The organism is Acidovorax sp. MR-S7, assembly GCF_000400995.2.
In the GTDB taxonomy this organism is placed as follows: domain Bacteria; phylum Pseudomonadota; class Gammaproteobacteria; order Burkholderiales; family Burkholderiaceae_C; genus MR-S7.
In genome coordinates this window covers 1-56,805 of record NZ_DF238913.1, presented here as the reverse complement: position 1 = coordinate 56,805, position 56,805 = coordinate 1, and the positions used below count along the sequence as shown (strand labels likewise).

Here is a 56,805-nt window from a genome sequence, read left to right as displayed (position 1 = left end):
GCGACGCCACGCCTTCCTGGATGCGCGCGCCGCCCGAGTCGTTGAGGCCGATCACGGGCGCGCCGACCTTCATGGCCTGATCCATCACCTTGCAAATCTTCTCGGCATGCGTCTCCGACAGTGCGCCGCCGAACACGGTGAAGTCCTGGCTGAACACGAACACCAAGCGGCCGTTGATCATGCCGTAGCCCGTGACCACGCCGTCGCCGGGGATCTTGGTGTCTTCCATGCCGAAGTCCGTGCAGCGGTGCTCCACGAACATGTCCCATTCCTCGAAGGTGCCGTCGTCCAGCAGCAGCTCAATGCGCTCGCGCGCGGTGAGCTTGCCCTTCTTGTGCTGCGCGTCGATGCGCTTCTGGCCGCCACCCAGGCGGGCCAGCTCGCGCTTTTTCTCCAGTTGGTCGAGGATGTCTTGCATGGTTGCTCTCTTGGGTTTGATGCTATTCAATTAGTAGCTGCTTACGCTTTCCCTGATTGGGCTGCGAGCAGATTTCGTGCTGCGGTGCTGGCGGCGATGCGGCCTGCGGCCACGTCGGCCTGCATCTGCGGCAAAAGCTGTCTGACCTGTGGGTGGGCGCGGAAGGCCTGCTTGAGGCCTGCGTCGATGCGCTCCCACATCCAGGCGAGGGACTGCCGCTCGCGCCGAGACGCAATGCGGCCGTTGGCGGTCTGCAGGCGGCGGAATTCCTGCACGGCGGCCCAGAAGCCGTCCACGCCCTCGCCTTTCAACGCGCTCAACGTGATGACCTTCGGCGCCCATGTCGCCCCGTCGTGGTGCGCATGCTCCGGGTTGCCGTGCATGGACAGCAGCCGCAGGCTGGACGTGATCTGCGCCTGCGCGCGCGTGGCGGCGTGAGGGTCGATGTCGGCCTTGTTGATGACCACGAGGTCGGCCAGCTCCATCACGCCCTTCTTGATGGCCTGCAGGTCGTCGCCCGCGTTGGGCAGTTGCAGCACGCAGAACATGTCGGTCATGCCCTGCACCGCGATCTCGCTCTGGCCCACACCCACGGTCTCGACGATGACCACGTCGTAGCCCGCCGCCTCGCAGACCAGCATGGATTCGCGGGTCTTCTCGGCCACGCCGCCCAGCGTGCCGCTGCTCGGGCTGGGGCGGATGTAGGCCTGCTCGTTCATCGAGAGGTGCTCCATGCGCGTCTTGTCGCCCAGGATGGCGCCGCCGGAGACGGTGGACGACGGGTCGATGGCGAGCACCGCCACCTTCAAGCCTTGCGCGATCAGGTACAGGCCCAGCGCCTCGATGAAGGTGGATTTGCCCACGCCGGGCACGCCGCTGATCCCCAGGCGGAACGAGCGCCCCGTGTGCGGCAGCAGCGCGGTGAGTAGCTCGTCGCCCTGCGCGCGGTGGTCGGCGCGGGTGGATTCGAGCAGCGTGATGGCCTTGGCGATGGCGCGGCGCTGCACGGCGCCGCTGCCCGCCACGATGCCCTGGAGCAGCACCTCAGGCGTCACGCCGTGGCCTTGCGGATCTGCTCCAGCACGTCCTTGGCGCTGGCCGGGATCGGCGTGCCGGGGCCGTAGACCCCCTTCACGCCCGCTTGGTACAGGAAGTCGTAGTCCTGCGCGGGAATCACGCCGCCGACGAAGACGATGATGTCGTCGGCGCCCTGCTCCTTGAGCGACTGGATGATCGCGGGCACCAGCGTCTTGTGGCCGGCCGCCAGCGTGGAGACACCCACGGCGTGCACGTCGTTCTCGATGGCCTGGCGGGCGCATTCCTCGGGGGTCTGGAACAGCGGGCCCATGTCCACGTCGAAGCCCAGGTCGGCAAAAGCCGTGGCCACCACCTTGGCGCCGCGGTCGTGGCCGTCCTGGCCCAGCTTGGCGATCATCACGCGGGGGCGGCGGCCTTGATCCTCGGCGAAGGCCGCGATCTCGCCCTTGAGTTTCTCCCAGCCCTCGGCCGAGTCATAGGCTGCTGCGTACACGCCGGTCACCTTTTGCGTATCGGCGCGGTGGCGCCCGAAGACTTTCTCCAATGCATCCGACACCTCGCCCACCGTGGCGCGCAGGCGGATGGCCTTGATCGACAGGTCCAGCAGGTTGCCCTCGCCGCTTTCTGCTGCGGAAGTGAGAGCATCCAGCGCTTGCTGTACCTGCGTTTGGTCGCGTTTTTCCTTGATAGCGTTCAGGCGTGCGATCTGGCTTTCGCGCACCTTCACGTTGTCCACCTCCAGGATGTCCACCGGGTCTTCCTTGGCGAGCTTGTACTTGTTCACGCCGACGATGACTTCCTTGCCCGAGTCGATGCGCGCCTGCTTCTCGGCGGCGGCGGCCTCGATCTTGAGCTTGGCCCAGCCCGAGTCCACGGCGGCGGTCATGCCGCCCATGGCCTCGACTTCCTCGATGATCTTCCAGGCCGCATCGGCCATGTCCTGGGTCAGCTTTTCCATCATGTAGGAGCCGGCCCAGGGGTCGATCACGTTGGTGATGTGCGTCTCTTCCTGGATGATGAGCTGCGTGTTGCGCGCGATGCGGGCGCTGAACTCGGTGGGCAGCGCGATGGCTTCGTCGAGCGCGTTGGTGTGCAGGCTCTGCGTGCCGCCGAATACGGCCGCCATGGCCTCGATGGTGGTGCGCACCACGTTGTTGTACGGATCCTGCTCGGTCAGCGACCAGCCCGAGGTCTGGCAGTGCGTGCGCAGCATCAGGCTCTTGGGCTTCTTGGCATCGAAGCCCTTCATGATGCGGCACCACAGCAGGCGGGCGGCGCGCATCTTGGCGATCTCCAGGTAGAAGTTCATGCCGATCGCCCAGAAGAACGACAGGCGGCCGGCGAACTCATCCACGTCCATGCCCTTGGCGATGGCGGTCTTCACGTATTCCTTGCCGTCGGCCAGGGTGAAGGCGAGTTCCAGCGCCTGGTTTGCGCCCGCCTCCTGCATGTGGTAGCCGCTGATCGAGATCGAGTTGAACTTCGGCATGTTCCTGGCCGTGTACTCGATGATGTCGCCGATGATCTTCATCGACGGCTTGGGCGGGTAGATGTAGGTGTTGCGGACCATGAACTCCTTGAGGATGTCGTTCTGGATGGTCCCTGAGAGCTTGTCCTGCGATACGCCCTGCTCCTCCGCCGCCACCACGTAGCCCGCCAGCACCGGCAGCACGGCGCCGTTCATGGTCATGGAAACGCTCACCTTGTCGAGCGGGATCTGGTCGAAGAGGATCTTCATGTCCTCCACCGAGTCGATCGCCACCCCGGCCTTGCCCACATCGCCGGTCACGCGCGGATGGTCGCTGTCGTAGCCCCGGTGCGTTGCGAGGTCGAACGCCACGGAGACGCCCTGCCCGCCCGCCGCCAGCGCCTTGCGATAGAAGGCATTGGATTCCTCGGCGGTGGAAAAGCCCGCGTACTGGCGGATCGTCCAGGGCCGCACCGCGTACATGGTGGCCTGCGGGCCGCGCACGTAGGGCTCGAAGCCGGGCAGCGTGTCGGTGTAGGGCAAGCCCTCCAGATCGGCCGCGGTGTACAGCGGCTTGACGGCGATGCCGTCGGGCGTGATCCAGTTCAAGTTCTCCGCGTCGCCCTGCGGGGCCGACTTGCTGGCCGCCTGGTTCCAGCGCTGCAGATCTCCGAAATCGAAAGCCATGGTGGGTGTCCCTGTCATATCTATATTTACAATCTTCGCAAAAACAGCGAGCATTCGCAACAATTAGGAGAAAAATTTATGCGAATTGCGAATGTAAATTTGCGATGTTTGCAAACATGAGCAAGGCTTTCATGGGAACGCACCTGAAGACGCTGCGCGAGCAGCGCGGCCTGACCCAGGCGGCGCTGGCGCAGGCGCTCAAGGTATCGCCCAGCTATCTGAACCAGATCGAGAACAACCAGCGGCCGCTCACCGTGAACGTGCTGCTGCGGCTGCAGGCGGCCTTCGGCATCGACCTGCAGCAGTTCTCGGAGGACTCGCAGGCGCGGCAGCTGGGCCAGCTGCGCAGCGCCCTGGCCGACATGCCGGGCGGCGACCAGGTGCCGCTGGCGGAAACCCGCATCCTGGCCGAGCAGCTGCCGGCGGCCACGCGCGTGCTGCTGGGCCTGCACAAGCGTATCCGCGCTGCGGAGGAACGCCTGTCGGTGATCGCGGAGAACACCGACAGCGGCCACGCCGCGCATGCGGCTCCCGCGCCCGTGCAGCCCTATGAGGAAGTGCGCGAGTTCTTCTACGCGGGCCACCAGCACCTGGCCCTGCTGGACGAGCAGGCCGAGCAGCTCTACCTGCAACTGCACCCCGAGAACACCGACCCCTATGCACCGCATGCGGCCCAGCTCGTGGCGGCACTGGAGCAGCGGCTGCGCAGCCTCCACGGCATCACCGTGCTGCGCGCGGCGGGCTCGCCCGCGGTCGAGCAGCCGGTGCGAATGCTCGAGCGCGCCAGCCACCAGCTGCGGCTGGGGGCCGGCCTGAGCGCCGGCCAGCAGGCGTTCCAGCTGGGCATCCAGCTCGCGCTGCTGGAGGCGGAGCCGACGATCGACGGATTCACCAACGCGGCCAACTTCGGCAGCGACGAGGCGCGCGCCCTGGCCCGCATCGGCTTCGCCAACCACTTCGCGGCGGCGCTGCTGCTGCCCAACCGGCTGTTCCAGACGACCGCCGACGAACTGCGCTACGACATCGACCTGCTCGGCGAGCGCTTCGGCGTGGGCTTCGAGACGGTGGGGCACCGCCTCTCGACGATGCGCCACGCATCCCCGCACAGCATCCCGTTCTTCTTCGTGCGGGTGGACCGGGCGGGCAACATGTCCAAGCGCCAGTCGTCGGTCGATTTCCACTTCTCGCGCACCGGCGGCACCTGCCCGCTTTGGAACGTGTACGACGCGTTCTCGCAGCCCGGCAAGATCCTCACGCAACTGGCCCGCATGCCCGACGAGCGTACTTATCTATGGATCGCCCGCACGGTGGAGCACCGGCGCGGCGGCTACGGCACGCCCGGGCGCATCTTCTCGGTGGCACTGGGCTGCGATGCGCGCCACGCCCATCGGCTGGTCTACGGCGACGGGCTGGGGCTGGACGCGCCTGAGCGCGCCGTGCCGATCGGCTCGGGCTGCAAGGTCTGCGACCGGGAGAACTGCGTGCAGCGCGCCTTCCCCGCGCTGGGCCGGCCGCTGAGCATCGACCCCAACGCACGGCGGTTCGCGCCCTACGCGCCCGCATCCTGAGGCCCCTAGGGTTTCATCGGATGCGGCGCCCCCATGAACCGCGCCAAGATCGCGCCCAAGGTGTTTGTAATTATTAATTCTGAATAATTAATTCCATCCAGCATGAACAGTCCATCTCCCTCCGCGCCTTCTCCCTACCTCGCCCCTGACGACCTGCCGCTCAAGGGCGTGCGCGTGCTGGAGATCTCGCACATGATCATGGGCCCCGCCACCGGCATGACGCTGGCCGACCTGGGCGCCGAGGTGATCAAGGTGGAGCCCGTGGAGGGCGACCGCACGCGCCGCCTCAAGAGCGCCGGCATCGGCTACTTCCCCGTGTTCAACCGCAACAAGCAGAGCTTCGCGGTCGATCTGAAGTCGGCGGAGGGCCGCAAGCTCGTCCAGGACCTGGCCGACAAGGCCGACATCGTGCTGGAGAACTTCCGCGACGACAGCCTGCAGCAGTACGGACTGGACCACGCATCCGTGCGCGCGCGCAACCCGCGCGCCATCTACGTCTCGCTCAAGGGCTTCCTGAGCGGCCCCTACCAGGAGCGCACGGCCCTGGACGAGGTGGTGCAGATGATGGGCGGCATGGCCTACATCAACGGCAGCGACGACCGCCCGCAGCGCGCCGCGCCTTCGGTCAACGACATCCTGGGTGGCCAGTTCGGCGTGATCGGCGCCCTGAGCGCGCTGCACGAGCGCGCACGCACGGGGAAGGGCAAGTACATCCGCGCGGGCCTGTTCGAGACCAACCTGCTGCTGGTGGCGCAGTTCATCACGCAGTTCGAGCTGACCGGCACCCCCGCCCTGCCCTTCGGCAGCAAGCGCGAACCGCCCTGGGGCGTCTACGACCTGTTCACGACCAAGGACGGCGCACGCGTCTTCGTCGCCGTGGTCAGCGACGCCCAGTGGCGCACCTTCGCCGCCACCTTCATGCCCGCGGGCTGGGCCGAGGATGCGCGCCTGTTCTCCGCCATCGACCGCGAGGCCGCGCGCCCGTGGGTCGTGCCCGCCGTGGCCGAAGTGCTCAAGAACTGGAACAGCGCCGACCTGTGCGAAGCCCTCGAAAAGGCCAAGCTGTCGTACGCGCCCGTGAACCAGCCCCATGATCTGCTGAAAGACCCGCACCTCACGCAGGGCGGTGCCTTGATGCCGACGGTGCTCCCGACCGGGGAGCATGTTTCCACGCCCGCCCTGCCCCTCGAATTCGATGGCCGCAAGGTGGGCAAGCGCGCCGACCCGCCCCAGGTGGGCGAGCACACCGTGGCGATCCTCAAGGACCTCGGCCTGGACGACGAGGCCATCGCGCTGCTGCGCCAGCACGGAAAGATCGGCGGCTAAGAGCCTGAGAGTCTTTCGTCCATGCCCGCTCATCACGCCAAAACGCCCTCGCTCGTCGTTGCAAATGCGCGCCATAGCCCGAGCTATGGCTGTGCTTTGCGTCTAGAGCGAGGGCGTTTTGGCGCGCTGCTCGGACACGGCCAAAAAACTCTCAGGCTCTGACCCCACCACCCCCATTCCCCGGAGACACACTCACCATGCAACGACGAATCCTCATCGCGGCGCTGATGGCCACCGCAGCGCTGGCCCACGCCCAGACTCCCGCGCACTACCCCGCCAAGCCGATCCGCGTGATCATCCCCTCCACGCCCGGCGGCGGCACCGACTTCATCGGCCGCAACCTGGCCACCCACCTGGCCGAGGCCAAGGGCTGGGTGGTGGTGCCCGACAACCGCCCCGGCGCCGGCACGGCGCTGGGCCTGGCCGAGCTGGCGCGCGCGGCGCCCACGGGCCACGACATCGTGATCGGCCAGTCGGACAACGTGTCGCTGATCCCGCTGCTGATGAAGACGTCCTACGACCCCATCAAGGACCTGCAGCCGATCTCGCTGCTCGCCACCACGCCGATGGTGCTGCTGGTCACCGCCGATTCGCCCTACAAGACCCTGGCGCAGCTCATCGACGCCGCGCGCAAGGAACCCGGCAGGATCAGCTACGGCACCTCCGGCACGGGCGGCTCGGTGCACATCTCGGTGGAAATGCTGCAGGCGGCGGCCGGCTTCAAGATGCAGCACGTGCCCTACAAGGGGTCGAGCCCGGCATTGGCAGACCTGATGGGCGGCCACCTACAGGTCGCCGGCGCCTCGATCTCGTCGGCCACCAACCTCATCCAGAGCGGCAAGGTGCGCGCGCTGGCCGTCACCTCCGCCGCGCGCAACGCCTCGCTGCCCGACGTGCCGACCGTGGCCGAGGCGGGCTACAAGGACTACAGCTTCGTCACCTACTACGGCGTCTTCGCGCCCGCCGGCACGCCGGCCGACGTGGTCAAGACCTTGAACGACGTCGTGGTGCAGGTCATGGCGCGCCCCGACGTGCGCGCCGCCTATGCCAAGCAGGGGCTGGAAGCCAGCTCCACCACGCCGCAGGACTTCTCCCGTCTGGGGTGATCTCGGTTTCGTTGCAAAACCGGAATCTGGCACCAAAAAAATGTCCAGCGACAACAACTTAGCAGCGTTTTATAGTGTCTTCTGGATTGGGGAGGACGCTGATGTCAAGCTACCGGTACAGATTCGTTGGGTACGAGAAACTTCCATCGGGCCTGGATGCTGACGACGTGCTGTTGCATTGCCGCCTGCCTGATCGCTTGGTCAAGGAGATTCGGGAAAGCAACTATGCAAAACGCTACCACTTAGGGCTCGCCGTCCAATTGTCCTTCGTAGCCCTGACGGGAAGAAATCCGGACAGCAAGCTCAGGATGCCGCCGACGATGCTGCGTTTGCTGTGTGAGCAGCTAGGCATCCATACCACCGCTATAGTCTCACTCAAGGCGCTGTACCAGAACGCGGATCGGACTCTCGCCAATCATCGTGCCTGGGTTCGAGAGAGGCTTGGCCTAGCAGCCTACGATGCAAGCGCCGAAGAGCGTTTGCAAGCAGCGCTCTCCCAGCAAGCCATCGATGCTGCATCGGTCGATGAACTTTTCAACTCCGCTGAGCAATGGCTGTTCGATAACAAGATTGTCCTGCCAGGTAAGCGCCACATCCAAGACCTTGCTCGATCTGCCTTCAGGGTAGTGGAGGAACTGGCACTCACCACCATTCGTGCCGCAGTGACGCCAGTGCGTCTTCGCGCAGTCCTTAAGGTCATGCACGAGGACAGCATGACGCCGGGGATTTCAGTCCTTGAGTGGCTCAAGCAATCAGCGGGAAAACACAGCCTGAAGGCCCTTAAAGAGGTCAACTCGCGAATCGATGCCCTGAAGGCGCTCGGCGTCCATTTGTGGAACCTGCAAGGGCTTTCCATCGGACGTATCCATGCTTTCGCCCAGGCCGTAGTCAACCGCCCGCCCTCCGAGACGGCCCGCCGAGTCGAAGACACGCGCTCCGTGGAGATCGTCTGTTTCCTAAAGCACCTGCTCGGTGAACTCAGCGACGAGGCGATCTTTCGCAACAATCGGCATACCAGCGACATCGTTCGTTCGGGGACCAAGCGAGTGCAGGCGAAACAGGCACAACGCGCCCACGTGTATCGCTGCTCCATTGAATCTATGCGAGACATCGCGGGCAACACCGACATGGACCCCGAGGAGCGCCTAGCCGCCATTAAAGCGCTTGCCGAGGACATGCTGGGCCGTCCCCCAGTCAGCCATGCCGAGGTTGTCAGGGAAACCCTGACAGAGCAGACAACGAGGGTTCGAACGGTTCTCGATGGCATGACCTGCCTGGATCTGCAAGCAGATCCTACGCATGAAGACGGCAAGCTTCTCGCAGCATTGCAGCAACTACACGCTTCTGGAGCCAAAGAACTGCCGACCGACTTTGACACTTCGGTGGTCGATTCGAAGTGGCGGCCGTTGTTGGAAGTTCCCGATCGCGCGGCCGCTCTCCGGGCTTTTGAAGGGTGTGCATTGCTGCGCATCCGCAAAGGCTTGCTCGGAGGCACTCTCTATGTGAATCACAGCGCGACCTACCAAAGTAAAGAGAGTCTCTTGATCCCACAGGAGGAATGGGACCGGGACAAGCAAATCCTTTGCGAGGCCTACGGTCTGGACCTGGATCCAAAGAGAGCACTGGATCTTCAATACGAACTGCTGCGGGCTGGACTGGCAGATGTCGAGACCGGTCTGGAGAAAGGCCTGCTCGAAATCGATGAAGACGGGTCGGTGCGACTCCCAGCTATCCGGGCCATGGAGGAGGAACCGGAACTGCGGCGTACGAACCAGTTCCTGAGTGAAACCATTGGCACGACGCAGTTGCCGGACATCATTCTGGAGATCGACAGCCGTACTCAGATCAGCACAACGCTCTTGGGGCGCCAGCCTGATACGGCCCAGGAACTCATCGCTTTGTATGCAGGCTTGCTCGCCCACGGCACCGAAATCGATGCCAAAGCCGCCGCTTCAATGATTCCCGGTGTCCCAGTAAGTCACGTCTCCGCAGCAATGCGCATGCTGGAGGCCCCTGGCCGCTTGCGGGCGGCCAACGACAGTGTGGTCGCTTTTCAACAGCGCTTCCCCATTGTCAACCTTTGGAGTGATGGGACGAAAGCCTCATCGGACATGATGGCGCTTGACGCCACACGCCATCTGTCCATTGCTCGTACTGATCCACGCCGAAAAACTGCTGCCGCAGGCATTTACACCCACGTTCTGGGCAGCTACCCGGTCATCTTCGATCAACCTATTGTGCTCATGACGCGTCAGGACGCACCGGCCGTCCATGGAATAGACGCCTACAACTCCAAAAGCGAAGATCGCATCAAGGTCGATCTCCTGGCCGTTGACACCCACGGCTATACCTACTCCGGCATGAGCGTCGCTAAGTTGCTCAGGTTCGACCTGTGTCCGCAGTTGGCAGGCCTTCCTGACCGCAAACTCTGGACGCCTCGTTCCATCAAAGTTCCTGAGGCACTGGAGAAAGTTGCGATTCCCTCGATTACAGAAAAAGCGATTCGCGAAGGTTGGGACCAGGCCATGCGGCTTATCGCTTCAATCAGGTCCGGGAGGGTCAGCGTGGCCTGGGCGCTGGCCCGCCATGGCAGCGCGGCCGCTGGAGATGATGTGCGCCGTTGCCTGGATCAGTACGGCCGTCTGCTGCGCTCCGTCTTTCTGTGCGATTACTTCACCAATGACGCCTTCAGGCGGGAAATCCACACCCTCCTGAACCGGGGTGAATCGGTTCACCAGTTGCAACGCGCCATCTACTATGGCCGCATCACGGCCGAGCGCGCTAGGCGCCGCGATGAACTCAGGTCCATCTCCGGTGCACATGCGCTGCTCACAAACATGGTGATTTCCTGGAACACGATGAAGCTGCAGGAGACCGTGGATCGTTTGAAGTCAGGGGGGCAACGCATTGAGGACAATGTGCTGCGGCGCATCGGCCCGGTGCACTTTGGGCACATCAATTTTCGGGGCGTCATGAGCTTCAGCGTAGACCGTTATGCGAGCGTGCTCCTGCGGGCCGAAACCCCATCAAAATGGACCCGCGCTGGTTGAGGCAAATGTGATGGTCCATTTCCTTTTTCTATTTTTTCTCTGCAAAATCGGAAAGCTGCTCCATATGAATCAACAGCTTAGAGCACACATCCATTTCGCATTTTCATTTTTTGCGTGCAGAACCGGAAGGGCTTGGCTTACAGAACGTATTCATGCGGGGATCCCTCTCCCGCAACCTGTGCCGTGACCATTTTCGACGGAATCAAGTGATCACGGCCGTCCCCAGACAAGATCAATTGCCACGAGCAGAACCAGCGGGCGCAGCCACGGCAAGCAGTGCCAAAAAAGCCGCCACCCCCAGTCCTGCCGAGACCCACAGCGCTCCGGCCCCCAGGCGGTCCAGGCAAATGCCAACCACCCAGGGCGAAGCCGCCTGGGCAATGCGTGCGGGCACCATGAGCACTCCCTGCCGGTGCCTATAACCCGCTGGCCCGAACAACACCAATGGCAGTGTCCCTTTGGCAATCGTCAGGATGCCATTGCCAGCACCGTGGAACACGGCAAACACTGCGGCCATCGGCGCTCCAGCGACAGCGAGCAGCCCGGCACCCAACGGGTGCATCAGGGCAGCCAACTACCATCGGCAACTCGCCAGTCAAGCCATACCGGCCTCACTCACACCAAATGGCCTCCACGAAAGTCGGGGCGATTCAATTCTCGGGACGATTCATACCGAGGTCAATGGCGCTTAAGCCGACGAGTGAAGACGGCAATGGGCCGCGGGGCCTTCTCAGATTCGCTCTGCGGGCGCCGAATTTTTTTGCGCCTGACACGGCTAAGATGTGCAAATTCGAGAGTTTTGCGCGCGCACCGAGTGCGAACACCCAATGACTTTCGGCAAAGGTCACATGAGAGGCACGCAGAGCATCAAACATGGCGCTAAAAAAAGAACTATTCATCAACGCTCTTCAAATGGTGGAGGTCGACGAAAGTCAGAACATTCCGACCGCTGTACTTTTTGACTCGATGGGCCCACACATTGGGCACCAGGCTTTAGAACGTGCCGCCGATGCCACCGAGCTCAACGAAAACTTCAAGCTGAACTTGGGCGAAACAGCTCGCGAGAGGCTTGAGCCTCCAAGATTCGACACGGGCGATGGCAAGCAACGGTCGGCACATGAGATCACCAAGACGTTCTTCGAGGGAGTGCTGAAGAACCTCAAGCCGTGGATCTCTTCCAGGGGTCTTCAACCAGCAGATCGAATTCTGGTGGCAGAGCCACTGGCCCTTGATAGGGGGAATGATGACGGCGCCGAGTGGCTCAAAAACTATCGAGCCAAGATTAAGGCCATTCTCAAACCCCATTTCGAAGAAATCGACTTCCTGCCTGAGCCTTTCGCGGTCTTTCAGTACTACCGATACGGCATCCGCCATCCACTCCTTACTAGCAAAACGCGTCATGCGGCATTGGTCGTGGACTTCGGTGGCGGGACCTTCGATGTCAGCGTGGTCGACACGACTGCGTCTGGAGACGTCAGTGGCAGCGGGCGCAACTCGCGGCCGCTGGCGGCCGCATCGATTGCAGTGGGTGGCGCCTACATCAATATGTCGATTGCAAAAAATCTTCTGTCAAAGAATCTCGACAAGGGCGTCGACAAGAACCGAGTCTCCAGGGCCTGGGAGATCTACCAGCAGGGCGCCCATCAGGATCTGCGCGCCGACCTTCTGCAATTTGTCCGGAACATGAGGAAGTTGATCTCTCAGGTAGAGAGGGCAAAGATCCATATTTGCGACACACTCGCGGACTGGTCGCTCGATGCGCAGTACTCGCCCGGCCCAGGCATGCAGATCTCTATTCCGAAGAACCCCTTTTCGGAAAAACCTGAAGAGATCTCCATTAGGTTCGACGCAACGCAACTTCGGGAAGTTTTTGTTACTCGCGTCTGGAGTAACCGACTGAGGCCCGCTTTGACCACTGCTATCGACCGCGCAAAGGAAGAATTAGGCGGACGCCAAGTTGATATCGTCTTGCTCTCTGGGGGCTCGGCCAACATTCGTTGGCTCGCAAGGCTAGTACAACAGTTGCTCCCAAGCTCCTTTCCTGATGCCGAAATTCTTGAGTTGCAGGGAAGTTTTCAGGAGGTCGTGTCGAAGGGCCTCGCTATTGAGTGTGCGCGCCGCACCTTTAACCGCGGCACAAGCGACTTCCAGGCTGTTACCTACAACCGCCTGTGCCTTGTCCTTGCACCCGATGAAAGTGTGCCCGCGGCGCCAAGATTCAAGCTTATTAGCGAGAACAAGGGGCACTCAAACTTGGCCGATGGAACGCTTCTCGAATCGGCATACCTGATAGGGCAGGCCAGCGAGACGCCACTGCGATGGAAATTTCGACTCAGCTCGCCGCCAAAGAGAAGCCTAGACTACTACTTCCTGAAGTCATCCCTCGACCATGAGGCCATCGCAAGTCTCCACAACATCGATCACCGAGTTACCAGTCCTAAAAGCGCGACCTTTGACAGCAACCTCATTCTGGAGCTTAAGGTTTCGCCTGACGGCACTGCATATCCAAAGTTCGTCTATCGGCAAGGAGGATTGAATGGCGATCAATGTAGCGTTGACGGCAAGCCGTTTTTCCTCGACATGACATACGGGGAGAAAACCACTCTTGGTGAAGCGTATGTAGGGTTCGATTTTGGAACTAGCAACTCTTCTATTTCCTACGTTGAGCAGCAAGCTGTCAGGGTCTACACGGAGCGAGCCAGCGACAAGGGGTGGCAGGAACTGAACGAACTGGTTAACGTCCTGCCATTTCCTGCTGCACATCATCTGGCGAGGTTTTTGGGAAGCACCAGCGAGGCCGAGATTGAGGATCGTTTCGGCGTCGCCTTTGAATCTCTTCTGTTCAGTATTTTAGCGCTCGGCTTCGTCGACTACCGCACCACGGCCGAAGCTCGCAAGTCCTCGATCTTCAAGCAATTTACAAAAGGATCTGCCGGGCCGATCTGGAGCGTCCTTCGGTCGATACTGGAGCGCAAGGCCAAGCAGGCCTTGTTTCTCCCCAAGCTAAACACTCTTCTCGAACTGCGAAGTAGATCAGCAATAGATGCGGCCATCGATGCGATCAACGACAAGAAGCACCATCGTGCATCGCACTACGCGGGCCATCGCGAGGTCCTGGCAGCCCTGGGGAATGCACTAAACGGCGCCATGACGGGGTGGCGTTTTGGTCAGTTTGAGGACATCACAAAGCGAGGCTTCTCGTCGAAGTACACCGGAGTATTTCGCACTGCCCATGGGTCCCATGGGCCGTTCGTTGAAATCTACGAATATGAGGGATCTGAAACGTTCTCCAATATGGAGGCGGTCTTGGTATCGCCTGAACGGGGTGATGTTCTGCGTATGTCCCCGCTCTTGTTTTGGACTTCGCAGTCAGAAAATCTGCAGCAGGACATCGCGCTTCTCGACTCAACCTCAGAGGCGAATTCAAACTATCGGCTGGTAACAGGTAGCGGCGCTATCAATGTGGGGGCTACTTCGGAGTTGGCCGCACTGCACGAAATGTGTGTTGAGCTTTCTAATGGTGATTACAGTGCATCGTTCCCAACACTATCAGGGGTAAAGCTGACGCCGAGATAGTTTGCGCTCGGATGAAGAATTCCATGTAACTTACCCTTAGGACATCGAAGCTGATGTGCCCAGCGGTTGAGCCGCAGAGTTCGCTTCAATCGCAATGCCAGTCTATATCTGACATGGAACACGAAGGCTGGCTGCGTCATGGGAATGCCTCATGCCGACCATTGTCTATGTCGGCTCCGCGAAGGGCCGATGACAGAGATATTGTCTATAGCGAGAGTTCGGTGTCCGGCGACGATCGGCAGCAGCCGCTGCGGAGCTGACCTTGACGGCGCCTGGTTAGCTTCAGGCTGTGAGCTGCCGCCCGCACGATCTGCCCATAGCTCGATCGCATTGTGCCGAACAGGTGTTATCGACGTTGCCTATCGGCGTGTGAGCGCATTCGACGCTTGCGAAGATCCGGAATGCTGATGATCAGCCACGCCCCCAGCAGCGGAAGCAGGATTGCAAGAAGCGCCAGCAGCATGTGCCAAAGATCAGGCGCCATGGGCGGTTCTCTGGCAGCCACACCAGTCAATCAGCGTCCCTAGTGCCTGGAACAGTCCAGTGAAACCGACGATGACGCATAGAACAAAAAGAACGTCTTGCAGGAATTGAGGCATACGGTGAGGTTCGAATTTCGATCCTTTGAAGACCATATCCCAATGCCCATTTGGGCGCCGTAAATTCGGCATAAATTCTGCGCGCTCTGCAGGGACCCACATCCGCTGAGGAGGTTGCCACTCAAGGTGCCAGTGCGATTGGCGCCGCTTGAGCACCGCACCAAGCGCCCCAAGAATTTACGAAGAATTTATGCCGAGGCAGCCCTTGTGAATGGATTCTTTACGCGGCCTCATTGAACACTGCAGGCTGGCAATTTCGCCATTCGCTTGCAAGAACAATATGCGCCTCGGGCAATTCAAATTCATGGCAAGTTTCGCCACAGTCGGCGTCGCGGCGATGGCCGCGCTGCCCTCGACAGCGACTGCGCAACTCACCGGCAATGCGGGCCTCACATCGGACTACGTGTGGAGAGGCACTTCGCAGACGCTCGAGAAGCCGGCCATCCAGGGTGGCCTCAAGTACACCCACGGGTCGGGCCTATACGCTTCCGTGTGGGGCTCCAACGTCACGTTCAAGCCGGACAACGGCGCCACCAGCGAGTTCGACATCGCGCTGGGCTGGAGCGGCAAGCTCGCCCAGGACTGGGCCCTGGACGTCTACTACCTGCGCTACCAGTACCCCGGCTCGGACATCGGCCTGAACTGGAACGAGGTCAACGCCGCCGTGACCTGGCGCGACAACTACTGGCTGGCGGTGGGGCACTCCACAAACGCGATGGCCAGCAAAACCCGCGGCACTTACACGCTGATCGGCGCGCGCTACCCAATCAATGACCAGTGGCGGATGGAGGGAACGCTGGCCCGCTACTTCCTCGACAACGCCTACGCGGACAGCTACACGCACGGCTCGGTCGGCGTCGTGTGGGCCTTCAAGGCGCCGTTCGAGGCACGCCTGACGCTGCACGGCACCGACTCGGCGGCCAAGCGGCTGTTCCCCGGCATGGCGGGCACGCGCGCGGAGCTGGCGCTGCAAGCCTCTTTCTGACCAGGCCGACGATGGTCCTGCCCCTTTGTCTCAACGGTATCCACGGAGTTCCTCATGGCTGAGTCCCTTCTACTCCTCATTCTGCTCATCGCGCTTGGCTGGCCGTTCGGGCGTTACCTGGCTGCGGTGATGCGCAGCGCGCCGATGCGCAGCGACGTTTTGTTCGGCTGGATCGAAAGGCCGATCTATGCTGCGCTGGGCACGCGCCCCCATGTGGGCATGAGCTGGCGCGGCTACGCCGGTGCCTTCCTGCTGTCCAACCTGCTGCTGGCCATCGTGGTCTGGATCATCTTCATGACCCAGGCCTGGCTCCCGCTCAACCCCGACGGCGTACCCAACATGAGCTGGGACCTCGCGCTGCACACCATGGTGTCGTTCCTGACGAACACCAACCAGCAGCATTACTCCGGCCAGGCACAGCTGTCCTACCTGTCGCAGATGACGGGCATCGTTGGACTGCAGGTCATTACGCCCGTGATGGGGCTGGCAATAGTGGCGGCCACCCTGCGCGGCCTCTTCGGCGGCCGCCAGGCCATGGAACGCGGTGAAGGCGTGACGGCTAGACCGGTGGAAGCGGTCGATGTCGGCAACTACTGGGCCGACGTGGTCCGCGCCACGCTTCGCTTCATGCTCCCGCTGTGTCTGGTGTGGTCGGCACTGCTGACCTGGCAAGGCGTGCCGGCGACGCTGGCAGCCGGTCCTGTGGCAACACCCGTTGAGGCCACAGCCGAATTCAAGGAACAGAAGATTCCGCTGGGCCCGGTTGCGCCCATGGTCGCCATCAAGCAGCTCGGCAGCAACGGCGGTGGCTGGTATGGCCCCAACAGCGCCGTGCCGCCGGAGAATCCCACACCCCTGTCGAACTTCCTGGAAACCCTGGCGATCTGCCTGATTCCGGTGAGCATCATCTTCATGATCGCGCCGTTCACGGGCCGACGGAAGTTCGGCGCCATGGTGTTCGGCACGATGCTGACCATGTCCGTGGTGTCCGTAGGTCTGTCCCTGTGGTCGGAGGGCCATTCCGCCACGGCGGCCGACATCGCCCTGATGGAGGGCAAGGAAGTCCGGCTCGGTGCCGACGCCTCCGCCCTGTGGGCATCCGTGACCACCCAGGTGAACAACGGTTCGGTCAACTCGATGCTGGACTCCACCGCGCCGCTGACCGGCATGGTGTCGATGGTCAATATGCTGATCAACTCCATCTGGGGCGGCGTAGGCTGCGGGCTGCAGCAATTCATCGTCTATCTGCTGCTGTCCGTCTTCTTGGCCGGACTGATGACCGGCCGCACGCCGGAGCTGTTCGGCCGCAAGATAGAAGGGCCGGAAGTCAAATTGCTGGCCATCCTGGTGCTGTTGCAGCCGCTGGTCATCCTGGGCTTCACGGCCGTGACGCTGGCGGTGCCCAGCCTCACGGGCAACTCGAACCCGGGCTTCCATGGCATCAGCCAGGTCTTCTACGAGTACGTATCGGCCTTTGCCAACAACGGCTCCGGCTTCGAAGGGTTGGGCGACGCCACGATGTGGTGGAACGTCAGCTGCGCACTCGTGCTGGCTGCCGGCCGCTTCCCCGCCCTGGTGATTCCGCTGGCCATCGCCGCGATGCTGGCCGCCAAGCGCCGCGCCCCCGAGGGCTCGGGCACGCTCCACGTCGAAACCCCGACCTTCGCGCTGACGCTCATCGGCATCGTCATCATCCTCACGCTGCTGCAGTTCATGCCGGTGCTGGTCCTGGGGCCCATCGCCGACCACCTCGCGCTGACGCAACTGCTCGCCCGCTGAAAGGGAGTCTCACATGATCACGACACACACTCAAACACCGGTGGACGCGGACCGGGGCCTGCTGCCCGCGCTCATCGAATCCTTCAAGAAGCTGGCGCCCCAACACGCCATCAAGAATCCAGTGATGGCGGTGGTGTGGCTCGGCACGCTGGTCACCGCCGCGGCGACCTTCGCGGGCTGGACCAGCACGGGCTTCGGCTGGGCGGTAACCATCATCCTGCTCATCACCGTCGTGTTCGCGAACTTCGCTGAATCCGTGGCCGAGGCGCGCGGGCGAGGCCAGGCGGCATCCCTGCGGCGCGCGCGCAAGGACCTCGTGGCGCGCCGCCTGGACAAGTCGGGCCATGAGACCAGCGTCCCCGCCGCAGAACTGCGCCCGGACGACCGCGTCGTGGTGGAAGAAGGCCAGCTGATTCCCGCCGACGGCGAGATCGTCGAGGGCCTGGCCACCATCAACGAGGCGGCGGTGACAGGCGAATCCGCGCCCGTCCTGCGCGAAGCCGGCACCGACCGCTCCGGCGTCATCGGCGGCACCAAGGTGTTGTCCGACCGGATCATCGTGCGCGTCACGGCCGAGCCAGGCAACAGTTTCCTGGACCGCATGATCGCACTGGTCGAAGGATCGAACCGCCAGAAGACACCCAACGAGATCGCCTTGGGCATCGTGCTCGCGGTGATGACGCTGACCTTCCTCATCGTGGTTGTCACGTTGCCCTTCATCGGCGGCTTCGTGGACGTGCAGGTCAACGTCGTGCTGCTGGTGGCGCTGCTGGTGTGCCTGATCCCGACCACCATCGGCGGCCTGCTGCCGGCCATCGGCATCGCGGGCATGAACCGCGCACTGCAGGCCAACGTGCTGGTCAAGTCGGGCAAGGCCGTGGAGGTGGCCGGCGACGTGGACGTGCTGCTGCTGGACAAGACGGGCACCATCACCTACGGCGACCGCCAAGCGACCGCCTTCCATGCACTGGCCAGCGTGGATGCCTCGCAGTTGCGCCAGGCCGCCCTGCTGGCCTCGCTGGCCGACCCGACGCCCGAAGGCAAATCCATCGTGAAGCTCGCCCGCGAAAAAGGCGAGAAGCTCGTCGATCCAGAGCACGCGCACTTCGTCCCCTTCACTGCGCAAACGCGCATGTCCGGCGTGAACCTGCCGGGCGATCGCGTGATCCGCAAGGGTGCCATCGATGCCATTAGCAGCCATGTCAAGGCGCTCGACGGGCGGGTGCCTGCAGAGCTGCAGGCGCGCGTGGACGCCGTGGCGCGCAAGGGCGCGACGCCCCTGGTGGTGAGCGACGGCCGCCACATCCTCGGCGTGATCGAGCTTTCCGACGTCATCAAGCGGGGCATCAAGGAGCGCTTCGCACGCCTGCGCGAGATGGGCGTGAAGACCGTGATGATTACCGGCGACAACAAGCTCACGGCGGCCAGCATCGCCGCTGATGCCGGGGTGGACGACTACATCGCCGAAGCCAAGCCCGAGGACAAGCTCGCGCGCATCCGCGCCGAACAGGCCGGCGGACGCCTGGTGGCCATGGTCGGCGACGGCACCAACGACGCGCCGGCGCTCGCCCAGGCCGACGTGGGCCTGGCGATGAACTCCGGCACGCAGGCGGCCAAAGAGGCCGGCAACATGGTGGACTTGGACTCCGACCCGGCCAAGCTGCTGGCGATCGTCGAGATCGGCAAGCAGCAACTGATCACGCGCGGCGCACTGACCACCTTCTCGCTGGCCAACGACGTCTCCAAGTACTTCGCCATCCTGCCGGCGTTGTTCGCCGCGGCGATCCCGTCGATGGCGGCGCTCAACGTCATGAACCTGTCGAGCCCGTCGAGCGCGGTGCTATCGGCGCTGATCTTCAACGCGATCGTCATCCCGGCGCTGATCCCGCTGGCGCTGCGCGGCGTGCGCTTCAAGCCCGCCAGCGCGACCCACCTGCTGCGCAACAACATGCTGATCTACGGCGTGGGTGGCATCCTGCTGCCTTTCCTCGCGATCAAGCTGATCGACGTCGTGTTGGCGGCCCTGTTCAACCTGTGAGGAGTTCTTCCATGACCATGATTGCATCCCTGGCCGCCAACGCGCGCAATTCCGGCGCAGCCACTCCCCCGGTGGTGGACCGGGGCGCCTGGCGCGGCGCCATCGGGCTGACGATCCTGTCGCTGGCCGGCTTCGGATTTCTCTATTCGCTCGCCGGCGTCGGTCTCGGGCAGGCGTTGTTCCCGCGCACGGCCAACGGCAGTGTGATCGAGCAGGGTGGCAAGGTGATCGGCTCCGAACTGATGTCCCAGCCTTTTGCGAGCAACGGGTACTTCCAACCGCGTCCCTCGGCGGCCGGCTACAACCCTATGGCGCTGGCCGGCAGCAACCAGGCGCGGACCAACCCGGATCTGCGCAAGCGCCTGGAGGAAGCGCGTGCGGCCGTGGCTCAGCGCGAAGGCGTCGATCCCTCGGCCGTGCCAGGCGATCTGTTCACTCAGTCCGGCGGCGGCATCGACCCGCACGTCAGCCCGGCGGGGGCAGCCATCCAGATCGCGCGCGTGGCGCGCGCTCGGGGCCTTGGCCGCGAGGTCGTGGAGAAGCTCGTGGCGGAGCACACCGAAGGCCGGCAGCTGGGCGCGTTCGGTGAGCCGCGTGTCAACGTCCTGGTCCTGAATCTGGCCTTGGATGCGCTGGCGGCCAGTCCTGCGCCCTCCATCGCAACCGTTTCAGCCACCGGACGGTGAGAGGCAAGCAGGACATGGGCGCGCTGAGCGGCTACCTGGAGGCCAGGGACATTCTTCTGGGAGTCCAGGCGACAGGCAAACGGGAGCTTTTCGAGATGATCGGCAAGCACATGGAGGTGGCGCACGACGTGCCCGCCGACTCCGTGGCGTCATCGCTGCAGCGCCGCGAACTTGCGGGTTCGACGGCATTGGGCCGCGGAGTGGCCATTCCGCATGCGCGGGTGAAGGAACTGGACCGCATCCGCCTCGTCTATGCGCGCCTGGCGCCCGCGCTGAGCTTCGATACGCCTGACGGCATGGCGGTGTCGGATGTGGTCGCGCTGATGGTGCCGGCGCCAGCGACCCAGGATCATCTGGATGTATTGGCCCATGTGGCGTCCTTGTTCTCGGATCAGGACTTCAGGAAAGCGTTGCACGCATGCCAGGATCCGATCCAGGTCAAAGAAGTCTTCGAGCGCTGGCCGTGCTGAGTTGGAAGCTTCCACGCGCAGGTGCCGTCCCCCGCGAGCCTGGTGCGCGGGGGATGGCCTTGCGCGGAGGTGTCGCCTGTGACCCAGGCCGTTCACCGCGGGCTATCCTTCCCCGCAAGCGCTGGTCGGCGAGGCCAAAGGCCTGTTGCGCATCGCTCGGATGTGAGCCGCGCCTTGTGAAACCAGCCGTCTCCCAAGGCCGACCATCGCTCAAACAACACGGAAAAAGGGCAGACATTCATGGGTGCTGACAACGCGGAGAAGGCCGATGCTCTGATTGGCGAATTGCGCCGCCAGGCGGCGGGGCGGCTCACGGTGTTCCTCGGGGCAGCACCGGGCGTGGGCAAGACCTACGCCATGCTGGCCCGTGCGCGCGAGCTGCATCGCCAGGGCATCGACGTGGTGGTCGGCATCATCGAAACGCACGGGCGCAGCGACACCCAGGCCATGCTGGAGGGGCTGCCTCAACTGCCGCGCAAGCAGGTCGAGTACCAGGAACGCACGCTGGAAGAGATGGACCTCGATGGCCTGTTGGCCCGCAAGCCCGCCATTGCGCTCGTGGACGAACTGGCCCACCGGAACGCTCCCGGCAGCCGCCACGAGCGGCGCTGGCAGGACGTCGAGGAACTGCTGGACGCGGGCATTGACGTCTACACCACGGTGAACATCCAGCACCTGGAGAGCCTGAACGACGTGGTGCATCAGATCACCGGCATCCGGGTCAGCGAAACGGTGCCGGATGCGGTGTTCGAGCGCCTGAGGGACATCCGCCTGGTTGACCTGCCGGCGCGGGAACTGATCGAGCGCCTGAATCAAGGCAAGGTCTATCTGCCCGAACAGGCGGCACAGGCCCTCCAAGCCTTCTTCTCTCCGTCCAACCTCACCGCGTTGCGCGAGCTGGCGATCCAGACCGTGGCCGAACACGTGGATGCTGACCTGAGGGAGAAACGCACGGCCCGCGGGCTGGCGGACATCGCGATCCAGCGCCATGTGCTTATCGCCATCGACGGCAAGGGCCAGTCGGAGTATCTGGTACGGGCCGGCGCGCGCATTGCCGAGCGCCGCGGCGCGCCATGGTCGGTGGTGACCGTGGACACAGGGCATTCCGCCGATGCGGCGTTGCACCCGGAGGATCTGGACCGCGCGGCAGCGCAGCGCCACTCGATGGCACACGCAGAGCAGCAGCGCCAGATGGAGCTGGACAAGGCCTTCGCCCTGGCGCGCAACCTGGGCGGCGAGACCGAGGTACTGCATAACACGGACATCACGCAGGCCTTGCTCGATGCCGCGGCCGCGCGCGGCGCGCGTTCCATCGTGATCGGCCGCACACGCGAGCGCCCGATCGCACGCATCTTCAACCGCACCTTGACACAGCAGCTGCTGCAAAGAGGGGTGCGGTACGAGCTGACCATCGTCAGCACGCCGCAGGCGCGCCAGCGTGCGCGCCGCTTCCAGGACCTGGCAGGTGAACGGCTGGCCAGAGGGGAGCCGGCGTTGATCGCGCTGGCGACGGCAGGGGCGATCGCGGCAGCCGCCATCGCCGAGCGCTTCGTAGGGCTGGAGGATCTCTCCACAGTGTTCCTGATCGCCGTGCTACTTGTCGCTTCACGCACGCGCATGGTGGCTGCGGTCATCACCGCGGTGCTGTGCTTCGTCGCCTACGACTTTCTGTTCATCGAGCCGCGATTCACCTTCCTCATCAGCGCACAGCGTGGTGTGGCCACGGTGTTGTTGTTCATGGCCGCGGCACTGATCGCGGGCCGCCTGGCATCGCGGCTGCGTATGCAGGTAATGTCGCTGCGGGCCTCGAACACGCACGCGACGGCCATGCAGAACCTGGCCAGGCAACTGTCCAAGGCAGCGGACCTGGGGCAGGTAATCGCCGCCAGCTCCTCCGTGCTGCAATCGACTCTGAGCGCCCAGGCGTGGCTGCGCATCAACGGCGAGTCGGGCCCCGTGGCCGCCGCTGGCGACCTGACGGACAAGGACATGGTGGCCGCCGATTGGAGCCAGCAGCATGGACAACCGAGCGGGCGCTACACCGACACGCTCACGAACTCCCCGTGGTGGTTCCTGCCGGTCCGCTCGGACCAGGACACGATCGGGGTCGTGGGCCTGCACTTCCCATCAGCGATGGGGCGCCTGTCTTTCGAGCAGCGGCGCCTGGCGGAGAGCATGACGGAAGACATCGGCCAGGCGGCACTGCGCGCCCGGCTGGTGTCGGAGCTGGAGGTCGCCCGCGTCACGAGCGAAACGGAGCGCCTGCGGTCCGCACTGCTGTCCTCTGTGTCACATGACCTGCGCTCGCCGCTGTCCTCCATGATCGGCGCCGCCGACAGCCTGGCGCGCTACAGCCAGGACATGGGGCCCGAGGACCGCAGCAGCCTGCTTGACACCATCCGTGTGGAGGGCGAGCGGCTGGACCGCTACATCCAGAACCTGCTGGACATGACCCGGCTGGGCCAGCAGGAGGGCTTGACTTTGTCGCGCGACTGGATCGGCGTGGACGAGCTGGTGGGCTCCGCAGCGCGCCGCCTGCAGCGCTATGCGCCGGACGTGAAGGTGCAAAGCGAGATCGATCCGCAGATCGGACTGGTCCATGTGCATCCAGCCTTGATTGAGCAGGCGATCTTCAACGTCCTGGAGAACGCTGCCAAGTTCTCGCCGCCGGGCGAGCCGATCAAGGTGCATGCGCGGCTGGTGGATGGCGGCGCGGTGCGCATCGACATCTCGGACCAGGGGCCGGGTATCCCGGAGGACGAGCGTCGCCGGATCTTCGACATGTTCTACAGTGTGGAGCGCGGCGACCGGGGCAAGCAGGGTACAGGCCTGGGTCTGACGATCGTGCAGGGCATCGTGGGGGCCCACATGGGAAAGGTCGAGGCCCTGCCGGGACCGGATGATCATGGCACCACCGTGCGTATTACCTTGCCCATGGGTGAGCGACCGGCTTCAGAGAACTAAAGACATGAGCCAAGAGCACGATTCAACACCGGCGCCGTGCGTTCTCGTCATCGACGATGAGCCGCAGATCCGCAAGTTCATCGACATCAGCCTGCGGTCGCAGGGCTATGCCACGCTGCTGGCGGAGACCGGCCAGCAAGGCCTGACGCTTCTCGCGAGCAAGGGGGCCGACATCGTGGTGCTGGACTTGGGCCTGCCCGACCGGGACGGCCGGGACGTCCTTCGGGAGTTGCGGCAGTGGTCGCGTGTGCCCGTCATCGTCCTCACCGTGCGCTCCGGGGAGGAAGAGAAGGTCGCACTGCTGGATGCCGGCGCCAACGACTACGTGACCAAGCCCTTCGGCGTCGGGGAGCTCATGGCGCGCGTGCGCGCGCTGCTGCGCAACGCCAGGCTTCCCAAGGATGCCGCACAAGTCTATGACGATGGCGTGCTACGGGTGGACGTCGCGGGCAGGGAAGTGAGGCTGCACGGCCAGCCTGTGGCGCTCACGCGCAAGGAATTTGCGCTGCTGTCGTTGCTCGTGCAGCAGCCCGGCCGGCTCATCACTCAATCGCAGTTGCTGCGGGAGATGTGGGGCCCTACCCACGAAGAGGATGCGCACTACCTGCGCATCCTGGTCGGGAAGCTACGTCACAAGCTGGGTGACGATGCTTCCTCGCCCCGTTACATCATTACAGAGCCTGGCGTAGGATTGCGGTTCGTGCAATAGGCAGCCATCTCGCTGCTGCCCGTTTGCACGCGCCAGCAGCGTACGCGGCCCGGCAGATGTGAAGGCGCAGTTTGGCAGTGCCAGCACTCCAGGTCGCAATGACCGACTGCACTTGCCAAAATCTCTAGCGCATCGGTGCCACGGAGATGCGCAGGCCTGCGAGGCCGCTGTCAGCGGCGGAAAAGCCTGTTGTACTCAAACGGCCGGATCACCTTTGCGGTGATCTTGGATGATTCCGGATGCAAAGGATTGATGAGAGCCGCGTGCTCTTCGGGCACGATCACCGATGGGACGAGCAGGATGGGGGAGCGCAGCGAAGACAGCCAGATTGAGCCGTAACTGACGCTGGCCTTGCCTGCCGGGATGGCAGACCAAGCTGGAGGCAGCGATGCAAGCTTGGCCACTTCGTGCCGTTTCCACACGTCGCTGGGCACCTGGATTTCGACCAGGAAACGATTCAGGGGCAATCCGGCATCATCGATGTGCGCCGCAGTCTCCAGAACGGCAATCGCAATGGTCGGCGCACAGTACACGACATGCTGCTTATCGTCATTCCAGCGGCCAGGTGACGCGGCTGCGCCGCCGCCACTCAGATCGTCTGCTTGGTACGTGCGCGTCTCGGTTGCAATGCGCCAGAGCTTCACAGGTAGGCCCCGCTGCGCATGGCGCCCAGCAACTTGGCCACGATGTCCTGCCCAGTGGGGGTGTCAAGATAGTCGGCAGGCTTGCGTCCACCCAGGGCCGGTTGGGGACGCTCAATCCATTGGCCCAGCCACCTCACCGTGTCGAAGTTCCTGGCTTCGTCGGAGGTGCTGTCTTGCACGATGTTCTGGGCGATGCCCAGCAACTTGATCATGCCAACGGCTGCGAGGCCCGCGCGCCCATCCACAAGCGCCCCGGAAGCAGATTTGCGCGCTGCGGTCGCCGGAGGGATGCGAAGCATGGCAAACATCCGCGAGGACGGCAAATCCATGCGCTTGGACAGGTCAGCGATGAAGGTGCCAGCGACACCCTCACGCTCGATCTCTACCATCTGATCAGGCGTAGCCTCGTTCACCTGCACGACGTAGGCATCCACCCCCATGCTGCGCTTGTATGAGGGTTTCCAGCGATTGGCAGCGGGAACCGATGCCGATTTCTTCGCAGAGTACGACGTCCCTTGAGGCTTGCGCGCGCGACTTGTTGGGCTGCTGGATCTGGCCACAAGGATCTTGATGCCCTTCACGGGTGCTGGCTTCTTGATGACCTTTTCGGTGGGTAGCTTGGGAGCCGTGGTGTCCTTGCTGGCGATCGTTGTCATGTTTGGTTCCCATTTGATAAATCAAATGAGATAAATTTTAATCTCAAATGATCAAAAATGCGCCACACACCATTAAGCGACGACCAGACGCCTGTCTACTGCTGACGCAATCTCGCTCCACGGCGCGCGAATACGTGCGCATGCAGGGTCATCCGAAGTCCGAGCCTCTTCCTATACTGTTAACGTGCGTACGATTTTTCTGGATTTTGATGGGGTCACGCACCCCGAGTTCTGCCACGAATCCAGGCACTTCTCCTGCCTGCCTTTCTTCGAGCAGGTGCTGCGCAGAGTGCCTGACTGCGAAGTGGTGATCAGCAGCACGTGGCGTCTGCAGGCGCCGCTCGATGGCCTACGCTCCCGCTTCTCCCCTGATGTGGCGCACCGAGTGATTGGCGTGACACCACGGTTCTGCGATCTGGAGAACGTACCCGGCTCCCTGCTGGGCTATGAGCGCGAAGCCGAATGCAATGCTTGGCTCCGTGCCAACGATCGCATGGTATTCCCTTGGCTGGCTGTCGATGACCGGTCTTGGCTCTACCGCCCGTTCAACCAGTCTTTGTTCTTGGTGAATGGCAAGACTGGCCTGACAGCGACCACAGCGGAAGAACTGAGCGCTCGATTGAGCAATCTTTAGTTCAGCAAGGCATCTGCCCGGTATGTGCGATGCACATACGAGTGCTGCAGAGCAAGATGTCGCAGAACTGTTGAGCATGGTCTGATGACCGCGACGTAAAATACGTGCCGGGTGTTGGCTGCATGGAGCAGCGAACAGGTTCATGCGCAGGTCGGGCCGCCGCGCGGAGTTTTCGCGATCATGAATCTACCCCTTTCTCGGCAGGCCCTGCCGCGTGCCCAACTGTTGGCCGAACGCGCCTTCGCGACTTTCGACCGTTTCCTACATATCGAGGCTGTCAGCGGTATCGTGCTGCTCATCGCCGCAGCGATTGCTCTGATCTGGGCTAATTCGCCACTGGCTCCCAGTTACCATGCGCTCTGGCACACACCGCTGTCGATTGGGCTTGGCAACTGGATATTCTCCCAAGCTCTTCATTTCTGGATCAACGACGCGTTGATGACGATCTTCTTCTTGGTCGTCGGGATGGAGATTCGGCGCGAGATCCATGAAGGGGCGCTGAGCAATCCGAAACGGGGTGATCTCACTTTCCGTGCAAATCGTCCCGTTAAGAGCCAGGGGTTAACCCTGACTCTTTTGAAGGACGCCCTCGTGCGCTCCCCAACTTCGCCGTCGGGTTCCTAAATGTGATTCAAGGGTGACAGCCCGGCTGTTTGCGCCCAATCGGGTTTGGTAAATCTGTCCTAATTTCTTCCCGTCCACTGGTTCACCAGCCGCTCCAGATCGACCTGTTCCAGCGGGTCGGCATCGACATTGGGAAGATCAGGATTCATACCAGCCCTTGGATGAGTTCACGACTTTGACGACCAGCAGCATGACCGGCACTTCGATGAGGACCCCGACCACGGTGGCGAGCGCCGCGCCCGAGTGAAACCCGAACAGGCTGATGGCAGTGGCCACGGCCAGTTCGAAGAAATTGGAAGCGCCGATCAATGCCGAGGGGCAGGCGATCGCATGTTTCTCGCCGACCATGCGATTGAGCCAGTAGGCCAGCGCCGAGTTGAAGAACACCTGGATCAGGATCGGCACGGCCAGCAGCGCGATGACCAAGGGCTGCTTCAGGATGGCTTCGCCCTGGAACGCGAACAGCAGCACCAGCGTGAGCAGCAGCGCCGCAATGGACCAGGGCCCCATGCGCTGCAGCGCAGCTTCAAACGCTGCCTCCCCTCGCGCCAGCAGTGCCCGGCGCAGCCATTGGGCCAGCACCACGGGGATGAGGATGTAGAGCACGACCGAGGTGAGCAGCGTGTCCCAGGGCACCGTGATGGCCGACAGGCCCAGCAGGAAGGCCACGAGCGGCGCGAACGCCACGATCATGATGCTGTCGTTGAGCGCCACCTGCGACAGCGTGAACAGGGGATCTCCCCCCGTCAGGCGGCTCCACACGAACACCATGGCCGTGCATGGGGCAGCCGTCAGCAGGATCAGCCCGGCGATGTAGCTGTCGAGCTGGTCTGCGGGCAGGTAAGGGGCAAACCACTGGCGAATGAACAGCCAGCCCAGGAAGGCCATGGAGAACGGCTTGACCAGCCAGTTCACGAACAGCGTGACCCCGATGCCCCGCACGTGGTGCCGGACCTCGCCCAGGGCGGCGAAATCCACCTTGAGCAGCATCGGAATGATCATCACCCAGATGAGCAGGCCCACCGGCAGGTTCACTCGCGCCACCTCCCAGCCGCCAATGGCCTGGGCCGCGCCGGGGAACAGTTGGCCAAGGCCAATGCCCACGACGATGCACAGCACCACCCATACCGTGAGATAGCGCTCGAACACGCTCATGCCGGACTTCTGCATCGCGGCCTTCAGTTCGCAGCCAGCTGGCGGGCGGAGGTCTGAAGCACTGCCTTGGCCAGCTTGTCCTCGGGCAGGCTCACCAGCAACTCCAGCCTGCGCTTCATGGCATGAAGCGTCTGGCGGAAGGCTTCGAGCTTTTGAGCTTCGGTACCGTCGCCTTCGCTTGGATCGGCATATCCCCAGTGCGCCGTGGCGGGGTGGCCCGGCCAGATGGGGCAGACCTCGCCCGCCGCGTTGTCGCAGACGGTGATGATCAGGTCCATATGGGGTGCGCCGGGTGCTGCGAATTCATCCCAGCTCTTGCTGCGCAGGCCCTCTGTGGGGATGCCAGCGCTCTGCAGCACCTGCAGGCCCAGGGGGTTGGGTTGCTGGTTCTCGCGCGGGCTGCTCCCTGCGGAGTAGGCCTTGAATCGGCTTGTGCCCATGTCGTTGAGCAGGGCTTCGGCCAGGATGCTGCGCGCGGAGTTATGCGTGCAGAGGAAGAGGACGTTCAAGGGTTGTTGGGCTTCGCTCATGGTGAACTCCAGGGTTGAAAGGGGTGGTATGGGGAGCCGGGGCGCAGGCGCTCACAGGCGTAGGTACCTGTATCGCCTCAGGACGGCCGTTCAGCAGTTGCAGGAGGTCGCTTCCTCGGGAAGGCAGGCCGCGCCCTGGCAGCAGTTCTCTGTCAGATAGGCCAGCAACTCGGCCATGGTCTCGAACGAGGCGCGGTAGACGAGATTTCGGCCATGGCGCTCCTGGGTCACCAGCCCTGCGTGGGACAGTTCCTTGAGGTGGAAGGACAGGGTGTTGGGGGCAACCCCCAACTGCTCGGAAATCGCCCCAGGAGTGAGGCCCTCCTGGCCCGCCACGATGAGTGCGCGAAACACACGCAGGCGCACTTCCTGCGCGAGGGCTGCAAGCGAACGGACGACAGCTGATTCATTCATAGCTCGATAATACAATGATTGTTGAATCATTGAAACTATGAGCCCTACATCCTGTCGGATTTACATCAACCTGACTTCTATCGATGGCATGCACCGGCCGCGCCGTGGGCAGGTCATTGCTGGCCCATTCGGCTTGCTTCACCCGGCAGTTCTTTGCGGCCGACGAGTAGCATGTAGGCATGCCGAAGAAAACACCACAGAAACATCGGTTGAGCCCAACGTACCATGCTTCGAGTGAAGACCGGGCTTGGCTTGATATGGCGCCTGTAGGCCGCGAATTCGGAAGCCCGGACTACGAGCGATTGACGGCTCTGGATCAAGCCGCCTTCGCAGCCTTCCAATCGTGGGAGCAGGTGCGCAAGTGGCTGGCCGCACCAAACTCTCAGCTTGATGGAGCTTGCCCAGAGGACGCGGCGCGCAGCCCCGATGGATTTAGCAAAGTCATGGCAATCCTGGTAGTAGCTGGTGGTCGTGTCAGTGACGACTTCATGCGCGGAATTGAGAGTTTGCCTGCTCAGGAACGAGATAGGCTCACGGGAATTTAGTAACGCCTAAATGGCATTCGCAGAGTAGCTGTGCACTCGTCAACACGGGATGACGGGACGCATACGGCGCAACTGCCCGGAGCTTTCGAGCACTTCGTGAGGGCTCGGGCTCAAGCCTTACGCGACCGCACTTTGCTGCAGCTTGTGCCGCAGCTCACGCCGGACTTCCGGGTTGGAAAGTCCGGTAGTGCCCTCACAAGCTACCAAGTTGCCGATGACGAGCGGAGGCCAGTCCTCGATGTCATCGTCCAGGGCGATCCAGTGGCGCGGCTTTCTCCGCTGCACGTCTGCCAGGATCTGCATGCCTCGCGGGGTGCTGCGGAACGACGCCAGGTTCCATGGATCGGCTCCATGGACGCGCTTGTGGTACGTGCCGCCGATGAATCGCGCGCGCAGTTGCTCCGGCAGGCGTTGGAGCGTCTTGGCATAACCCGGGCGGATGCACCAGGTGCTGCTCAGCACCAGGGCCACGGAGGGGTGCGAGGCGAGTTCCTCTTCCAGAATAGGAAGCCACTCAAACAGCGCATGGTCTGGAGCCTCGTATGGATTCATGTAGATGCCGCGATGGGGGTGCCAGAGCACAGATTCGTGGTGGACCACACCGTCGAGGTCCAGGTACAGAATCACATCTGCGCTGCGGGGGGTGGAGGCCGGGATGTAGGGGGCAAGGGGGCCTGCTGACATGGTTGCCATGGGCACATTCTCATGCAGTAACGCCAGCAGAGCATTACTCGCAGGGGTCTGATGCTTGAAGGCTGGCATCCAGTCGATTCCAGCATTGGAGTGGTGTGCGAGAACGGGGGCGTGCTGCTCACTGTCGGTCTGAGTCCCTCCTTATACTGTTCACGTGCGTACGATTTTTCTGGATTTTGATGGGGTGACGCACCCCGAGTTCTGCCACGAATCCAGGCACTTCTCCTGCCTGCCTTTCTTCGAGCAGGTGCTGCGCAGAGTGCCTGACTGCGAGGTGGTGATCAGCAGTACGTGGCGCCTGCAGGTACCGATCAATGGCCTGCGCGTCCGCTTCTCCCCGGACGTGGCGCACCGGGTGGTTGGCGTGACACCACGGTTCTGCGAATTGGAGAATGTTCCCAATTCTCTGCTGGGCTATGAGCGAGAGGCTGAATGCAATGCCTGGCTTCGCACCAATGATCGTGCGGTGTTCCCTTGGCTGGCAGTCGATGATCGGTCTTGGCTCTACCGCCCATTCAATCCATCCTTGTTCCTTGTGGATGGCAAGACTGGCCTGACAACCAATACAGCAGAAGAACTGATCAGTCGATTGAGCAACCTGTAGTTCAGCAAAAAGCGCCTGCCAAGTGGTATGAAGCCATCGGTCCGCCAGCGCCATTGAGGTGCCTTGGATGCTCTGGCGGTGACGTCACAACACTTATGGGTGGCAGGCGTAAAAACTCCAGCGGTTGGGTGCAAGGGGGCCGCTGCCGACCCATCTCAGGCCAGGCCGCATGGCCTCAGTGCTGGTGCCCGCCCGTCGCGGCGCCCGCCCTGGGCTGCTGGACCCACACCTTTACCTTGTGCTCGCCCGCTTTCTCGAACTTCAGGGTCAGGTCGAAGCGGTCGCCGACAGCCAGCGGCTGCCGCAGGTTGACGAGCATGAGGTGCCAGCGCTGGCCGTGCCGCAACTGGACCTCCTGCCCCGCTGGCAGGTCGATCGCGGGCACCTCGCGCATCCGCATGACGTTGCCGTCCATGGTCATCTCGTGCAGTTCGACCCGCTCCGCAGCCTCTGTCGTCGCACCCAGCAGCCGGTCGGCACTCGCCCCACGGTTGCGTATGCTCCGGAAATAGGCCGCGCCATTGGGTGCGCCCGCCAGGGAAGGGGTGGCATAGGGATGGTCGATGACCAGGCTGCCCGCCCGAAAATCATGGGCATGGGTGCTTGCCGCCGCAACGAGCAGGGCGATGGCGGCCAGCGAGCGCAGCGCGAGCCGCCGACCGAAGTATTCCGAGTGCATTACCAGTTCCTTTCAAATAGTGGTCCCGGCGTCCAGAGCGCCCGCAAGGCCAGCACGGTGCTGCCCTTGCCCGCGACGCGCTCGCGCGCCGCTTCCAGGGTAAAAAGCCAGCCCGCGAACGGCCGCCAGCCCGCCATCGCGGAAAACCGGCGCGATGGGTCGTTGGGCAGCAGGCTGGCATCCGCCGCCACCAGGGCCGCGCCCGGCCCGCTCACGCTGTTGGTGTTCCTGAGCCATTCCTGGCGCACGCCGAAGTCCCATTGGGCGCTGGGCTGCCAGACGGCCTCGATCCACCCGCCCACGGCTTTGCCCCGGTAGGCGGTATCGCCGTTCTGCGAATAGAGGCTGCCGCGCTCACGGCGCAGCAGGCCCGCCCCGGACAGCGTCACGCCCTGGATCGGCGTCTCCCAGGTGGCGCTGGCCCCCGCCAGGTCCACCGTGCCGTCAAAGCAGGTGATGTCGCGCAGGCTGGCGTTGCACTGCGGCGCGGTGTGGATGTGGCCCGTGTTGCTGCGCTGGACGTAAGCGCCGCGCCCTTCGGGCCGGAGGCGGCTGTAGAAACCGTCGATGACCCAATCGGCCCATGCCGCGCGCACGTGGAGGGTGGGCGCCCAGCGGGTGTTCTCGCTGCCGGGGAAGGTCCTGGCGCGCCACAGGCCCACATCGACGGCCTGCAGCCATTCCCAGGCGCCTTCGAGGTGCGGGCGCCACGCGGCGTTGAGGCCGTCCTCGATCCAGTCGCCATTGAACAGCGCGCGCTTGGCCAGCGGCGTCTGCGCATAGCGGTCGAAGTGCCCGGCGTTGCCGATCACCGGGCCGAGTGGCATGCGGCTGCGGCCACCGCCCAGCGTGAGGTCCGATGCCTCGGAGGCTCGCGCCTCGACCCATGCGGACTCGACGTGCGCTCGGTCCTTGCCGTGCCAGCCCACGGCCACCGCAGCGCCGAGTTGCGGCGCGAACCGCGCGCCCAGCCCCAGGGTGCCGTGCTCCAGCTCCCATCCCCGGCGGTCGGCGGGCGTGTCGCCCAGGCCCAGCACGCCCGTGAGGCGCGGTGCCGGTGCGCTCTGGCTGGAATGCAGGTAGCTGACGGCCGCCGCCGCGTCGACGCGCAGCCCGTTGGCTTCGGGAATGGACGAGTCGCCTGTGTCATGGGCCAGCACGGCCTGCGCGCCCGACAGCGCCAAGAATGCGACCCAACTGGCGCGGGATCGCCGTGGTGTGAAGTGTGAAGCCATGCTACTGCGCTCCTGCGGCCGCAAAGGGGTCGGCCAGCTTGGGGTTGGTGAGCAACTCGTGATCCGTCAGGGACTTGAGGAAGGCGACGATGTCGGCGCGCTCCTGTGCGTCCAGCGAAATCTGGTTGATGAAGTCGTTCTTGTTCGGGTTCGCCCGCCCGTCGCCCGCATGCGGCCCGGAAGTGATGTTCCTGCCGCCCGCCGCATAGAACTCCAGCACCTCCTCCAGGGTGGTGATGCTGCCGTCGTGCATGTAGGGGCCGGTCACTTCCACGTTTCTCAGGCTGGGCGCGCGGAACTTGCCCATGTCCTTGACCAGTTGCGTCAGCTCGTAGACCCCGCGATTGGGTTCGGGAAACGCCCCCGTGCCGCCGATGTTGTAGAGCCCGGTGTTGTGGAACGGCGTTTCCACGATGCGGCTGCCCGCGTGCACGATCTGGTCGTTGAAGTTGAAGCTGCTGTGGCAGTGGAAGCACTCGGCCTTCTCACCAAAGAACAGGTTCATCCCGCGCTCCTCGGCGGCCGAGAGCTTCGCGGTGCCTTTGAGGTACTGGTCGTACTTGCTGTTGCCCGACAGGATGGTGCGCTGGAACGATGCAATCGAGTGGATGACGTTGCCCCAGGTGATGGGCGCCTGCTGGCCGGGAAAGGCTTTGGCGAACCGGTCCGTGTAGCCTCCGTCAGCCGCGAGGCGCGCGAGGATATCGGCCTTGTTCCCGTCGTTGACGCCCATTTCCACCGGGTCCGTTCCGAACAGCGGCGTTTCCATCTGCTTTTCGAGCGTGACCAGCGAGGGGTTCGCCCAGGTGAGCGTGGCGTTGTAGACCACGTTGGCCAGGCCCTGTGCGTTGCGGGGGTGGAACTGGCCGGTCGAGCCCAGCGAGGTCGTCAACCCGTCGGTGAACGCCTTGGACTGGATGTGGCAGCTGGCGCAAGCCTGCGTGCCGTTGCCCGACAGGCGGCGGTCGTAGAACAGGAAGCGGCCCAACTCCACTTTCTCGGAGGTGAGCGCATTGGTCTCGGGCACCTTGGGTGTGGGGAAGAAGGATGGCAGGGCCCAGGACCAGCTCGCGCTGCTCCCGGAGCCGTCGGTGACGGAGGTTCCCCCTCCGCCGCAGCCGCCCAGGGCCAGCGCCCCGGACAGGCCGAGCAGGCCGACGGCTCGGCGCGCCATCCGCCGGGGCGAATGGTCGCGTGCCATCACTTGGCCTCGGTGCGGAACACGGTCTGGCCGTGCCCGTCGTCAATGGGCTTGCCGGTGACCAGGTCCAGCTTCATGGCCTTGTAGATGGGCTCGCACTCGGGGTCGGTGGCGCCGGACATGCAGCCCGGCGCGCCGCCCAGGTCGGTCCCCAGGTCGGAGCCTGCGTAGAGGCCCGCTAGGTCCAGCACGATCTTCTGGGTGGCGGTGTTGAACTCGTGGAAGTGGAAGTCCATCCGGTTCGGGCGGGCGCAGCTCACCGTCTCCCCGGTGACGGGGTTGCCGGTGCACCCCGTCGAGCCCAGGTGGACGTAGAAGGTGCTGCCGGGCGCGGCAGGCGCGGGGCGTGCGACGCCGCCCTGGGGGTTGACCTCGATCTGCGCGAACTTGCGGCCCGCCTGCCAGGACCAGGCCAGCGCCTGCACGTCCATCGGCTTGGCGGCCACGGCGTAGTCCGTGTGGTTCAGGCTGGCGGGCACGCCCACGGTCAGCTTGACGCCCTTGTAGGTGCCCGCCGGTACGGTGCCCTTGATCTGGAAGTTGGTAGCGCTGGTGCCCGCGTCCGCGCAGGCGCCCTTGGCGTCTTCCAGGTCGATCAGCGCGACCTCCTTGGTCTGCCAGTCGTTCACGTCCAGCGTGACGGACACCGGTTCGTCCTTCTCGTTGAGCAGGGCCACGTTGCTGACGTAGAACCGCAGGTCGTGCAGTTCGGCCGTCACGCCGCCGGTTCCCAGCCCGGTGATGGGCGTGCCGCATTGGACGTTCTGGCTGCCCGCCTTGGCGGCAAAGTCGATGGTGATGCTTTGCGGGCCGGTGGGCGCCGGGGCGGCGCTGTCGCCGCCACCGCCGCCGCCGCAGGCCGCGAGGATCAGGGGAATGGCCGCGACGGCGGTGAGCCGCGCAGTGGCAGGGGTGGTGAATGGATAGTGTTTCATGGCAGTTTGTTTTTCAGTTGCCCGGACAGGGGCGTGATGGGTCGGCAAGGCTCCTTGCAGGAGCGCTCGCCAGGGGAATGGGGACGGGTCAGGAATGCCGCAGCGGCGGGGCGCGCGGCGCTGAGGTGAGGATGACCCGTGCTGCTGTGGCGCACGGCACCGGGGCCGCGCGGGGCGGCACCTGGAATCTGCGGGGCGGGGCAAAGCACAGGTCGTCCCGATGGAGGTCCACGGGCGCATCGCCGACGAAACGGCACAGCGGGCAATGGGGCGTGCCGTCCGGGCTGTCCGATGGCGCCGTCTTTTGGACCTCGTCGGTGGAGGCCGCCGCTTCCAGGCTCACCCAGCGCACACCCTGGTTGGTGCAGACCTCGACCATGGCGGACCGGTCCGGCCCCTTGATCAGCACCAGCGTGGCCGCCAGCGCCGAATGCAGGCTCACGAAGGCCATCAAGGCAATGAGCCAGGTCGCCAAGGGTCGAACGTACCGCCGCTTCATGCGGGCCTCATGCAAAACAGATTGCCATTGTCACGAAGCTAGTGCGAAGCTGGAACGCGCTCTGAAATGACCGGGTACAAAGCCATCCGCCCCGTGTGGTGGACGGCATCGTGGCCGTATTCACCCGGCGGTAGTTCGTGGCTCTGCGCATTGAGGACGGCTAGCGCATAGGCCGACCCGAGGGCCGCCAGGTGCAGCAGCACGAAGCATGCGATGAAAAGGCCGCGATGAGGCTGCGGCGGAAAGAGGCCAAGGGATCGATATGGACTGTTCACGGGACACCGGAATCGTTGTGTGATCAAGGCGCGGGACAACGCCCACGCACTGCGCCAGACATGCGGACCTCTCCGACAAAGGATGTCGAACCCTGCAGCGCGGCAGGAACCATGTGGGAGAAGCCGGCAGGAGAGGGAACTGCTCAAGAGCCGGGCGCTGGCGCGCGGCGGATGCAGGCCTGTCTTGCTGCCTGGATTCAGCTAACGAGTGCTGGAGGCCCGCGAGGGGGCAGCGGCGCGCCCACAAGCGCCGCCATCCTGGCCGCCACGACTGGCTTCAGGGCATGCGCGAGCGGTTGCTGGTGCACTGCGGTCTGTGGCTCGCGCGGAACGTTCGTGGCGACATTCAGGCACAGGGAGCAATCCAGCGTGTGATGCTCCATGCCGGTGGCCGCGTCGTCTTCGCCGACCACGACCAGTTTCACCGTGTTCGCGGTGGAGCAGACGATTTCCATCGCTTGCGGATGGACGATCGGTGATGCCACGGCTACGCCCAGCGTCAAGACGAACCACGCCAATACGAGGCGGGCCAGAATTGAAGATGAACGCAACCGGTGCATGGGCCGATTATCGCCGGGTAAAACCATCCTGAGCGAAATGTTTCTTTCGAATGGCTTTGGCATGCGCTCCAAGGGGATAGCGCACGGCTGCCGTGCAGGCCCACATTTGCGCGGGCGCAACGTGTTCCGCAGACGTTGGCCGATAATCCTCCGCCATGAACCGCTTGCGAACCATGAACTTCCTAGGCCGCCTCGTGCTGGCCTGGTTCATGGCCACGCTCGCGGTCGCCACTGCATCGCCGTTGGCGAAGCCGGTGGACATGCATGTTGTCTGCACCAGCGCGGGCAGCGTGTTGATCGTTGGCGACGTGAACCAGCAGGGCAAGGCGTCCGGCCTGCACTCGACGCTGGATTGCCCGGCCTGCCTGAGCTTCCTGCCCCTGCCGCCGCCGGAGACCTGGGCGGCCGCGGCCGCACCGTTGCCGCAAGCGGTGGTAGTCGAATGGCGCTCCGATGCGCCGCTGCCTTCCACGGTGAGGGCGCCTCTTCCTCCGCGGGGACCTCCGGGCCTGGTTTGAGTTCCTGCATCCAGGCGTGTTCATGCGCCGGATGCTGATCGTCCTGGCGCCGCTTGCCGTGCCAGGAATACCTTGTTCTCCTGCGGCCAGGCCAGCGTCCGGCCGCGCATCCCCGTACTCGCATGCCTACCCCGAAGTCCCGCGCCTTTCGTGGCGCCTTTGCCGTCCCTTTCCTCACCCCGCTGCTGGCCGCTCAGCCAGCGCTGGCGCAAACGGCGGCCACGCTGCCGCCCGTCATCGTCACGGCAGATCCGTCGCTGCGCCTGGAGCGTGCCACCTCCACGGGCTCCAACCTCGACCTGACCCCGCTGCAGACGCCTGCGAGCATAGAAGTCATTGACCGGCAGCAGCTCGAATCACGCGGCGACGCCACCGTCATGGACGCGATCACCCGCGCCACCGGCATCTCCAGCATGGGCCACCCGGGCAACAGCGGCAGCGCGCTTTCGGCACGCGGCTTCACCGACGCGACTTCCATCATGCGGCTGTACGACGGCACGCGCCAGTACGGCAATGTGTCCGTGAGCTTTCCATTCGACACGTGGTCGGTGGAGCGCATCGAAGTCCTCCGCGGCCCGGCCTCGGTGATCCATGGGGATGGCGCGATTGGCGGCGTGATCAACATCGTCCCCAGAAAGCCGACACGCGGTCCCATCCGCAGCGAGATCCAGGCCACCGTGGGCACGGACGGCAAGCGCGCCCTGGCATACGGCAGCGGGGGCAGCATCAGCGACGTGCTGTCCTACCGGCTCGACGTGAGCGGAGACCGCTCGGACGGGTGGGTGGCGCGCGGTGACTCGCGCAATGTGAATTTCTCCGGGGCCGTCCAGCTGGACGTGTCTCCCGACCTGCAGGTCAAGTTCAGCCATGCGCAGGGCCAGCAGAAGCCCATGCGCTACGCCGGTATCCCGATGATCAACGGAGGCTTTCCGCAAGCCATTCGCGAACAGAACTACAACGTCCTGGACAGCGCCATCGAATACCGCGACCGCTGGAGCGAGCTGGCGGTGCAGTGGACGCCGAATGCGGGCACCCTGGTGCGCAGCAAGCTGTACCACATCGGCAGCGACCGGTACTGGCGCAACACGGAGGCATTCACCTACAACCCTGCCACCGGCCTGATCGACCGCGCGGACAACACGGAGATCGGCCATGACCAGTACCAGGTGGGCAATACCACCGATGCTTCCTTCACAGGCAGGCTGTTCGGCCTGCCCAACCAGGTGTCCGTGGGTTTCGACATCAACAAGACCTCGTTCCAGCACACCAACAACACCTACGCCGGCACCTCGCCGTCGGTCGATCCCTTCGATCCCGTGCCTGGCTACTACAGCAGCCCGTTCCTATTCATTCCCCGCTACCGCAACCGTGCGGAGCAGCACGCGCTCTTCGCGGAAGACCGCATCGAGATCAGTGACCGGCTGTCGCTGGTCGGCGGCCTGCGCTACGACAGCGCCCGTGTCGATCGGCAGAACCTGATCGCAGGAACGCAGGATTTCGCGAAGACGTACTCCAGCGTCGGGGCCCGCCTGGGGGCGGTGTACATGGTCCGGCCGGACACCTCGGTCTACGGACAGCTCTCCCGCGCCGCAGACCCCGCCCGATCGCTCATGTTCATGACCGCAGCGAACAGCGTGTACGACTTCACCATGGGCCGCCAGGTTGAAATCGGCATCAAGCAGTCGATCCTGGACAAGAAGGGGGAATGGTCCCTGGCGGCGTACCACATCGCCAAGAAGAACCTGATGACCCGGGACAACGCCAATCCGTCGCTGTGGATCCAAGTGGGACAGCAATCGACCCGGGGCATCGAAGGGGCCTTGTCTCTTCCGGTGGCCAGCACGGTCCAGCTGGATGCCAACGTGGCCCTGCTCAAGGCCCGCTACGATGATTTCACCGAATCGGTCGGCGGCGCGGCCGTCTCCCGGGTCAGGAACGCCCCGCCCAACGTGCCCAAGCGCCAGGCGAACCTGTGGCTGGGATGGAAGGCCTTGCCCGGCTGGACGATCTCGGGCGGGCTGCGTTACGTGGGGGAGCGGTTCGCCAACAGCGCGAACACCATTCTGCTGCCTTCGTACACGACGGCCGATCTTGCGGTGCAGTGGCAGGTGCGGCCCGACACCACGCTGACGCTGCGCGGTGCGAATGTATTTGACCGGTACTACTTCACTACCGCGTACTACAGCGGCACCCAGTGGCTGGTCGGTGAGGGCCGCCGGATCGAATTGACCGTGAACCACAAATTCTGACGGAGCGTGCGCATGTGGAGCAGCGCACACGCCAAGCGCTTCGTGTACCTGTTTCATCGCTGGAGCAGCATCGGCTTCTGTGTCCTGATGCTGCTGTGGCTGGTGAGCGGGGTCGTGATGCTGTTCGTGGGCTACCCCAAGCTACTCTCCCAGGAAAGGCTGGGGGCGTTGCCGCCGCTGGCGGTGCCCGGCTGCTGCGTTCCCGCGCAAACGGCGTTGGCGCAAAGTGCCGATCCTGAGAGGGTGCGATCCTTGGCTCTCACGAGCATTCGCGGCCAGCCTGTTTACCGGATCACGGAGGGTGATGGCAAGCTGCGTGTGGTGGATGCAACCACCGGCCGCCGTCTCCCGCCGCCTGACGCAGCGGCCGTCTTGGGGAGTGCGCGGGCTTTCCTGCCCAGGGCCGGTGCCCGGATGGCCGGCCAGGTTGAAGATGACCGTTGGTCGCATGGCCGGGCCTTGGACCCCCATCGCCCGCTTTTCCTAGTGCAGATGGATGACGCACAGGCCCATCTTCTGTACGTGTCCTCGGCCACGGGCGAAGTCGTGCTCGATGCGCCACGGCATCAGCGGCTGTGGAACTTCGTGGGAGCCTGGCTGCACTGGCTGTACATGTTCCGGGCCGGCTCCAGCGATCCTGTCTGGACCTGGCTGCTGATCATCCTGTCGGCGGCGGGAACGCTCAGCGTGATCGCCGGGGCGGCAGCGGGCATCTGGCGTTGGCGGTTCCGGGAGCCCTACAAAACGGGAGACCGGACTCCCTACCGCAAGGCGGCCATGCGGTGGCACCACATCACCGGCCTGGCATTCGGAACCATGATGATCCTCTGGATGTTCAGCGGCCTGATGTCAATGAATCCGCTAGGGATGTTCAATGCTGCACATGGCCGCCCCGACGTGGCGGCCTATCGCCAGGGAACGCCTGGAATCTCGCTCGCGACGTTCTCCACCCAGGATGCGCTGGAACGGCTGAACCGGACGGGCTTTCCCGCCAGCGAGCTGGAATGGAAGGTCGTTGGCGGACTCCCCTACATCCTGGCGCGCAGCGCGTCTGGCGGCTCGCGTGTCATCGTGGATGCAGTGGGCGGCTGGACCGTGAGGGAGCAGTTGCCGCGCGCACACCTGCTGTCGGCCGCCGCCCGCCTGCGCCCGGGAGGGTCCATGCACACCGAGGTGCTGGAGACATACGACGCCTACTACTACCCGCGCCACTCGGCGTCGATGTACGCCGACCGGGAAAGGCCGTTGCCCGTGCTTCGATTGAAATTCGGGGACGAGGGCCGAACGACGGTCTACCTGGACCCTGCAACCGGGGATGTGGTCCACAGCGCCGACAGCACCCAGCGCACGGGCCGGTGGCTGTTCAATCTCCTGCACAGCTGGGACCTTCCTGCCATGCTGGCTGCGGGGGCCGCGCGGGAGGCGAGTTTGATCGCGCTGAGCCTGGGCGGTCTGCTCATCGCAGGAACCGGTGTCGTGATCGGTTACCGGCGGATAAGGTTCAAGGTCCGACGCTAGGTCAGCCGTCCCGGGGCAGGGTTACAGGGTTTTGGCGCAGGTGTTGGAGTCAATCCCCAGCGCGCAGGAACGCTGGCGGTGTGGATCTGCTTGGATCTGACTGCCACGATGGCGAGGACTGGCGAACGATCTTGTCGCCTCAGGAAACCGACCATCCCAGCTTGTGCAGGCTGGAGGTCTGGTCGTGGCGCCGATCGTCCTCTGTATGGACGTAGATGCTTGTCGTGGCAATGTTCGCGTGTCCCAGGTTGTCACGCACGGCTTTGAGATCCATGTTGTCGCTTTGATGGGTCCCCGCCGTGTGACGGATCCAGTGGGCAGAGGCTTGCTCCACATGAGTAGCTGCCGCTTCGTGATCAGGGCCAAGCGCCCGCAGGCGCACGGCAGTTTCGCGAAAGACATTCTTGACTAGTTCGTGCACGCCACTGCGCCCCATGGGGCGGGCACCACCAATGAGCGGCACCAGCAACGGAAGAGCATCGCCCTCGCGTGGAAGCGGTGCCAGATCGTTCGCTTTTCGGTAGCGCATCAGTTCCGTTATCAGTTCGTCGGTTGCTGGGATCACACGGCGTTTTTCCCCCTTGCCAAGGATCTCCAGCCACCAGCGCTCCCGACCGTCAGCCCCTCGCCGCCAGTAGAAGTCGCCCATGGAGCTGCTGCAGACCTCGGAGATCCGCAGGCCACCGATGTAAAGGAGGGAAAAGAGCCAGCGATATCGGGCTGCCTGCCGTGCAAGGCGTGGCGTGTCCGTGGGAAGGGACTCGATCGTTGCGCGAACCTGCGCCCAATGCTCTTGCGGCAGGAACCTGCTGGTCTTGGTTGATCTGGATGTGGATTTGCGGCGCCGCAGGGCAAGGGGATTACCTGCCAGATATCCAGCCTGAACCAGCCAGTTGAAAAGGCTGTTCAGGATGGACAGCGCCTGGCGCTGGCTCTGCCGGTCTAGTGGCTTGGCGAACGGACGCCAGTGGGGCGAGGACCTAGGTGCCTTCTGGGCGATCTGCATGACCCACCGGTCGGCTGGCTGTGGATCTTCCAAAAAAGTCTCGTAGGCCAGGAAATCTTCGTGGGTCAAATCGGACAAGGCCTTTCCGTGCTGGTGCACACACCAAAGCAGCAGCCTTTCCGCCTCCTTGCGATAGCTGGCCAGCGTGGCCGCTGAATCCTTGTACCGCGCCAGCCAGGCCAAAACAGCAGAGCGGTCGTCACTGGCCGCAACCTGAGGCAGGCCCTGAGCCCGATTGCGTCCACGCTCTCCGGACAGGTGCAGGGGTAGCAACAAGCCGTCCAAGGGCTCAAGATGCGCGAAAACGGACGTAGCGACAGTCAAACTGCTCATGGCGCCAATTCTATGGACATTAGAGTAATTATGTCCAGAGATTAGAAATAAATTCAATAATTCATACGTTATACGTTGTATTATTTAAATATGAGCCAAGAACTTGAGATCCAAGCCGAAGTTGAAGCCCTGCGGGAGCGATTCAGCGACACCAAAACGCTGTACCGCGAGGTCTGCGCGCTGCTGTTTTTTCGGCACGGCATCACGCCCACCGCGAGCAAGCTCTATCAGCATGTGCGGAAGGGATCCATGAGCGCCCCGGCCGAGGCGCTGGCCAAGTTCTGGGAAGAGTTGCGTGACAAGGCGCGGGTGGAGATCGACCACCCGGATCTGCCTGATGCGCTGAAACAGGCAGCAGGTCAGGCCGTCAGCGTTTTGTGGACACAGGCGACAGAATTGGCACGCGAGGAACTGACGGCAATACGCGTTGAGACCCGCGCTGAGGTCCAAAGCGCCCAGGCAAGCCTGGAGGAGGTTCAGCAGCGAAACACCGATCTGAAGACGCAAATTCAGGCTGCGCAGGAAAAGGTTGCAGAGCTGGCAGACCAACTGCAGAGCCTGGGTGCCGAACTGGAGCAGGAGCGGCGCACTCACGCGGCCGCTACGGCACGGGGTGAAGCCCTATCGCGGCAGGTGGATGAGCTGAAGCTGGAGCAGGCCAAGAGCCGCCAGCATTTCAGTGCCGAGTTGGAAAAGGGGCGTGCAGCCATTGATGAAGCTGCCCAACGGGCTACTGAGGCGGAACACCGGGCCCTTCGTGAGATTGACCGGGAGCGCACCGCGCGTGCGCAGGCAGACAAGCAACTGGAGCACCTGCGCAGCAAGCTCGCAGAATCCGAACGGGATCATCATGCCAAGCTACTGGAAGCCAATGCCGCCCAGACTCGACTGGCTGCGGAATTGGACAGTGCACGAGTCGCCATGGCCGAAAGCTCCACACTGAACCAGGCACAGGCCACCGAGCTGCAGCAAGCCCTTCAAGCGGTGGCACAGCACAAGGCTGAAGCTGATACTTTGCGTGCTCTGGTCGAGCAGTTCAGACCTGCACAAAGGTCCACGCGTAGAAAGCGTGGTAGCGACGCGCCATAAGGGCAGTGAGTGAGTTTCATTCTTGTCGTAGCAACTAAAGACTTTGAACGGCCGGGACTATCCAAGCTAGCATTCATCGATAAAACACTTTCTCAATAAATGATCCCTACGGATTCCTTTTCGAACATTCATCAGGAGTACCTGGCAGCGATGAAGTGGATGGCCAGTCTAGGGATTGACCTGCAGATGGGACGCACTTCCAACTATGAAAAGGTCATAGGTTACTGGAAGGATGCGTACCTCACTGCTTCTATCGAGGAGGCGAACCAAGCGTTCCCAGACTTTGTGAGTTCACTGCTTGAAATCATAGAGTTCACAAGAATCCACCAGGCCTTGCAGGACGTTCCGCAACTGCAACTAAAGTCAGTGATTGAGAAGCTGAAAAAGGCCGTCAATGGCCCGGTCAATGCAGCCAATGAAACCCCAAAATCCACCGCCGCACGCAATTTCCTATTCGAAGCCAGTGTGGCAGCCATGGTCCATCGTCCAGATCGCAGCGTGGAGGCGATCTTGAACGCGCGCAGTGACACAGGAATTAAAATCGAGGGACGAAAGATTTGGGTTGAGTGCAAACGGGTGACAACGGAGCAGGCGCTGGAGGGTAATCTGCGCAAGGCCTGCTCACAACTTCAAGAGACTTTTAAAACCGAGATTGGGTCGGGCCACAGGGGCATCGTTGCGATGGATGTGTCAAAGATACTCAATCCGAAAGGAGATCTTTTGGTTGCCAAGGATGATGCCGATTTAACAAGGACGCTCGCGCGTACGCTGCGGCATTTCGCCGACAAGCATTCCGGCCTCTGGCAACGTATTTACACCGAGAAGAGCCGAAAGATCATTGGAACAGTCTTTCGGCTGTCGTGCTTAGGTATGACTGAATCAAAAAGGATGGCTGTTCAGTGCTCCCAATGGGCAGTAAGCCCAAGAGCAGACGCAACAGCAGCAGATGTTCAGATTCAAGAGCGACTGGTGGAAGCTTTGTCGCAAGATCTCTGAAGTATGTGCTCGGTAGTGAGCCCGTCGCACCTAGGAGACTCCGTCCAGCCATACCGTCCACAAATGAGCCCTCTGTACCAAGCGATAGGCTTCAATAGTTTTATGTGGTTTTGAATTTTTATTTATGTAGGGTTTTGAATCGTATCTCGGCACATCATCATATCGGTCGCGCATTTTCAATCTGCACCGAAACCCAATCGTAAGAGACGGAGTACTGTGACCTCAAACGACCGGTGAGTTGTGTCGGCAGTGGTCAAAATTGGCAAAAAACAGGAGGCGATATGGACGATGACGCAATGGTAGAAGGAGCAAAAGCTATACAAGAAGTTGCCAAAACAGCGAATACTGGCCTAGAAACACTTCAGAAATCAGGTGGATATTTAGCTCAGCTTTTCAGCGGCGTACTGGAACAATGGTTTGGAATCAAAGAGGATAACCTGCGATTCAAGCGAGCATCGAATTTATTCAAGCTGCACCAAAAGTTGGAGGCCGAGTTGCACAATTTAGGGGTGCCTCAGTCCAAACTTGATGAGTTGCCGCTTAACTTTCTTTTACCTGCTCTCAGCGAAGCCAGCCTTGAAGGTGACGAGGAAGTCTTGGAAATATGGGCCCGTTTGGTGGCCAATTCCGTTCAGAGCGGAAAGCCGAGAGTAGCCTTTGTTTCAATACTCAAAGAGATGACTCCTCTCGACGCCCGTGTCTTCGCCGCTATCTACAGCATTTCTTCACCTAGCGGCAGATTTGTGCAAGTCGCCATCGAAGGGCTTCCTGATAAGGTGGAGATTATCCAAGAGCGCGAATATTCTCGCCCTTCCTCCGAGGTCATTGAGTCCCTTGCCAACTTGGAGAGGTTGGGCATCATTGCTTTTGGAACGTCTTGGTCAGGAGGCGAGGTTTTCGAACGAGCCAACCAAACCACGTTGGGCCAAGCCCTCTTCAATGCAATCAAGCCGCACAACGACACAATTATGACCAGTTCTTAGCATCTAACCAATTATCCCAACGACGGGTATAGATCGCGAAGTTCAAGGCGGTAGTGAACCCAAAGGCTGGTGAGTGGTGCTCCTAGGTCCTGAGCAGTTCTTTTTCCAAGCTGGCATATCGGGATAAAGAATGGATTCTTAATAAGAAAAAGCTTATAAATCAAAACTGGCCGTATCCGTCCCTGAGCTGCTACGAGTAACACTTCTGATGCAGCGCATTCTATGTACCAGGAGGAGATTGAATTGCCAAGGACACTTGCGCAAATGAAGAAACGCCTTGAAGAGGCGATGCACGAAGCCAGTGAGGCAGAGGAGATCATTCCTCTGTTGAAGGAAGCCATCGCTCAGTTCGATCTGGAGCCTGACGATCTCTTTGAGCAGCGCCCGGAAACTTCGAAGCGGCCAGCATCTGACGCCGCGAAAGGGCGAGCAGCAGCATCGCAAGCCAAGGCGGTGTATCAAGACGCGGATGGCAACACGTGGGCCGGGCGCGGGCGTCGGCCCACATGGTTGAACGAAGCGCTTGAGCGCGGAAAAGCCTTGGAAGACTTCAAGCTCGGAGGTGCACGTCTTCGCAAGGCTAAATGATTGATCCAGAAGGACTTTTTGCCTCTGGTTTCAGATTCTGCTCAAAAACCGACATCTCCCCCGTCTCATCGAGAACGACATCGCCAAGGCGAAGGCGACGATCCAGGCGGCGCACATCCAGGTGCAGCAATAGGCCCGCTATGTCCGAGCGCGTCACCGTCACCGAAGTCGGCCCCCGCGACGGGCTGCAGCTGATCGCCCAGCCCGTCTCCACCGAGGCGAAGATCGCCTGGATCCGGGCGCTGCACGCGGCCGGCCTGAGGGACATCGAGGTCGGCAGCTTCGTCTCGCCGCGCCTCGTGCCGCAGATGGCCGACTCCGCGGCGGTGGTGGCGCAGGCGCTGCAGATCGAAGGGCTGACGGTCTACGCCCTCGCCGCCAACCTCAAGGGCGCCATGGCGGCCTACGCGGCGGGCGCCCACGTCATCGTGATTCCGCTCTCGGCCAGCGACCGGCACAGCCGCGCCAACGTGAACAAGGGCACGCTGGAGCACATCGCCGCCATCGGCGACATCATCGAGTGGCTGCGCGCGCAGCCGCGGCCCGTGCGCGTCGATTGCGTGACCGCCTCGGCCTTCGGCTGCTCGGTGGCCGGCACCGTGCCGCTGAAAGACGTGGTGGCCGCCGCCAAGGCGCTGGCCCTGGCCGGCGCCGACCGCATCACCCTGGCCGACACGGTGGGCTATGCCCATCCGGCCCTGGTGCAGGGCACCGTGCGCGCCGTGCAGGACGCTGTGGGCCCGCTGCTGCACAAGCTCCACCTGCACGACACCATGGGCCTGGGGCTCGCCAACGCGCTGGCGGGCCTGCAGGAAGGCATCCGCGAATTCGATGCATGCATGGGCGGGCTGGGCGGCTGCCCCTTCGCGCCCGGCGCGTCGGGCAACATCGTAACCGAGGACCTGGTCTTCATGCTGGAGAGCATGGGCTACGCCACGCACGTCGACCTCCCCGCCCTCCTGGCGGCCCGCGCCGCCATCGCGCCGCACCTGTCCGCGGGGGCGCTGCGCGGCGGCGTTCCCGTGGCGGGCATTCCGGCCACCTACCAGTCCGCCAGCGCCTCCATGCACTGATATTCTCGGGCGCATGAAGACCGTCCCGCTGCCCCGCCAAGCCCTGTACGAAGAAGTGGCTGAACTGCTGCGCCAGCGCATCTTCCGCCAGGAGCTGGAGCCCGGCAGCTGGATCGACGAGCTGAGGATCGCCGAGGAAATCGGCATCAGCCGCACGCCGCTGCGCGAGGCGCTGAAGGTGCTCGCGGCCGAAGGCCTGGTCACGATGAAGGTGCGCCGCGGCGCCTACGTGACGGAGATATCGGAGAAAGACCTGCACGACGTCTACCATCTGCTCGCGCTGCTGGAGAGCGACGCGGCCGGCGTGGTGGCGTCCACCGCCACGCCCCAGCAGTTGGGCGAGCTGGAGGCTCTGCACGCCGAGCTGGCCGCCGCCGCGGGCGACCGCGAGCGCTTCTTCACCCTCAACGAGCGCTTCCACCTGCGCCTGCTGGAGCTGGCCGACAACCGCTGGCGCGGCCAGATGGTGGCCGACCTGCGCAAGGTGATGAAGCTCAGTCGCCACCACTCTCTGTTCAAGCAGGGGCGCATTGAGGATTCGCTGGCCGAGCACGAGGCCGTCATGTCTGCGCTGCGCGCGCGCGACGCGCAAGGCGCCGCGCAGACCATGCGCGCGCATTTCGCCCACGGGCTGGAAGCCGCCGGCTGACGCGCTGGCTGCGATAATCCGCGGCACGGTCGTGCGGAAATCTGCACGAAATCCGCTTCCAAGCCTCGCCAGGAAAGCGCTGGCAGCTCCTGTTTTTGACATTTTCAAGGCCGGGACAGCCGGCCGATGGTGCGCATGACCTCCACCCTTCCCGACCTGCACGCCGTGCAGACGCTGCCCGAGCTGCTGGCCCTGCGCGCGCGCCTCACCCCCGCCGCCGAGGCCTACCGCCAGTGCGATTCCGCCACCGGCCAGTGGACTGGCCTCACCTGGGCCCAGACGCACGAGCGCGTGCAGCAGTGGAGCCGCGCCGTGGCCGCCAGCGGCCTGCCCGCCGGCGCGCGCGTGGCCATCCTGCTGCCCAACGGGCTGGATGCGATGAGCATCGACCAAGCCGTGCTCGCCACCGGCTGCGTGCCCGTGCCGCTGCACGCCATCGACAACCCCGGCAGCATCGCCTACATCCTGGCGGACGCCGAGGTGTCCCTGCTCGTCGTGGCCGACACGGCGCAGTGGGAGCGCATCCGCGCCGTGGGCACGCCCCTGCCGCACCTGCTGGGCGTGGTGGTCGCCGGTCCGGTGGCGGAGGCAACTCCCGGCGATGTTCCCGTGGCGCCGCTGTCCGCCTGGCTGGCCCATGCCGCGCCGGACACGCCGCTGCCTCCCCCGCCCGGCCCCGGCGACCTGGCGGCCATCGTCTACACCAGCGGCACCACCGGCAAGCCCAAGGGGGTGATGCTCACGCACGCCAACGTGATCGCCGACGTGAAGGCCGTGCTAGCGCGCATCGTGCCCACGCCGGACGACGTGTTCCTCTCCTTCCTGCCGCTGTCGCACACCTTCGAGCGCACCGGCGGCTACTACCTGCCCATGGCCGCGGGCAGCTGCGTGGCCTATGCGCGCTCGGTGGCGCAGCTGGCCGAGGACCTGCGCACCGTGCGCCCCACCGTGCTGGTGTCGGTGCCGCGCATCTACGAGCGCGTGCACGCCAAGCTCATCGAGAAGCTCTCGCCCTCGCCCTTCAAGATGCGCCTGTTCCAGGCCGCGCAGTCCGTGGGCTGGCAGCGCTTCCGCGCCGCGCAGCGCCTGCCTGCCGCGCCGCAGGACGGCGCGGGCGGCTGGCTGCGCGCCCTGCCCTGGCCGCTGCTGCGCGCGCTGGTGGCCCGGCCGCTGCTGGCGCAGTTCGGCGGGCGCGTGCGCGTGGCGGTGAGCGGCGGCGCGCCGCTGTCGCCCACCATCGCCCAGTGCTTCCTGGGCCTCGGCCTGCCGCTGGTGCAGGGCTACGGCATGACCGAGACCACGCCCGTGGTCAGCGTCAACACGCTGGAGGACAACGACCCCGCCACCGTGGGCCGCGCGCTGCCCGGCGTGGAGGTGCGCATCGGCGAGAACCGCGAGCTGCAGGTGCGCGGCCCCATCGTCATGAAGGGCTACTGGAAGCGCCCCGAGGACACCGCCCGCATCCTCTCCGAAGACGGCTGGCTGGGCACGGGCGACCAGGCCGAGATCGTTCACGGCCGCATCCGCATCCTGGGCCGCATCAAGGAGATCATCGTCACCTCCACCGGCGAGAAGGTGCCGCCCGGCGACCTGGAGCTGGCCATCACGGGCGACGCGCTGTTCGGCCAGGCCTTCGTGGTGGGCGAGCAGCGCCCCTTCATCGCCTGCGTGGGCGTGGTGCAGCCCGAGGAATGGCGCCAGCTCGCGCGCCAGCTCGGCCTGGACCCCGGCGACGACGCCAGCCTGGCGCACCCCAGCGTCCAGCGCGCGGCGCTGGCACGCATCGAGCGGCAGGCTGCCAGCTTTCCGCGCTATGCTGTGCCGCGCGCTGTGCGCCTGGTGCGCGAGCCGTGGACCATCGAGAACACCTTCATGACGCCCACGCTCAAGCTCAAGCGCAACAACCTCTCCGCCCACTACGCGCAGGCCATCGAGGCCATGTACCAGAAACGCTAACCATGACCCAAGACCCCATCCAGTTCGGCCTGCGGGGCCGCGTGTGCATCGTCACGGGCGGCGCCCAGGGCATCGGCGAGGCCTGCGTGCGCCGCTTCGCGCGCGAGGGTGCCCTGCCCATCGTCGCCGACGTGGATGAAGCGCGCGGCCGTGCGCTGGCCCAGGAGACCGGCGCCGCCTTCGTGCGCTGCGACGTGGGCGACAAGGCCCAGGTGGACGCGCTGGTGCGCGAGACGCTGGCGCTGCACGGGCGCATCGACGTGCTGGTGAACAACGCCGGCATCTTCCGCGCGGCCGATTTCCTGGAAGTGACCGAGGAGGACTTCGACGCCGTGCTGCGCGTCAACCTCAAGGGCGCCTTCCTCATGGGCCAGGCGGCGGCGCGCGCCATGGCGGATGCGGGTGGCGGCAGCATCGTCAACATGAGTTCGGTCAACGGCGTGCTGGCGATTCCCAACATCGCCAGCTACAACGTCAGCAAGGGCGGCATCAATCAGCTCACGCGCGTGATGGCGCTGGCGCTGGCCGACAGGAACATCCGAGTGAACGCCGTGGCCCCCGGCACCATCGCCACCGAGCTGGCCGCCAAGGCGGTGCTGACCAGCGAGGACGCCCAGCGCAAGATCCTGGGCCGCACGCCCATGAAGCGCCTGGGCGAGCCCGCCGAGGTGGCCGACGTGGTGGCCTGGCTCGCCAGCGACGCCGCCAGCTACGTGACTGGCGAGATCGTCACCGTGGACGGCGGGCGCATGACGCTGAACTACACGGTGCCTGTCTGAAACTATCGAAACGATAGCTGCAAGCGCTTGCCAGACAAGCGCTGGAGGCCGTTTTTTCTCTTATTCCAGCCGATGCTCCAGCCCGGCCGCGCTGGGCCCCGCACACCACACGTCCAGGCGGAAATCCACATCCCGCACCTCCAGCACACGCGGCAGCGCCAGGCCCGCGTGCAGGCAGGCGTGCACGGCGTCGCCGTCCAGCGCGCAGTCCGGTATCGGGTGCCGCCAGTGGCAGGCCAGCACGGTGCCGTGCGGCAGCAGGCTCGCGCGCAGGGCATGCAGCAGGGCGTCCAGCGCGGGCGGCGCCAGGTAGTAGAGAAATTCGCTGAGCACGACCAGGTCGAACAGGCGGCCGTGCGGCCACTGCTCGGGAAGCCAGGCCTGCACGCATTCCACGTGCGTCTGCCCCGCAAGGCGCTCGCGCGTGGCGTGCACGGCCGGGGCGGCGGTGTCGCAGGCCAGCAGGCGGTCGCAGCGCGTGGTCAGCGGCGCAGTCAGGCCGCCGTTGGCGCAGGCAGGCTCGAAGGCGGCGCCGTAGCGCTGGCGCGGCAGGCTGGCGAGCACCAGGGCGCGCTTGCGGGCCTCGTACCAGCTGCCCTCGAAGCGCCAGGGATCGGGGCTGCGCGCGTAGAGGCGCTCGAAGAACGGCGCATCCATCGCGGCGCCAGCGTTCATGGCTCGACGAAGAAATATTCTGCGCCCCACTCGGCGCGCTGCAGGATGGCCTCTTCGAGGATGGGCGGCAGCCCGCCCGCGCGCGGCGTTCTCTGCGTGGCGTGCAGGGCCAGCGCGTGGCGCTTGCAGGCGGCCGAATCGGGCGCCACGGGCACGGCGCACAGGCGCGCCCAGGGGATCAGCGGGTCGCGGGTGTCGGCCCAGTGCCACATCCAGACCGGCGCCTCGGCCACGGTGCAGCCCTGGCGTGCGGCGGCGGCCACGGTGGCGGCGCCGCAGGCTTCGTGGTCGGGGTGGCCGTCCCAGCGCCAGGTGGTGAGCGCCACGTCGCCCGGCTGCAGCAGCGCTTCCAGCGTGGCCTGCAGGCGCGGCGCATAGCGCATCACGCGCCCGTCGGGCACGCCCAGGCGCAGCACGGGCAGCGCCCGCCCGGCCGAGAGGCGCAGCAGGCCGGCCGCGCTTTCCGCGCGGCGCTGCTCGGCCAGGCGCGGCGCGGGCCATTCGGGGTCGCCCGGGTGGCTGGCCTCGCCGTCGGTCACGGCCACGACCAGTGCCTCGCCGCCGCGCGCCAGGTGCCCGTGCAGCAGGCCGCCACAGGCCAGCACTTCGTCGTCGGGGTGCGGCGCCACCACCACCAGGCGCTGCGCGGGCGTGAGCCAGGGCGGGCTGGTATGGCGTGTCACGCCCATGCGCGCCAGCCAGGACTGCCAGACGTCGGCGGGCGTGCCCGCGCCGGCGATGTGGCGCGTTCTGGGGGGCGCGGCCACGGTGGCGGCGCGCTCGGCGGTGGTCACAAAGTCCATGGGGCCTCCTCTTGTGCGGCGAACTGGCCCAGGGCGGCATCGTCCTTGGGGCCATGGCTCTGGCGGATGAACACGGGCAGGTCGGCGGCGTGGCGGGCGAAGGCCGCGTCCTGGCAGAACGGGGCGGCGCCCAGCGCCTGGCCGGCTTCGTCGAGCACGGTGCGCGCGGTGCGCTCGGCCGACTGGCGCGTGCGCAGCGCCACGGCCTGCGCCGGGGCGCGCGGGTGCGCGTCGATCCATGCCGCGGCGGCGCGCAGCAGCGCCGCCGTGGATTGCAATGCCACGTCCGTGCGGCCCAGTGCGGCCTGCCGCCAGGGCGGCGCGGAGGGCTGGCGCGCCGCGCGGTGCAGCGCCTGGCCGATGGTGCAGGCGCTGCCCCACCAGCACGCGGCGATGCCCGCGCCGCCCTGCCAGAAGCCGGGGCGGTCGAGGTAGGCGCCTTCCGCGCCCACGGCGATGGCGGGCGCGTCGTCGAAATGCACGACCGCCGTGGCGCTGCCCGCCATGCCGACGGCCTGCCAGCCCTGGCCGTCCACGCGCACGCCGGGCTGGCGCAGCGCCACGGCCACGAGCTGGGGGTGTTCGCGGCCCGGCCGCCACGCGGTCACCAGCGCATGCGTGAGCGATGCGGCGCCTGAGCACCACGCCTTCGCGCCGCGCAGCCGCCCGTCGGGCGTGAGCGTGGCGCGGGCCGGGGGCGCCTCGGCCGCCCAGGTGCCCCAGAGGGCGCCCGCCGGGCCGGGCGCGCCGCCCAGTTCGGCCAGGATGGCCAGCGCATCGGTATGGCCTTCGTAGAGCTTGGCCAGCGACAGGTCGTGCGCCGCCACGGCGGCCAGCGCCTGCCAGCGCGCGAGCGTGGCCCCCTGGCCGGGCAGCGGCAGGCGGTCGCAGCCCGCGTCCACCAGGCGTCGCAACTGCTGCGCCGCGTCGCCGCCACCCTCGCCCGCCAGGCAGGCGTGCACGCGCTGCGCTGGCGGCTGGGGCAGGGATGCGATGGCCGACGCGCTCATGCCGCGGCCCCCATGGCGTGCAAGGACGGCAGCGCCAGCCGCTCCAGCGTGGCGCCGAAGCCCTCGCACGCGCGGTAGCTGCGGCGTGCGCTGGTGGTGACGCGCGGCGCCGCGCTCCAGGCGATGCGCGCGCCCCAGGCCTGCAGCGCGCGCACCAGCGCCACGTCTTCATGGCAGGCCAGCGGCGCGAAGCCGCCCGCGCCGTTGTAGGCATGGGCGCTCACGCCCAGGTTGGCGCCGTGGATGTGGCCGTGGCCGTCCGCGTCGCGGTAGCCGGCCTCGAACGCCGCGCGCACGCCAGGCGGGTGCTCGCGCCAGTCCTGCACCTGCACCGTGCCGCACACCGCGTCGCTGCGCTGCGCGAGCTGCTGCGACAGCCAGTCGGGCGCGACGCGGCTGTCGGCATCGGTGAAGGCCAGCCAGCGCGCACCGGCCGCCAGCGCCGCCTGCGCCCCGGCCGCGCGCGCCAGGCCCACGTTGCGCGCCTGCACGTGCACCGTGAGCGCGCCCCAGCGCACGGCGACGGCGTGCGAGCCGTCGGTGCAGCAGTCGAGCGCGACGACGACGAGCACGTCCTCGCCCTCCAGGCGGGGGCAGCGCGCCGCGCGGCGCAATGAGCGCAGGCAGGCGCCGAGGTGGCGTTCTTCATCATGCGCGGGAACGACGATGGCGATCATGGCGGCGCGGCGGGAGTGGAAGGTGTCCCGACGGTAGCTGCCCCGCCCTGCCCGCCCGCGTAGGACGCCGGAGATTGGCGCCCGAGGAAAAAGGCGCGGCTCTCAGTAGACCAGCTACCAGAAATATAGCTGCCAGCGCTTGCTGTACAAGCGCTGGAGGCCGATTTTGCTCATGCCCTGGCAGGTGCCAGCGCGTGCGATTCCCGGATCGGCAGGCTCGCCAGCGCGGCGCCCGCGGCCAGGGCGATGTCCACGTACCAGACCCAGTCGTAGCTGCCCGTGGCCTGGAACACCGTGCCGCCGAGGTAGGCGCCCAGGAAGCCGCCGATCTGGTGCGCCAGCATCACCAGCCCGAACAGCATCGCCATGTTGGCCATGCCGAACATCTTGGCCACCAGCCCTGCCGTGGGCGGCACGGTGGAGAGGAACGTCACGCCCATCACCGCCGAGAAGACCAGCACCACGGCGGGCGTCTTGGGCGCCAGCAGGAACACCAGCACCGCCACGCCGCGCGTGGTGTAGAGCAGCGCCAGCAGCGACTTCATGCGCCAGCGCCCCACGGCCCAGCCCATGAGCAGGCTGCCCGCGATGTTGAAGAGGCCGATCACCGCCAGCGCCCAGCCGCCCACCTCGGGCGGCAGCCCGCACGCGGCGATCACGCCCGGCAGGTGCGTGGCGAGAAACGCCACGTGGAAGCCGCAGACCAGGAAGCCGGCCGCCAGATAGCGGTAGCCGGGCGTGGCCAGGGCTTGCGCGATGGCCTCGCGCGCGCTCAAGGCCCGCATGCCCGACGCGGCCGCCGCCTGCGCGGCCAGCGCGTTGGAGTTGCCGCGCAGCACCCAGGCGGCGGGCAGCGCCAGCAGCATCAGCGCGCCCAGCCACTGCATCGCGCCCGCCCAGCCCACGCTGGCGGTGAGGCCCACGGCGATGGGCGCCATGGCGAACTGGCCGAACGAGCCGCCCGCGTTGACGATGCCGCTGGCCAGCCCGCGCCGCTGCGGCGGCACGAGGCGCGCGGTGGCGGCCATCAGCACCGACGGCCCCGCCATGCCCGCGCCGCCCGCCGCCAGCACGCCGATGGCGAAGACCAGCCCCGCCGTGCTCTGCATCAGCGGCGTGATGCAGGTGCCGACAACCACCAGCACCACCCCGATGGCCAGCACGCGCCCCGTGCCGATGCGGTCGGCCACCGCGCCCGCGAAGGGCTGCGTGAGGCCCCACCAGAGCTGGCCGAACGCGAAGGCCAGGCTGATGCTAGCCAGCCCCAGGCCGGTGGAGGTGTTGAGCGGCGAGAGGAACAGGCCCATGGTCTGCCGCGTGCCCATCGTGAGCGCGAAGGCGCCCGCCGCCGCCAGCAGCACCCACGCGAGGGTGCGGGAGTCACTGCGCGCCGTCATCGCCGGGCTCCGGTGCGGGGTCGAGCAGCGCCAGCGCATCGTCCAGCAGCGCGTGCAGCGCCGCCACGCGCTCCACGCCCAGCGTGTCGTTCAGGGACAGTTGCGCCACCTTCCAGCGGCGTTGCGCCTCGGCGCGCTTGGCGCGGCCCGCGTCGGTGATGTGCACAAGACGGCTGCGCGCGTCGGGCCCCGCCTCCAGCGCGACCCAGCCCGCGTCCACCAGCGGACGCAGGTTGCGCGTGAGCGTGGAGGCGTCCATGGTCATCGCCGCCGCCAGGTCGCCGGGACGGATCGGCCCGAGCTTGAGCACGTGCGAGAGCAGCGAGTACTGCGTGGTCTTGAGCCCGCAGCGCGCCATCTCCGCGTCGTAGTGTTGCGACACGCGGCGCATGAGCTGGCGCAGCTTGAAGTTGGTGCAGCCCTGCGGCTGCGTGGGTGCAGGGTCGGCGTCTTGCATGGTTTTATTGTATCTGCAATGATTGCATATGCAAATTAATAACCGGAAAGGCGCTCCATGACCCACAACCACCCCCTCGAACAATGGCTCGCGCAGGAGCGCGAAACCACCGCCCGGCTCGATGCCGGCGCAGGCCCCGGCGTCGCCCGGCGCGAGCAGATCGCCCACCTCACGGGCCTGCAGATGATGCAGGCCATGCTGCGCGGCGAGCTGCCCTACGCGACCATCGCGCGCACGCTGGACTTCCTGCTCGTCGAGGTGGACGAGGGCCGCGCCGTGTTCCAGGGCACGCCCGGCGCGGCCCACCTCAATCCCATGGGCACGGTGCACGGCGGCTGGTTCGCCACGCTGCTCGATTCGGCCCTGGGCTGCGCCGTGCACACGCGCATGCCGCCGGGGCGCGGCTACACCACGGCGGAGCTGGGCGTGAACCTGGTCAAGGCGCTCACGCCCCAGGTGCAGCGCGTGCGCGCCGAGGGCCGCGTGGTCCACTGCGGCCGCCAGCTAGCCACGGCCGAGGCGCGCCTCACCGGCCCCGACGGCACGCTGTACGCGCACGCCACTACGACCTGCCTGGTCTTCGACTTGCCGGCACAATCGCGGGCATGAGATTCCTCCACACGATGCTGCGCGTTGGCAACCTCCAGCGCTCGATTGACTTCTACACCCAGGTGCTCGGCATGCAACTGCTGCGCACCTCCGAGAACCCCGAGTACAAGTACTCGCTGGCCTTCCTCGGCTTCGACGGCGGCAACCCCGGCCAGGCCGAGATCGAGCTGACCTACAACTGGGGCACCGAGAGCTACGACATGGGCACGGCCTACGGCCACATCGCCCTGGGCGTTCCCGACGCCTACGCGGCCTGCGAGAAGATCAAGGCCGCCGGCGGCAACGTGACGCGCGAGGCCGGGCCGGTCAAGGGCGGCACGACGGTGATCGCGTTCGTGACGGATCCGGACGGCTTCAAGATCGAATTAATACAAACAAAATCAACGACTTACGAATACAGACGCCATTCAGACGCCAAAAACACCGATCCGCTGCGCAGCGCGTAGCAGATAAGCAACAGAAGCCCGTATAAGCGGGCTTCTGTTTTGTCCGGTGATGGCACGCACCATGGCTACCAACTTCCGCTCCATCGGCCAGGAGCGACCTTTCGGGCCCGCCGGCTTCATGACCGTTTCTGAGGCTGATCTGAGACGTTCATGGTCGAGGGGTTGTTGCCAACGGCCCCGGTCATGAGCGTGTCGTCATCGCTGAGCAGGTCATCGATCACGAGGCCCAAAATGGTTGCTGCACCACACAGGCCGTGGTTGGGCGTTGCGCCAGGCACCAATTGTCGATTCGAGCTCACGGTGTCGAGCAGGACAGATGGCCGATCAAACGGTGGCCGTCCTTAATGAGCTCTGGCTGCTTGCGGCGCGCCGCGTACCTGCGCGCCTTTCGCAAGGATCTCAGATTAGGTACTGTCGCGAGGTCAATTTCGGCCGGCGGCAATGACCGCAACGCTGGTATCGCCGACGATCTGGTGCTCGGATTCGATGGGTTATCGAGGATCGTGACGTTGCGTTGTGATGGTCTATCCCTTGTCGGACTTGTCAGACGAAACGTTGAGCGTGCTCAGCAAGGGCGTGTCCGAATTTTTGTGTAAACGGGTCGGACTTCAATTGACGGAGATGCGGTCTCCGAACTGAATGGT

Annotated in this window: 50 protein-coding genes and 2 pseudogenes (1 of these 52 only partly in view); 29 read left to right on the top strand and 23 right to left on the bottom strand. The window is 64.7% G+C overall.

Features of this window, described 5'->3' with window-relative positions:
- The 3 genes in view from AVS7_RS09025 to scpA are tightly spaced (at most 41 nt apart) and all read right to left on the bottom strand, a layout consistent with a single transcriptional unit that may run on beyond the window.
- Positions 1-418, bottom strand: the start of a protein-coding gene (locus tag AVS7_RS09025; protein WP_020228127.1) for an acyl-CoA carboxylase subunit beta. 1,115 nt of this gene lie to the left of the window's left edge; the window shows 418 of its 1,533 coding nt (coding positions 1-418); its start codon is at positions 416-418; its stop codon lies off the left edge, out of view.
- A gap of 41 nt (positions 419-459) precedes the next feature.
- Positions 460-1,473 carry a methylmalonyl Co-A mutase-associated GTPase MeaB gene (gene meaB / locus AVS7_RS09020; protein WP_020228126.1) on the bottom strand — a complete coding sequence of 338 codons (1,014 nt, stop codon included), beginning with the start codon at positions 1,471-1,473 and terminating at the stop codon, positions 460-462.
- A complete protein-coding gene (gene scpA, locus AVS7_RS09015; protein ID WP_020228125.1) occupies positions 1,470-3,611 on the bottom strand; it encodes a methylmalonyl-CoA mutase in 2,142 nt (713 codons plus the stop codon). Before scpA ends, meaB begins: the two co-directional genes overlap by 4 nt.
- Before the next feature lie 131 nt (positions 3,612-3,742).
- On the opposite strand from scpA, the gene AVS7_RS09010 reads away from it, so the two are divergent.
- The 4 genes from AVS7_RS09010 (at position 3,743) to AVS7_RS08995 (ending at position 10,661) form a co-directional block, all read left to right on the top strand.
- Positions 3,743-5,179 (top strand): short-chain fatty acyl-CoA regulator family protein, encoded by a 1,437-nt coding sequence (locus tag AVS7_RS09010; RefSeq protein WP_049696878.1) that lies wholly within the window; start codon positions 3,743-3,745, stop codon positions 5,177-5,179.
- 102 nt (positions 5,180-5,281) lie between these two features.
- Positions 5,282-6,505, top strand: a complete 1,224-nt coding sequence (locus AVS7_RS09005; RefSeq protein ID WP_020228123.1) for a CaiB/BaiF CoA-transferase family protein — start codon at positions 5,282-5,284, stop codon at positions 6,503-6,505.
- Between the two features lie 197 nt (positions 6,506-6,702).
- Entirely contained in the window at positions 6,703-7,611 is a 909-nt protein-coding gene (locus tag AVS7_RS09000) for a tripartite tricarboxylate transporter substrate binding protein (protein ID WP_024001223.1), read from the top strand.
- Positions 7,612-7,712: 101 nt separating this feature from the next.
- Positions 7,713-10,661: a Tn3 family transposase gene (locus AVS7_RS08995; protein WP_024001222.1), complete on the top strand. Its 2,949-nt coding sequence runs from the start codon at positions 7,713-7,715 to the stop codon at positions 10,659-10,661.
- Between the two features lie 232 nt (positions 10,662-10,893).
- Here AVS7_RS08995 and AVS7_RS23625 read toward each other — a convergent pair.
- A pseudogene (locus AVS7_RS23625) lies at positions 10,894-11,235 on the bottom strand (MFS transporter); the annotation flags it as partial.
- A 299-nt stretch (positions 11,236-11,534) separates the two neighbouring features.
- On the opposite strand from AVS7_RS23625, the gene AVS7_RS08990 reads away from it, so the two are divergent.
- From AVS7_RS08990 to AVS7_RS08955, 8 genes are all read left to right on the top strand, one after another.
- Positions 11,535-14,237 (top strand): Hsp70 family protein, encoded by a 2,703-nt coding sequence (locus AVS7_RS08990; protein ID WP_024001220.1) that lies wholly within the window; start codon positions 11,535-11,537, stop codon positions 14,235-14,237.
- A 903-nt stretch (positions 14,238-15,140) separates the two neighbouring features.
- The gene (locus tag AVS7_RS08985; RefSeq protein ID WP_024001219.1) at positions 15,141-15,821 is read left to right on the top strand and encodes a TorF family putative porin; all 681 of its coding nucleotides are present in this window, start codon (positions 15,141-15,143) and stop codon (positions 15,819-15,821) included.
- A gap of 54 nt (positions 15,822-15,875) precedes the next feature.
- The gene (gene kdpA / locus AVS7_RS08980; protein WP_020228118.1) at positions 15,876-17,600 is read left to right on the top strand and encodes a potassium-transporting ATPase subunit KdpA; all 1,725 of its coding nucleotides are present in this window, start codon (positions 15,876-15,878) and stop codon (positions 17,598-17,600) included.
- A 13-nt stretch (positions 17,601-17,613) separates the two neighbouring features.
- Positions 17,614-19,638, top strand: a complete 2,025-nt coding sequence (gene kdpB, locus AVS7_RS08975; protein WP_034690407.1) for a potassium-transporting ATPase subunit KdpB — start codon at positions 17,614-17,616, stop codon at positions 19,636-19,638.
- Positions 19,639-19,649: 11 nt separating this feature from the next.
- Positions 19,650-20,324 (top strand): potassium-transporting ATPase subunit KdpC, encoded by a 675-nt coding sequence (gene kdpC, locus AVS7_RS08970; RefSeq protein ID WP_020228116.1) that lies wholly within the window; start codon positions 19,650-19,652, stop codon positions 20,322-20,324.
- Between the two features lie 14 nt (positions 20,325-20,338).
- Positions 20,339-20,794, top strand: a complete 456-nt coding sequence (locus tag AVS7_RS08965; RefSeq protein WP_020228115.1) for a PTS sugar transporter subunit IIA — start codon at positions 20,339-20,341, stop codon at positions 20,792-20,794.
- A gap of 240 nt (positions 20,795-21,034) precedes the next feature.
- Positions 21,035-23,758 (top strand): sensor histidine kinase KdpD, encoded by a 2,724-nt coding sequence (locus tag AVS7_RS08960; protein ID WP_020228114.1) that lies wholly within the window; start codon positions 21,035-21,037, stop codon positions 23,756-23,758.
- Between the two features lie 4 nt (positions 23,759-23,762).
- Positions 23,763-24,467, top strand: a complete 705-nt coding sequence (locus AVS7_RS08955; RefSeq protein ID WP_020228113.1) for a response regulator — start codon at positions 23,763-23,765, stop codon at positions 24,465-24,467.
- 170 nt (positions 24,468-24,637) lie between these two features.
- Here AVS7_RS08955 and AVS7_RS08950 read toward each other — a convergent pair whose 3' ends face one another.
- Both AVS7_RS08950 and AVS7_RS08945 read right to left on the bottom strand, forming a co-directional pair.
- The gene (locus tag AVS7_RS08950) at positions 24,638-25,111 is read right to left on the bottom strand and encodes an RES family NAD+ phosphorylase (RefSeq protein ID WP_020228112.1); all 474 of its coding nucleotides are present in this window, start codon (positions 25,109-25,111) and stop codon (positions 24,638-24,640) included.
- On the bottom strand, positions 25,108-25,767 hold the full coding sequence (locus AVS7_RS08945) for an antitoxin Xre/MbcA/ParS toxin-binding domain-containing protein (protein ID WP_024001218.1): 660 nt from the start codon (positions 25,765-25,767) through the stop codon (positions 25,108-25,110). Before AVS7_RS08945 ends, AVS7_RS08950 begins: the two co-directional genes overlap by 4 nt.
- A gap of 184 nt (positions 25,768-25,951) precedes the next feature.
- On the opposite strand from AVS7_RS08945, the gene AVS7_RS08940 reads away from it, so the two are divergent.
- Together AVS7_RS08940 and AVS7_RS08935 are read left to right on the top strand one after the other, a co-directional pair.
- Positions 25,952-26,401: an HAD domain-containing protein gene (locus tag AVS7_RS08940; protein ID WP_024001217.1), complete on the top strand. Its 450-nt coding sequence runs from the start codon at positions 25,952-25,954 to the stop codon at positions 26,399-26,401.
- Positions 26,402-26,581: 180 nt separating this feature from the next.
- Positions 26,582-26,938, top strand: a pseudogene (locus AVS7_RS08935) (Na+/H+ antiporter NhaA); the annotation flags it as partial.
- Between the two features lie 225 nt (positions 26,939-27,163).
- Here AVS7_RS08935 and arsB read toward each other — a convergent pair.
- The 3 genes from arsB to AVS7_RS08920 form a co-directional block, all read right to left on the bottom strand.
- Complete coding sequence (gene arsB, locus AVS7_RS08930; protein ID WP_020228108.1) at positions 27,164-28,195, bottom strand: ACR3 family arsenite efflux transporter; 1,032 nt, start codon at positions 28,193-28,195, stop codon at positions 27,164-27,166.
- Positions 28,196-28,203: 8 nt separating this feature from the next.
- The gene (locus AVS7_RS08925; RefSeq protein WP_024001216.1) at positions 28,204-28,710 is read right to left on the bottom strand and encodes an arsenate reductase ArsC; all 507 of its coding nucleotides are present in this window, start codon (positions 28,708-28,710) and stop codon (positions 28,204-28,206) included.
- A gap of 90 nt (positions 28,711-28,800) precedes the next feature.
- Positions 28,801-29,124 carry a helix-turn-helix transcriptional regulator gene (locus AVS7_RS08920; protein ID WP_024001215.1) on the bottom strand — a complete coding sequence of 108 codons (324 nt, stop codon included), beginning with the start codon at positions 29,122-29,124 and terminating at the stop codon, positions 28,801-28,803.
- A 179-nt stretch (positions 29,125-29,303) separates the two neighbouring features.
- On the opposite strand from AVS7_RS08920, the gene AVS7_RS23620 reads away from it, so the two are divergent.
- Positions 29,304-29,669 carry an antitoxin Xre/MbcA/ParS toxin-binding domain-containing protein gene (locus AVS7_RS23620; RefSeq protein ID WP_234449989.1) on the top strand — a complete coding sequence of 122 codons (366 nt, stop codon included), beginning with the start codon at positions 29,304-29,306 and terminating at the stop codon, positions 29,667-29,669.
- A 117-nt stretch (positions 29,670-29,786) separates the two neighbouring features.
- Here the strand turns inward: AVS7_RS23620 and AVS7_RS08915 are convergent, their stop codons facing one another.
- The gene (locus AVS7_RS08915; RefSeq protein WP_020228105.1) at positions 29,787-30,362 is read right to left on the bottom strand and encodes an HAD domain-containing protein; all 576 of its coding nucleotides are present in this window, start codon (positions 30,360-30,362) and stop codon (positions 29,787-29,789) included.
- Between the two features lie 154 nt (positions 30,363-30,516).
- Between AVS7_RS08915 and AVS7_RS23615 the strand changes: the two genes are divergently transcribed.
- Entirely contained in the window at positions 30,517-30,966 is a 450-nt protein-coding gene (locus tag AVS7_RS23615) for an HAD domain-containing protein (RefSeq protein WP_024001212.1), read from the top strand.
- 175 nt (positions 30,967-31,141) lie between these two features.
- Here the strand turns inward: AVS7_RS23615 and AVS7_RS08910 are convergent, their stop codons facing one another.
- The 6 genes from AVS7_RS08910 to AVS7_RS08885 form a co-directional block, all read right to left on the bottom strand.
- On the bottom strand, positions 31,142-31,645 hold the full coding sequence (locus AVS7_RS08910) for a copper chaperone PCu(A)C (protein ID WP_020228104.1): 504 nt from the start codon (positions 31,643-31,645) through the stop codon (positions 31,142-31,144).
- Positions 31,645-32,880 (bottom strand): hypothetical protein, encoded by a 1,236-nt coding sequence (locus AVS7_RS08905; protein WP_034690400.1) that lies wholly within the window; start codon positions 32,878-32,880, stop codon positions 31,645-31,647. Before AVS7_RS08905 ends, AVS7_RS08910 begins: the two co-directional genes overlap by 1 nt.
- Position 32,881: 1 nt before the next feature.
- Positions 32,882-34,081 carry a methanobactin export MATE transporter MbnM gene (locus AVS7_RS08900; protein WP_024001211.1) on the bottom strand — a complete coding sequence of 400 codons (1,200 nt, stop codon included), beginning with the start codon at positions 34,079-34,081 and terminating at the stop codon, positions 32,882-32,884.
- Positions 34,081-35,016, bottom strand: coding sequence for an MbnP family copper-binding protein (locus AVS7_RS08895; RefSeq protein WP_020228101.1), 936 nt, complete (start codon positions 35,014-35,016; stop codon positions 34,081-34,083). The genes AVS7_RS08900 and AVS7_RS08895 overlap by 1 nt, the downstream gene beginning before the upstream one ends.
- Positions 35,017-35,104: 88 nt before the next feature.
- Positions 35,105-35,515: a DUF2946 family protein gene (locus AVS7_RS08890; protein ID WP_144425066.1), complete on the bottom strand. Its 411-nt coding sequence runs from the start codon at positions 35,513-35,515 to the stop codon at positions 35,105-35,107.
- A gap of 472 nt (positions 35,516-35,987) precedes the next feature.
- Positions 35,988-36,350, bottom strand: a complete 363-nt coding sequence (locus tag AVS7_RS08885; protein ID WP_034690398.1) for a hypothetical protein — start codon at positions 36,348-36,350, stop codon at positions 35,988-35,990.
- A gap of 155 nt (positions 36,351-36,505) precedes the next feature.
- Between AVS7_RS08885 and AVS7_RS08880 the strand changes: the two genes are divergently transcribed.
- The 3 genes from AVS7_RS08880 (at position 36,506) to AVS7_RS08870 (ending at position 40,635) form a co-directional block, all read left to right on the top strand.
- Complete coding sequence (locus AVS7_RS08880) at positions 36,506-36,868, top strand: DUF2946 family protein (RefSeq protein ID WP_024001208.1); 363 nt, start codon at positions 36,506-36,508, stop codon at positions 36,866-36,868.
- 122 nt (positions 36,869-36,990) lie between these two features.
- The gene (locus AVS7_RS08875) at positions 36,991-39,117 is read left to right on the top strand and encodes a TonB-dependent siderophore receptor (RefSeq protein WP_020228097.1); all 2,127 of its coding nucleotides are present in this window, start codon (positions 36,991-36,993) and stop codon (positions 39,115-39,117) included.
- A gap of 12 nt (positions 39,118-39,129) precedes the next feature.
- Complete coding sequence (locus AVS7_RS08870) at positions 39,130-40,635, top strand: hypothetical protein (RefSeq protein ID WP_020228096.1); 1,506 nt, start codon at positions 39,130-39,132, stop codon at positions 40,633-40,635.
- Between the two features lie 139 nt (positions 40,636-40,774).
- On the opposite strand, the gene AVS7_RS08865 is transcribed toward AVS7_RS08870, so the two are convergent.
- The gene (locus AVS7_RS08865; protein WP_020228095.1) at positions 40,775-41,974 is read right to left on the bottom strand and encodes a tyrosine-type recombinase/integrase; all 1,200 of its coding nucleotides are present in this window, start codon (positions 41,972-41,974) and stop codon (positions 40,775-40,777) included.
- Positions 41,975-42,064: 90 nt separating this feature from the next.
- Here AVS7_RS08865 and AVS7_RS08860 point away from each other — a divergent pair, with 90 nt between their 5' ends.
- The 8 genes from AVS7_RS08860 to AVS7_RS08830 all read left to right on the top strand — a co-directional run bounded on the left by AVS7_RS08860 (position 42,065) and on the right by AVS7_RS08830 (position 50,087).
- Positions 42,065-43,063 (top strand): DNA-binding protein, encoded by a 999-nt coding sequence (locus AVS7_RS08860; RefSeq protein ID WP_020228094.1) that lies wholly within the window; start codon positions 42,065-42,067, stop codon positions 43,061-43,063.
- A gap of 150 nt (positions 43,064-43,213) precedes the next feature.
- Entirely contained in the window at positions 43,214-44,059 is an 846-nt protein-coding gene (locus AVS7_RS24330) for a hypothetical protein (RefSeq protein ID WP_024001206.1), read from the top strand.
- A gap of 281 nt (positions 44,060-44,340) precedes the next feature.
- Positions 44,341-45,042 (top strand): Abi-alpha family protein, encoded by a 702-nt coding sequence (locus AVS7_RS23610; protein WP_024001205.1) that lies wholly within the window; start codon positions 44,341-44,343, stop codon positions 45,040-45,042.
- 264 nt (positions 45,043-45,306) lie between these two features.
- Positions 45,307-45,630: an H-NS family nucleoid-associated regulatory protein gene (locus tag AVS7_RS08850; RefSeq protein ID WP_159402782.1), complete on the top strand. Its 324-nt coding sequence runs from the start codon at positions 45,307-45,309 to the stop codon at positions 45,628-45,630.
- 140 nt (positions 45,631-45,770) lie between these two features.
- A complete protein-coding gene (locus AVS7_RS08845; protein ID WP_020228092.1) occupies positions 45,771-46,703 on the top strand; it encodes a hydroxymethylglutaryl-CoA lyase in 933 nt (310 codons plus the stop codon).
- Positions 46,704-46,716: 13 nt separating this feature from the next.
- The gene (locus AVS7_RS08840) at positions 46,717-47,352 is read left to right on the top strand and encodes a GntR family transcriptional regulator (RefSeq protein ID WP_020228091.1); all 636 of its coding nucleotides are present in this window, start codon (positions 46,717-46,719) and stop codon (positions 47,350-47,352) included.
- Positions 47,353-47,487: 135 nt separating this feature from the next.
- Positions 47,488-49,308, top strand: coding sequence for a long-chain fatty acid--CoA ligase (locus tag AVS7_RS08835; RefSeq protein WP_200405918.1), 1,821 nt, complete (start codon positions 47,488-47,490; stop codon positions 49,306-49,308).
- A gap of 2 nt (positions 49,309-49,310) precedes the next feature.
- Positions 49,311-50,087, top strand: coding sequence for an SDR family NAD(P)-dependent oxidoreductase (locus AVS7_RS08830; RefSeq protein WP_020228089.1), 777 nt, complete (start codon positions 49,311-49,313; stop codon positions 50,085-50,087).
- Positions 50,088-50,147: 60 nt separating this feature from the next.
- On the opposite strand, the gene AVS7_RS08825 is transcribed toward AVS7_RS08830, so the two are convergent.
- The 6 genes from AVS7_RS08825 to AVS7_RS08800 form a co-directional block, all read right to left on the bottom strand.
- Positions 50,148-50,762, bottom strand: a complete 615-nt coding sequence (locus tag AVS7_RS08825) for an SAM-dependent methyltransferase (RefSeq protein ID WP_034690394.1) — start codon at positions 50,760-50,762, stop codon at positions 50,148-50,150.
- Complete coding sequence (locus tag AVS7_RS08820; RefSeq protein ID WP_020228087.1) at positions 50,759-51,565, bottom strand: PIG-L deacetylase family protein; 807 nt, start codon at positions 51,563-51,565, stop codon at positions 50,759-50,761. The genes AVS7_RS08825 and AVS7_RS08820 overlap by 4 nt, the downstream gene beginning before the upstream one ends.
- Positions 51,553-52,575 (bottom strand): hypothetical protein, encoded by a 1,023-nt coding sequence (locus AVS7_RS08815; protein ID WP_020228086.1) that lies wholly within the window; start codon positions 52,573-52,575, stop codon positions 51,553-51,555. Before AVS7_RS08815 ends, AVS7_RS08820 begins: the two co-directional genes overlap by 13 nt.
- Entirely contained in the window at positions 52,572-53,252 is a 681-nt protein-coding gene (locus AVS7_RS08810; RefSeq protein WP_020228085.1) for a glycosyltransferase family 2 protein, read from the bottom strand. The genes AVS7_RS08815 and AVS7_RS08810 overlap by 4 nt, the downstream gene beginning before the upstream one ends.
- Before the next feature lie 170 nt (positions 53,253-53,422).
- Positions 53,423-54,649: an MFS transporter gene (locus tag AVS7_RS08805; RefSeq protein WP_020228084.1), complete on the bottom strand. Its 1,227-nt coding sequence runs from the start codon at positions 54,647-54,649 to the stop codon at positions 53,423-53,425.
- Positions 54,633-55,106 (bottom strand): MarR family winged helix-turn-helix transcriptional regulator, encoded by a 474-nt coding sequence (locus AVS7_RS08800; RefSeq protein WP_020228083.1) that lies wholly within the window; start codon positions 55,104-55,106, stop codon positions 54,633-54,635. The genes AVS7_RS08805 and AVS7_RS08800 overlap by 17 nt, the downstream gene beginning before the upstream one ends.
- A gap of 57 nt (positions 55,107-55,163) precedes the next feature.
- Between AVS7_RS08800 and AVS7_RS08795 the strand changes: the two genes are divergently transcribed.
- Positions 55,164-55,715 carry a PaaI family thioesterase gene (locus AVS7_RS08795; protein ID WP_020228082.1) on the top strand — a complete coding sequence of 184 codons (552 nt, stop codon included), beginning with the start codon at positions 55,164-55,166 and terminating at the stop codon, positions 55,713-55,715.
- On the top strand, positions 55,712-56,161 hold the full coding sequence (gloA, locus tag AVS7_RS08790) for a lactoylglutathione lyase (protein WP_034690392.1): 450 nt from the start codon (positions 55,712-55,714) through the stop codon (positions 56,159-56,161). The genes AVS7_RS08795 and gloA overlap by 4 nt, the downstream gene beginning before the upstream one ends.
- Positions 56,162-56,805 lie beyond the last annotated feature (644 nt).

Bases quoted from the DNA above. Each gene is read 5' to 3' on its own strand.
- AVS7_RS08860 (WP_020228094.1), top strand. From the start codon at position 42,065: ATGAGCCAAGAACTTGAGATCCAAGCCGAAGTTGAAGCCCTGCGGGAG.
- AVS7_RS09010 (WP_049696878.1), top strand. From the start codon at position 3,743: ATGGGAACGCACCTGAAGACGCTGCGCGAGCAGCGCGGCCTGACCCAG.
- AVS7_RS08810 (WP_020228085.1), bottom strand. From the start codon at position 53,252: ATGATCGCCATCGTCGTTCCCGCGCATGATGAAGAACGCCACCTCGGC.
- AVS7_RS08990 (WP_024001220.1), top strand. From the start codon at position 11,535: ATGGCGCTAAAAAAAGAACTATTCATCAACGCTCTTCAAATGGTGGAG.
- AVS7_RS08825 (WP_034690394.1), bottom strand. From the start codon at position 50,762: ATGAACGCTGGCGCCGCGATGGATGCGCCGTTCTTCGAGCGCCTCTAC.
- AVS7_RS08910 (WP_020228104.1), bottom strand. From the start codon at position 31,645: ATGCACTCGGAATACTTCGGTCGGCGGCTCGCGCTGCGCTCGCTGGCC.
- AVS7_RS08965 (WP_020228115.1), top strand. From the start codon at position 20,339: ATGGGCGCGCTGAGCGGCTACCTGGAGGCCAGGGACATTCTTCTGGGA.
- AVS7_RS08840 (WP_020228091.1), top strand. From the start codon at position 46,717: ATGAAGACCGTCCCGCTGCCCCGCCAAGCCCTGTACGAAGAAGTGGCT.
- AVS7_RS08960 (WP_020228114.1), top strand. From the start codon at position 21,035: ATGGGTGCTGACAACGCGGAGAAGGCCGATGCTCTGATTGGCGAATTG.
- gloA (WP_034690392.1), top strand. From the start codon at position 55,712: ATGAGATTCCTCCACACGATGCTGCGCGTTGGCAACCTCCAGCGCTCG.
- AVS7_RS08865 (WP_020228095.1), bottom strand. From the start codon at position 41,974: ATGAGCAGTTTGACTGTCGCTACGTCCGTTTTCGCGCATCTTGAGCCC.
- AVS7_RS23620 (WP_234449989.1), top strand. From the start codon at position 29,304: ATGCCGAAGAAAACACCACAGAAACATCGGTTGAGCCCAACGTACCAT.
- AVS7_RS08985 (WP_024001219.1), top strand. From the start codon at position 15,141: ATGGCAAGTTTCGCCACAGTCGGCGTCGCGGCGATGGCCGCGCTGCCC.
- kdpC (WP_020228116.1), top strand. From the start codon at position 19,650: ATGACCATGATTGCATCCCTGGCCGCCAACGCGCGCAATTCCGGCGCA.
- AVS7_RS08885 (WP_034690398.1), bottom strand. From the start codon at position 36,350: ATGCACCGGTTGCGTTCATCTTCAATTCTGGCCCGCCTCGTATTGGCG.
- AVS7_RS08835 (WP_200405918.1), top strand. From the start codon at position 47,488: ATGACCTCCACCCTTCCCGACCTGCACGCCGTGCAGACGCTGCCCGAG.
- AVS7_RS24330 (WP_024001206.1), top strand. From the start codon at position 43,214: ATGAAGTGGATGGCCAGTCTAGGGATTGACCTGCAGATGGGACGCACT.
- kdpA (WP_020228118.1), top strand. From the start codon at position 15,876: ATGGCTGAGTCCCTTCTACTCCTCATTCTGCTCATCGCGCTTGGCTGG.
- AVS7_RS08875 (WP_020228097.1), top strand. From the start codon at position 36,991: ATGCCTACCCCGAAGTCCCGCGCCTTTCGTGGCGCCTTTGCCGTCCCT.
- AVS7_RS08945 (WP_024001218.1), bottom strand. From the start codon at position 25,767: ATGACAACGATCGCCAGCAAGGACACCACGGCTCCCAAGCTACCCACC.
- AVS7_RS08895 (WP_020228101.1), bottom strand. From the start codon at position 35,016: ATGAAACACTATCCATTCACCACCCCTGCCACTGCGCGGCTCACCGCC.
- AVS7_RS08870 (WP_020228096.1), top strand. From the start codon at position 39,130: ATGTGGAGCAGCGCACACGCCAAGCGCTTCGTGTACCTGTTTCATCGC.
- AVS7_RS08995 (WP_024001222.1), top strand. From the start codon at position 7,713: ATGTCAAGCTACCGGTACAGATTCGTTGGGTACGAGAAACTTCCATCG.
- AVS7_RS08915 (WP_020228105.1), bottom strand. From the start codon at position 30,362: ATGGCAACCATGTCAGCAGGCCCCCTTGCCCCCTACATCCCGGCCTCC.
- scpA (WP_020228125.1), bottom strand. From the start codon at position 3,611: ATGGCTTTCGATTTCGGAGATCTGCAGCGCTGGAACCAGGCGGCCAGC.
- AVS7_RS08795 (WP_020228082.1), top strand. From the start codon at position 55,164: ATGACCCACAACCACCCCCTCGAACAATGGCTCGCGCAGGAGCGCGAA.
- AVS7_RS08890 (WP_144425066.1), bottom strand. From the start codon at position 35,515: ATGAAGCGGCGGTACGTTCGACCCTTGGCGACCTGGCTCATTGCCTTG.
- AVS7_RS23610 (WP_024001205.1), top strand. From the start codon at position 44,341: ATGGACGATGACGCAATGGTAGAAGGAGCAAAAGCTATACAAGAAGTT.
- kdpB (WP_034690407.1), top strand. From the start codon at position 17,614: ATGATCACGACACACACTCAAACACCGGTGGACGCGGACCGGGGCCTG.
- AVS7_RS08925 (WP_024001216.1), bottom strand. From the start codon at position 28,710: ATGAGCGAAGCCCAACAACCCTTGAACGTCCTCTTCCTCTGCACGCAT.
- AVS7_RS08830 (WP_020228089.1), top strand. From the start codon at position 49,311: ATGACCCAAGACCCCATCCAGTTCGGCCTGCGGGGCCGCGTGTGCATC.
- AVS7_RS08845 (WP_020228092.1), top strand. From the start codon at position 45,771: ATGTCCGAGCGCGTCACCGTCACCGAAGTCGGCCCCCGCGACGGGCTG.
- AVS7_RS08900 (WP_024001211.1), bottom strand. From the start codon at position 34,081: ATGGCACGCGACCATTCGCCCCGGCGGATGGCGCGCCGAGCCGTCGGC.
- AVS7_RS09000 (WP_024001223.1), top strand. From the start codon at position 6,703: ATGCAACGACGAATCCTCATCGCGGCGCTGATGGCCACCGCAGCGCTG.
- AVS7_RS08805 (WP_020228084.1), bottom strand. From the start codon at position 54,649: ATGACGGCGCGCAGTGACTCCCGCACCCTCGCGTGGGTGCTGCTGGCG.
- AVS7_RS08955 (WP_020228113.1), top strand. From the start codon at position 23,763: ATGAGCCAAGAGCACGATTCAACACCGGCGCCGTGCGTTCTCGTCATC.
- AVS7_RS08815 (WP_020228086.1), bottom strand. From the start codon at position 52,575: ATGAGCGCGTCGGCCATCGCATCCCTGCCCCAGCCGCCAGCGCAGCGC.
- AVS7_RS08920 (WP_024001215.1), bottom strand. From the start codon at position 29,124: ATGAATGAATCAGCTGTCGTCCGTTCGCTTGCAGCCCTCGCGCAGGAA.
- arsB (WP_020228108.1), bottom strand. From the start codon at position 28,195: ATGCAGAAGTCCGGCATGAGCGTGTTCGAGCGCTATCTCACGGTATGG.
- AVS7_RS08850 (WP_159402782.1), top strand. From the start codon at position 45,307: ATGAAGAAACGCCTTGAAGAGGCGATGCACGAAGCCAGTGAGGCAGAG.
- AVS7_RS08880 (WP_024001208.1), top strand. From the start codon at position 36,506: ATGAACCGCTTGCGAACCATGAACTTCCTAGGCCGCCTCGTGCTGGCC.
- AVS7_RS08905 (WP_034690400.1), bottom strand. From the start codon at position 32,880: ATGGCTTCACACTTCACACCACGGCGATCCCGCGCCAGTTGGGTCGCA.
- AVS7_RS08800 (WP_020228083.1), bottom strand. From the start codon at position 55,106: ATGCAAGACGCCGACCCTGCACCCACGCAGCCGCAGGGCTGCACCAAC.
- AVS7_RS08820 (WP_020228087.1), bottom strand. From the start codon at position 51,565: ATGGACTTTGTGACCACCGCCGAGCGCGCCGCCACCGTGGCCGCGCCC.
- AVS7_RS09005 (WP_020228123.1), top strand. From the start codon at position 5,282: ATGAACAGTCCATCTCCCTCCGCGCCTTCTCCCTACCTCGCCCCTGAC.